The sequence below is a fragment of the Acidovorax delafieldii genome (assembly GCF_007993815.1).
In the GTDB taxonomy this organism is placed as follows: Bacteria; Pseudomonadota; Gammaproteobacteria; order Burkholderiales; family Burkholderiaceae_C; genus Acidovorax; species Acidovorax delafieldii.
This window is the reverse complement of the sequence record NZ_VJWE01000015.1, coordinates 56,518-112,630: the sequence shown is the minus strand read 5'-3', so window position 1 is coordinate 112,630 and position 56,113 is coordinate 56,518. Positions and strand designations below refer to the sequence as shown.

Sequence of the window (56,113 nt, the reverse complement as noted above, 5' to 3'; positions counted from 1 at the left end):
AGCGCAAGATGGACGCGATGCAGGAGCAGCAGGCCCAGCTGCTGGCCCAGTTGCGCAAGCAGCTGGCCACCATGCCCGCGCCCGATCTGCGCCAGGCCAGCCAGAGCGGAGAACAGGCCAGCGAGCAGGAAAAGCGCCGCCAGCTGGTCAAGCTGCTGGCCGAGATAGAAAAACGCATCAACGAAGAAAACTCGCGCCCCAAGAAGCGCTACATCAGCCCCGCCACCCGCGAGGAAGCCTACGCCGTGTACTACGACGCGCTGCGCCGCAAGGTCGAGGACAAGGGCACCGAAAACTTCCCGGAGCAGGGCGGGCGCAAGCTGTACGGCGAGCTGACGATGATCGTCACCGTCAACCACGACGGCCGCGTGCTAGGCACGGAGATCGTGCAGGGCTCAGGCAACGGCACGCTGGACCGCCGCGCCGAAGCCATTGCCCGCGCCGCAGGGCCGTTTGGCGCCTTTGATGCCGAGATGCGCAAGAAGGCCGACCAGATCGCCATGGTGGCGCGCTTCAAGTTCACCCGCGACCAGACCCTGGAAACCGTTGTGAAGTAACTGCCCGGCGGGTGCGCAGCGAGGCCCTTCTCGCCGGCCGCCAAGGCCTCCACGCCCACCTGCCCGCCCCACAGAACACACCGCACGGCCGCCCGTACCGCCAGCCCCACGCCGCCCTAGCCACCCATGACATCCCCCGCCTCCCCTGCCGACCTGTACTGCGTGATGGGCAACCCGGTCGCCCACAGCCGCTCGCCTGCCATCCACGCCCGTTTTGCCGAGCTGACCGGTGAACACATTGCCTACGAACGCCGCCTGGTGCCCATGGACGGGTTTGCCCAAGGCGTGCGCGCGTTCGCGGCAGAGGGCGGGCGCGGCTGTAACGTCACCGTGCCCTTCAAGACCGACGCACCGGGCCTGGCGACCGAGTGCAGCGAACGCGTGCGGCTGGCGGGCGCAGCCAACACGCTCACCTTTCGCGCCGACGGCAGCATCTACGCCGACAACACCGACGGCCTGGGCCTGGTGGCAGACATCACGCACAACGCAGGGCTGTCGCTGGCCGGGCGCGACGTACTGCTGGTGGGTGCCGGTGGCGCAGCCGCTGGTGTGCTGGGCCCGCTGCTGCTGGCAGGCGCCCGCCACATCACCGTGGCCAACCGCACCCTGGCCAAGGCGCAAGCGCTGGTGCAGTCGCACAGCGCACTGGCAGCGCTACAAAAAGCAGAGCTGTCAGCACAAAATCCACTAGCGCTAGCGGCCAATTTCGATGTGATCATCAACGCCACGGCCAGCAGCCTCTCTGGCGGCGGTGTGCCGGTCCCCGCCAGCGTGCTGCGCCCGGGCGCTCTGGCCTACGACATGATGTACGGCCCCGCAGCGCAAGGCTTCATCGACTGGGCGCGCCAGCACGGTGCGGAGCCCCGTGACGGCCTGGGCATGCTGGTGGAACAGGCCGCTGAAGCCTTCTCGCTGTGGCGCGGTGTGCGCCCGCCTTCGGCCCAGGTGCTGCGCGAAATGCAGCAATCCATTGCGGCCTGAGCCCCGAGGACGCCCCGATGAAAGCCGTGCTGCGCTGGCTGGGACTGCTGGTGATCGCCTTCGTGGCGTTGCAGCTGTTCTTCGTGCTGCGCATTGCCGCCATGGTGGCGATCAACCCCCAATCCACCACCTTCCAGCGCTCTGAAGCCTGGACGCTGCTGGCCAGCAAAGGCCACGTGCCCTGGCGCCAGCAATGGGTGCCGTACGCGGACATCTCCGACCACCTCAAGCGCGCCGTCATCGCCTCGGAAGACGATGGTTTTGTGAACCACGATGGCGTGGACTGGAACGCCATCGAAAAAGCCTGGGAGCGCAACGCCAAGGCCGAAGCCCTGGCCAGCAAGGCGCAGGCCCGTGCCCCCGAGCGCCCGGTGCGTGCGCCCAAGATCCGGGGTGGCTCCACCATCACCCAGCAGCTGGCCAAGAACCTGCTGCTGTCGGGCGAACGCACGCTGCTGCGCAAGGGGCAGGAGTTCGTGCTCACGCTGGCGCTGGAGCAGTTGCTCTCCAAGCAGCGCATCCTGGAGATCTACCTCAACAACGTGGAATGGGGCGAAGGCGTGTTCGGCGCCGAGGCGGCCGCGCAGCACTACTTCCGCAAGAGCGCCAGCCGCCTGGGCACCGCCGAAGCCGCACGCCTGGCCGTGATGCTGCCTGCGCCCAAGCGCTTTGAGAAAACGCCGGGGTCGGCGTATCTGGCGGGGCGCACGCGCACGATCCTGGGGCGCATGGGCGGCGCGGAGTTGCCCTGAAGCCGGCTGTCGGCAGCGTCACCCACGCCGCTGCAGCCACAGCGCAGATGCCCCCTCCGGCCGCAGTGTCACTTGAAACCGGGGCGCTCCCACGGCGCCCCCCACCGGCAGCCGCACGGTGTAGCGCTGCAGCAGCATCGCCGCCAGCAGCGTCATCTCCAGCATCGCAAAGTGCTGGCCAATGCACACGCGCGGCCCCAGGCCGAGCGGAATCCACGCTCCCCGAGGAATCGACGGAGCGCCATCCAGAAACCGCTCAGGCACAAAACGGTCCGGCTCGGCAAACCAGCGCGCATCGCGGTGCAGCACCCAGGGGGTGATGCGCAGCATGGCGCCCTGGGGCACCTGCACGCCGCCCAGCGTGATGGGCGCGGTGGTGCGGCGGCTCATCAGCGCGGCAATCGGAGGGTACAGGCGCAGCGCCTCTTTGAGCGTGGCGCCCAGCCAGGGCAGTTGGGCCAGATGCTCGGGGCCGGGGGTGCCGCCCTGCAGCACGGCATCAATCTCGGCCTGGGCACGCTGCGCGGCCTCGGGATGCTGGGCCATGAGCAGGGTCCACCACAGCAGCGTGGTGGCGCTGGTTTCGTGCCCGGCCTGGAAGCTGACGATGCACTGGTCAAACACCTCCTGTGCCGACAAGGCCTCGCCGGTTTGCTCGTCGCGCAGGGCCAGCAGCATGTGCAGCAGGTCTGAGCGCTCCGGGGCGCCGGGCGCGGCCACCTCGGCCTGGCGGGCATGGATGTGGCGCCACACCAGCCCTTTCAACGACCGGATCGCGCGCCGCTTGGCCGCCTTGCCCGGCAGGGGCAGCCAGTCGGGCAAAGTGAAGGGCATGAACATCTCCTGGTAGGCCGTGGCCCCCAGTGTCTGTGTGGCCCAGGCGGCCTCGCGCGCATCGGCCTGCGCCGAGGTGCTGAACAGCGTGCGCAGGATCACATCCATGGCCACGTCCGTCCACAGCACATCCACGGCCACCTGGGCGCCGGGCTGGCCCGGGGGCACGGCAGCGTCGAGCGCGCTGCGGGCGGCATCGGTCATCAGTTGTGCGTAGCCTGCCACCCGCTTGGGAGTGAAGGCGGGCATCAGCATTCGGCGCTGGCGCTGCCAGGTGTCGCCTTCGGTCACCAGCACGCTCTGGCCAAACACTTCTTCGAACACCGCAATGCCACGCTCCCAGCGGATGAGCTGGTCGGCATGGGTGACGAGTGCCTCGCGCACGAGGTCGGGGTGCATCAGGTCCCACGCATCTTCATACCCTAAGCGCATGCGGGTGAGGTCGCCATGCTCACGCTGCAGTTGGGTGACAAAGCCCAGGTAGTCGGCCCGCATGGCGCGCAGCAGCGGCAGGCCCCACCAACGGGTTCGCGGGCCGCGTGGCGTTGCAGGCGTGGGGGGAAGAGTGGGAGAAGTAACAGAGGACGTGGTGACTGTGGGCGAGTTCATGCCCCACATGCTGCAGCGCAGCGACGAGTCGGTATTGAACGATTGCGACAGCACCCGTCGCCTACACTCGCGCCCCATGGCAAGCTTGGCCCCCCTTTCCCACCGGCACCCTGCCGGGTTGATCCCCTCGGGGGAACTGTGGCTGCCGCGCGCCAGCCTCACGGCCTGCCTGCGTGCCGCCATGGCGCGCAGCACGGTGGGCCATGCGCTCAGCGATGCGCAGCGCATCAACCGGTTCCCCGCATCCCCCTTGTGCAGCCTGAGCTGGTGGTTTGAAGGCCGCAGCGAGGCCCTGGTGGCCGAGCGCCCCGACACCATGCCCACGGAACACAGCCCGCGCGAGGCCTACCCCGGCCGCTGGGTGCTGGCAGGCCCGCAGACGCGCCCCACTTCCAGCTACTGCGCGGGGCCCACGCACGCCATGATGGTGATGTTCATGCCCGACGCGCTGCACCAGCTCACCGGCGTAGACCCCGGCGCCCTGACCGACCGCATGGTAGACGCGCAATCGCTGCTGTCACCCGACTGGGTGGCGCTGTGCGAGGTGGTGCAGAACCTGCCCGACAACGCGGCCCGCCTGCAGCACCTGGAGGACTTCCTGGAGCCCCGCTGGCAAGCCTGCCGCCCCGCCCAGGCATTGCCCACACAGCGGTACGGCGACTGGGCCGCGCACCTGGCGCAGCGCGCCGCCCTGTCGGCCCCCGGCCGCAGCCTGCGCCAGCTGGAGCGGCGCATCAAGCGCTGGGCCGGGCTGCCCCTGCGCGAGCTGCGCGGCTTTGGCAAGGCCGAGCAGGCGTTCTTCGACACCATCGCGGCCGATGCATCCCAAGGCAGCGTCAAATGGGCGGATGTCGCAGCGGGCGCCGGGTTCTCGGACCAGTCGCACCTGTGCCGCGTCACGCGCCGCATCACGGGCTATGCACCGCAGGCGCTGTATGACGGCATCTATGGGGACGAAGCTTTCTGGGCCTATCGCATCTGGGTGTAGCGCTGCCCAGGTCCTTGCCTGGCATGCAGGCCCGGCGCCCGTATCATCCCCGCCATGCTTGCCAAGTTGATGAGTTTCCTTCTGCTGGGGATCGTGCGGTTTCTCACCGGCTCCCAGGCCCGCTGGTATGGCTGCCCGCCCAAGGCCGAGCAGCGTATCTACTTTGCCAACCACCAGAGCCATGCCGACATGGTGCTGATCTGGGCGGCGCTGCCCGAAGAGCTGCGCAGCATCACGCGGCCCATCGCTGCCAAGGATTACTGGACGAAGACGCCGTTCCGGCAGTGGATCACCACCGCCGTGTTCAACGCCGTGTATGTGGACCGCCAGGCCACGCCCGCGCGGCCGGTTGCGCTGGTGGCGGCCGAGCCCACTGGGGCACCAGCCACACAGAGCGATGCAGACACGGCCGCCGCAGGTGGCCCAGACCCATCGCCCGAAGCCCCGCCGCGCGCGCCAACCCCCGAGGAGTTGCGTTCCGCCCTGCCAGAGTCCGACCCGCTGGCCCCGCTGGTGCGCGCGCTCGAGAGCGGCGACTCCATCGTGATCTTCCCGGAAGGCACGCGCGGCCATGGCGACGAGCCCCAGTCGTTCAAATCCGGCCTGTTCAAGCTGGCACAGATGTTTCCGCAGGTGGTGCTGGTGCCCGCATGGATCAACAATGTGCAGCGCGTGATGCCCAAGGGCGAGGTAGTGCCGGTGCCCATCCTGTGTTCGGTGACCTTTGGCGCGCCCATCCAGCTCGAAGCGGGTGAAGAGCGCCGCCCGTTCCTCGACCGCGCGCGCCGCGCCGTCATCGCACTGCGGGAAGTCTGAACATGACCCGCGCGAAGCCCCTGACCTTGCCGAACGCTGCGCCCTGGAGCGCGCGCTGACATGAACCAATTCCTGCGCAACCTCACCGCCACCCAGCAGATCGGGGCCTTGTTCCTGGTCGTGTTCGGCATCCTGTCCATCGTCACCGTGTGGGCCTTTGTGCGCAATCTGCGCGAGCACGCCAGCGACGACCCCGAAGCCGAAGCCCGGGCCCTGGAAGCCAAGCGCTTCTGGGGACTGCTCAAGACCTCCTGGGTCATGGCCACGGTGTTCTGGATCGGCTGGGTACTGGGCGAAACGGTGGCCACGGTGCTGTTTGCCATCGTGGGCTTTTTTGCGCTGCGCGAGTTCATCACCCTGTCGCCAACGCGCCGGGGCGACCACCGCAGCCTGGTGCTGGCGTTCTTCGTGGTGCTGCCCTTGCAGTTCTGGCTGGTGGGCAGCAAGCACTTTGACCTGTTCACCGTGTTCATCCCGGTGTACGTGTTTCTGGCGCTGCCCGTGGTGAGCGCACTGGCCAACGACCCCCAGCGGTTTCTGGAGCGCAATGCCAAGCTGCAGTGGGGCATCATGGTCTGCGTGTACGGCATGAGCCACGTGCCTGCGCTGCTGCTGCTCGACTTCCCGGGCTACCGCGACAAGGGCGCGTTTCTGGTGTTCTTTCTGGTGTTTGTGGTGCAGACCTGCATGCTGGTGCAGCACCTGCTCGGGCGGCGCTTTCCGCACAAACCGGTGGCGCCGCAAGTGAGCCAGAGCTTTCAGTGGACCAGCTGGCTGGCTGGCGTGGCCGCCGGGGGCCTGGCAGGCGGTCTGCTGACCTTCATCACCCCCTTCAAACCCGGCCAGGCGCTGGGCATGGCGCTGCTGGCCTGCGTGGCGGGCAGCCTGGGGCACCTGGTGATGAAAGCACTCAAACGCGACCGCGGCATCACCAGCTGGGGCATGCAGGGCATGTCCGTCACCGGTGCCGGTGGCCTGCTCGACCGGGTGGATGCGCTGTGTTTTGCAGCGCCCGTGTTCTTCCATTCGGCACGCTGGTACTTCGGTTTGTAGAAGAATCGGCCGATAGCGCTAGTTCCCATTGCCCCAATAGCTATAAAAACGAGAGCAAATGCGCATCCTTGGTATTGACCCCGGCCTGCAGACCACCGGCTTCGGCGTGGTGGACATGGACGGCCACAAGCTCAGCTACGTGGCCAGCGGCACCATCCGCACCACCACCCTCGCGCTGGGCGACCTGCCCGGGCGCCTGAAGATCCTGTTCGACGGCATCACCGAGGTCGCAGCCCGCTACCAGCCCGATGTGGCCTCGGTCGAGATCGTGTTCGTCAACGTCAATCCCCAGTCCACACTGCTGCTGGGTCAGGCGCGGGGCGCCGCCATCACCGCCCTGGTGGCCAGCAATCTGCCCGTGGCCGAATACACCGCGCTGCAGATGAAAAAAGCCGTGGTCGGCCACGGCCGCGCCGCCAAAAGCCAGGTGCAGGAAATGGTACGGCGGCTGTTGCAGCTGCCAGGCCTGCCGGGCACGGACGCAGCCGACGGCCTGGGCATGGCCATCACCCATGCACACGCCGGATCCGCCATGGGCCGCCTGGGTGAAGCCGCCACGCTGAATCGGCGGCAGCATGCGATGTACAAGGATGGGCGGAGTTATTGAACCCGCCTGGGCGCCACACCAGACAAAAAAATACCGCGCCCAAAGGCGCGGTACAGCCCCACCAGGGTCTTAACCAGAACGAGACGTCAGGCCAACTGCGTCTTCATCCGCTCCGCCCGCTCCTTCGGCGAGGGGTGGGTGGACAGAAAGTTGCTCGAATCCCCGCCCGACATCGCGGCCAGCTTTTCCAGTGCGCTCACGCAGGCGCCAGGCTGGTAGCGCTTGGCTTTCATGAAGCCCATCGCGTAATCGTCGGCCTCGCGTTCGTTGCTTTGGGAGTGCTGGGCGCGCACCACTTTTTCAAACAGATCGCCCAGTTGCGAGTCGGCGATGGCGCCGGCGCGGCTGTTACTGGACGAGACGGCATTGCGCAGGGCGCTGGTGCGCAGGGCCGCCTGGATGCGGGCCTTGCTGTGGCCCTTTTTGACGTGGCCGATTTCGTGGCCGATGACGTAGCGCACTTCGTCATCGGTGAACTTGTCCATCAGGCCCGAGTACACACGGATGGTGCCGTTGGCCATGGCAAAGGCATTGATGTCTGGGGTGAGGTAGACCTTGAAGTTCATCTTCAGGCCGTCATACGTGCCCAAGCCCGCCGTGAGTTTGTTCAGGCGCGTGGCGTAGGGGTTGCCGGCGGGGGCAATGCGGTTTTGGCGGTCGCTTTCAGCGGCCATCTGGTCAAAGGCAGCCTTGACCTCGTCGTCGGTCAGCGACTCGGATTTGGCCAGGTCCTTGCCCGCGTCGAGCATCTTGCCCAGGTCAAACTGTGCCCAGACGGGCGATACGGCACTCACGCCGGATGCCAGGGTCACAAGCGTCAGTAGTTGGCGGCGGTCCATCGAATTCCCTCTCTCTTCTTTATCGTTGCTTTAGGTATGAATGTTTTATTGAGCAACCTTGTGCAAGCAAAGGTTCTCAAGTGCGCCGAAATATAGCGACGCCACCTCCTGATTCCGGCCGTGGGTCCTGTCTGCAGATGTAAGAGCTGTGTGCCGATGCTCGGTGCGGTCAGTGCGCCAAAGAGTCGTTCACGTGCGCTCTAAAAAAGGTATCGCTGGCGACACCTCCACCTTCGCGCGGCGCGACGCGCGCAGCGGCAGAGGATTGCGGCTTCAGAAGGCCGAACGGCTTGGCAAAAAGAATACCCCCACCCGGGGTGGTGCGGCTCAGCGCCCCAGCCCGCGCTTGAGCTCCTTGAGCAGCAGCAGCACCTGGTTGGATGCGTGTCGGCAACTGCCGTTGAGCAGCTGCGCTGCCTTAGGCTGGTCGCCCGACTGGAAAGCTGTCACCACGTCGGCCGCCTGCTGGTGAAAGTATTTGTGCCGCGCCACCAGCATGTCGAACGCGGGGTAATGCCCCAGGCGCACCCGGCCCGTGCCGTAGAGCCATCGGCCGAGGTCACAGCGGTCGTCCTGGCAGATGCGTTCGGGCCGCATGACTTCGTCGGAGCGCCCGTTGACCATGTCTTGCAGCTGCAGGCGCCAGCGCTCGTGGCTGGCAATGGCGGCGTCGATGTCGATCTCGGTCATCAGCGTGGCCGCGTACTCGGCATCCAGCACCAGTTCACTGCCGTTGTCTTCCATGGCCCAGGTGGTCTCGGGGCTGGTGGGGTCCTGCTCCCGGATCTTGAACAAGCGGCTGAAAAAACCCATGCGTCATCCCTTTTGCGCGACTGGCCCGCGCAGCGCGAAATGGCAGCCGGCGCGGAAATGTCTTGAAACATTCTGTGGCGCCTCCGCAGTTTTGGCTACCAAAAAATGGCCCGTTCGTAAAAATGTGCGTGGGCAACCCTGCTGCCACTGCCAGCTCTGCGCCCACCGCCTGCACAAAAGCAACGGCAGCCGGACAATGGGCGCATGACTTCCACTCCCCGCCGCCCTGCCCTTTCCATGCTTGATCTGGTGGCCGTCCGCGAAGGCGGCACCGTGGCCGATGCGCTGCAGATTGCGCTGCGCACCGCCCAGCATGCCGAAAAACTGGGCTTTGCCCGCTACTGGCTGGCCGAGCACCACAACATGGCGGGCATTGCCAGCTCCGCCACCGCCGTGCTGGTAGGCCACATTGCCGGTGGCACCTCGCGCATCCGCGTCGGGTCGGGCGGCGTGATGCTGCCCAACCATGCCCCGCTGGTGGTGGCCGAGGCCTTTGGCACGCTGGCCGAGTTGTACCCCGGCCGCATTGACCTGGGCCTGGGCCGCGCGCCGGGCACCGACCCCACCACCATGCGAGCACTGCGCCGCAGCCGGGTGGAAACCGAAGAAGACTTTCCGCGCGACGTGGCCGAGTTGCAGCGCCTGCTGGCCCCTGCCGAGCCCGGCCAGCGCCTGATTGCCATGCCGGGTGCGGGCACCAATGTGCCGATCTGGCTGCTGGGCTCCAGCCTGTTTTCGGCCCAGCTGGCAGCCGAGCGCGGTTTGCCATATGCGTTCGCCTCACACTTTGCGCCGCGCCTGCTGCACCAGGCCATCGACCTGTACCGCAATCTGTACCGGCCGTCTGCCGCCTGGCCCAAGCCCTATGTGGCCATTGGCGTGCCGCTGATCGCGGCCCCGACGGACGAAGAGGCCGACTACCTGGCCAGCAGCACCTACCAGCGCGTGCTCGGCATCTTGACGGGTGACCGCCGCCGTCTGCTGCCGCCCATCGAGAACTATGCTGCGCGCCTGCAACCCCAAGAGCGTGCAGCGATTGGCGACTTTTTGGCTGCGGCCGTGATTGGCGGGCCGGACACGGTGCGTGCAGGGCTGGCCCGCCTGAGCGAAGCCACTGGCGCCGACGAGCTGATGCTGGTGAGCGATGTGTACGACCCTGCGCTGCGTCTGCGCTCGCTGGACATTGCCGCCAAGGCCCACGCAACACTGGGCCAGGCCGCCGTCGCAGCCTGAGCACCTGGGCAGCCGGGGGGGGCGCCTGGGCGCCGCTCTTGTTCTTCAGCGCGCCAGGTAACCGCCATCCACGGGGTAGTACGCCCCGGTCACAAACGACGCCTTGCTGGACGCGAGCCAGGTCACCAGCTCGGCCACCTCCTCGGGCTGTCCCAGACGGCCGATGGGGTGGGCGCCAACCAGCATGGCGTTGATGCCGGCGTCCTGCTCCAACCCGCTGATCATGGGCGTGTGGATGAAAGCAGGGCCCACGGCATTGACGCGCACGCCGTGCGCGCTGTATTCGATGGCCGCAGCCTTGGTCAGCCCCACCACCCCGTGCTTGGCCGCCGTGTAGGCGGGCGCCGTGGCAAAGCCCACCGAACCCAGGATAGACGCCATGTTGATGATGGCGCCGCCACCGTTCTTCAGCATTGCGGCGATCTGGTACTTCATGCCGTAGAACACGCCCGACAGGTTGATGTTGATGACCTGCGCCCAGCCGTCCAGCGGGTAGTCGGCCGTAGGCGCCTGCGGGCCACCGATGCCCGCGTTGTTGCAGGCCACGTCCAGGCGGCCGTAGTGGGCGACGGTGCGCTGCACCAGCGCCTCGCAGTCCTCGGGCTTGCCCACGTCGGCCGCCACAAAGATCGCATCGCCCCCGGCTGCGCGCACCAGCGCGGCGGTTTCCTCGCCCGCCTGCACATTCACATCCGACACCACCACCTTGGCACCTTCACGCGCCCACACCAGCGCAATCGCGCGGCCGATGCCCGACGATGCGCCCGTTACCAATGCCACCTTGTTTTTCAGCATGAAAGACCCCTTGTTCGTTCCAAACGCCTGCAACCCGATGCCACAGATCAACTTTCATTCTGCGCGTGCCATGCGTCAGCGCCTTGACCTGTGTCATGCCCCGGGTAAGGGAGTCGAGTGGAAGCCCCCGGCCTTGGGTAGCGGCTACCATCAGGGTCTGCCAAGCCTGCGGCGGACATCCGTCCGTTGCGGGACTGCCTGATTTCCACGCTGACGCCCCACCACCCACGCCCGCATTTGCATGCCTGCTTTTTCCTTTGAAGCCCTGGACGCCCAGGGCCAGACCCGCAAAGGCCTCCTGGAGGCTGACACCGCCAAGGCCGCACGCAGCCTGCTGCGGGCCCAGGCGCTGGTGCCGCTGGCGGTGGAGCTGGTGCAGACGGGCCAGTCGCTGGACGGCCGGTCCGCCAGCCTGGGCCAGCGCCTGTTCACCCGGCCGGTGTTCAGCGCGACGGGGCTGGCCATCTGGACACGGCAGATCGCCGGGCTGGTGTCGTCCGGCCTGCCTCTGGAACGTGCACTCACCGCGCTGTCCGAAGAAGCCGACGATGAACGCCAGCGCCACCTGGTCGCCGCCCTGCGCGCCGAGGTCAATGCGGGCGCCACCTTTGCCCGCGCACTTTCGCAGCACCCGCGCGAGTTCTCTGACATCTACTGCGCCGTGATCGGTGCGGGCGAGCACAGCGGCAACCTGGGCCTGGTGCTGGAGCGCCTGGCAGACGACCTGGAAGAGCGCCAGGCGCTCAAGGCCAAGCTGGTGGGCGCTGCGCTGTACCCGGCCATCGTGACCCTGGTGGCCATCGTGATCGTGTTGTTCCTGGTGGGCTATGTGGTGCCGCAGGTGGCCAGCGTGTTTGCAGGCACCAAGCGGGCGTTGCCGTTCCTGACAGTGGCCATGCTGGGCCTGAGCGCCTTTGTGCGCAGCTATGGCTGGGTGATGTTGATTGCTTTTATTTTGATAGCACTTGGGACAAGATGGGCGCTCACCATCGGCCATATTCGCGAGAAATTTGATGCCGCCTGGCTCAATCTGCCCCTGGTGGGCAAACTGGCCCGCGGCTACAACGCAGCACGGTTTGCCGGCACGCTGGCCATGCTGGCAGGCGCCGGGGTGCCGATCCTGAAGGCCTTGCAGGCGGCTGCTGAAACGCTGAACAACCGCGCGCTGCGGGCCGACGCGCTCGACGCCCTGGTGCTGGTGCGCGAGGGAGCTCCGCTGGCCTCGGCCTTGGCCCAAAAGAAACGCTTTCCGGGCCTACTGTCGATGTTTGCACGCCTGGGCGAACAGACCGGACAACTGCCCGTGATGCTGCAGCGCGCGGCCCGCCAGCTCTCGGCAGAGGTCCAGCGCCGCGCCATGGCCCTGGCTACGATCCTGGAGCCGCTGCTCATCGTGGGCATGGGCCTGATCGTGATGCTGATCGTGCTGGCCGTGTTGCTGCCGATCATCCAGCTCAACCAGTTTGTAAAGTGACCTTATGGCCGTGACGCTCGACGACAAGCTGGTAGTCGCCATCTCCTCGCGCGCGCTGTTCAATTTTGAGGAAGAGAACCGCGTCTTCGAAAAGGACAACGACCGCGCCTACGTGGACATGCAGCGCCAGCGGCTCGACGTACCTGCTGCGCCGGGCGTGGCGTTTTCACTGGTGCGCAAGCTGCTCGCGTTCAATACCTCCGAGCACCAGCGCGTGGAGGTGGTGCTGCTGTCGCGCAATGACCCGGTGAGCGGCATGCGCGTGTTCCGCTCGTGCCATGCCCATGGGCTGCCCACCATCCAGCGCGGTGTGTTCACGCAAGGGCGCGACCCGTTTCGCTACCTGCGGCCGCTGGGTGCACACCTTTTCCTGTCCGCCAACGAGGCCGACGTGCGCGAGGCCTTGCACCTGGGCTACCCCGCCGCGCGGGTGGTGACGGAGTCGGTGCAGGCGGGCGACTCCAACCCCAACGAAGTGCGGATTGCCTTTGACGGCGACGCCGTGTTGTTCTCCGATGAGGCCGAGCGCGTGTACCAGGCGGAGGGGCTGGCCGCCTTCCAGCAGCACGAGACCGACAAGGCCGCACAGCCCCTGCCCGACGGCCCGTTCAAACCCCTGCTGGCCGCCTTGCACCGCCTGCAGTCTGCGGGCGAGGCCGGTGGCACCGGCATGCGCATCCGCACCGCGCTCGTCACCGCCCGCAGCGCCCCCGCGCACGAGCGCGCCATCCGCACCCTGATGGACTGGAACATTGCGGTGGACGAAGCCATGTTCCTGGGCGGCCTGCCCAAGGGCGAATTTCTGCGCGAGTTCGAGCCCGATTTCTTCTTTGACGACCAGACCGGCCACGTCACCTCGGCAGCGCGCCACGTGCCTGCGGGCCATGTGAACAGCGGCATCTCGAATCCGGTGCGGGTCGCAGGGAACTGACCCGCAGGAGCCTCGGCTGCAGGCTGGCGCGCTGTGCCACCCTGCACCCAGCCCTTGGGAAAAGTTCTGCAAAGACTTGCAACGCCCGGTGAAAGCCTGCAAAGCCCCGGTTGCAAACCACCGCCATCGCCCCCCATGTGCCACCATGGCCGTTGAGACTTCGAAGGAGAACACTTTGCGCATTCGCACATCCCTGGCGTCCATGGGGTTGCAAAGGCCGGTCCTGGCGACGGTGGCCCTGTTGGCAGCCTGTGCAGCACTGGCACAAACGCCCCCACCAGCACCGGCCCCTCCAGCGGAGACACACGCCGCCACAGAGCCCGCAGCGGCAGTGAGCCCGGGCGAGCTGAAGGCACAACGTGAATTCAAGATGCTGGACTTCAACGGAGACGGCAAGCTCAGCCGCTCTGAGGTAAAGCTGTTCCCGCGCCTGGCGGCAGCCTTTGACGAGGCCGACACGGATGGCGATGGCTTTGTGTCGTATGCCGAAGTCCGTGCCTTCGCCGCCAAGTACCGCGCCGAGCGTGATCGCCAGCGAGCAGCGGCACAAGCGGCTGCGACGTCGGCGGCACCGGCTGCGCCGCCCCCTGCGCCAGAGACCCGCCCGTGAGGAGCGCTGGTTGCACTTTGCCAAGCGGCAAAGCCCAAAAAATCAGTCCAATCGACTTGGAGCGCTAGTGCAATATGCGCCAAAAGCTATCCATTTGATAGCAAAAAATACCTGACGCATCGCGGCAGTACCCACAGCTTCCGTGCGCACGGCACTGTGCACCCACGAATGCAGCGCCTGTACGTCACAGTTTGCCGCTGCGCAGTGGCTTCGCTGCACTGCACCGGGCTCGCCACCGCACGCAATGGGCCGCCTTCAGGGCAGGCAACCCGGCAGCACCAGCTGCTCAGGCGCCACCGGTGCGCTTGACCTTGGGGTCGGTGTAGGTCAGCGGCTCGTTCTTGGCCTGCTGGGCCAGGCGCTCCTGCAAGGTCATCTTGTTGACGTCCTGCGCGACCTCTACCGCGCTGCCGCTGGCGCGCCACATCGACTGGATGAACTCCAGCAGCTGCTTGTAGATCGGCTCTTTGGGAGGCTCCGGCGGCTCTTCGACGGTGTCTTTCTTTTTTACCGCCGTCCAGTCCCGGTTGGGCGCCTCGGGCGCCGAGGGTTTGTCCGGCTCGCGCACGATCGCCCCCTCACCCATCCGGTCCATGGACTCGACAGGGTTGGGAGCGTTGATGGGACGCACCGGAGGCGCACCCGAGGCGCCAGTGGAATACAAATCAGCGCCCTGAGGACGCCAGGACGGCGATCGATCGACAGGTGGCATTTGCATGACATTGGCCCGTAGTTGAACAAAAGGTACAGAGGGTCTCTCGGCCTCTTCGTACATTCATTACGGCAAAAAGAAGGGTGAATTTAGGTCTTTTTCACCGATTGAACGAAATTTAGGGTTTTCCCTAGCAAAAAGCCAGCTTTTCGGGACGGTTCAGCATCAGGCAGGGACCATGAAGGTGCCAAACAGTGCCCCGAATGGGCCGAATCGGCCGAACAGCGCGCTGGGCGCACGCCGAATGTCGCAACAGCACCACGCCGTCAGAAGGCCGGGCGCCCGCAGGCCATCACCCGCTGCAGGGGAACAGGCAGAGAAGTAAGCGGCTCGGGCCGTGCGCAAGGAATGCGCAAGAGGGGGGCTCCGCCGGCCCCACATTCCCGACAGAGCATGTTGACGGTCTTGCAGAGGAGCGCAGACAGGCTCCTACGGCTGGCGGGACAAGGTCCGAGCCCAGGACGGAGCCGGCTTGACTCCGCCTTACAAGGTCAAAGAAAGCGTTCGAGCAAGCGGCGCGAATGCTTGTCCAGCGCCGTGGTGTCCTTCACACGGAACTGCAAGCCGTCGCCCCCGGCAATCAGCAGCCGGGTGCGCCCGCCCAGGCGGCGGATGTCTTCTTCGGCCTTGAGCACCAGGCGGGCAGGCCCCCGGTCGGTCTCCACATCCCAGGTGCTAGGGGTCGAGAAACTAGAAACGGCGAGGATTTTCTGGATAGTGGGCACAAACTCGCGCACCTCCAGCTCTTCATCAATGAGCTGCCGGGCGGCGCCCGTCACGGCCTCCAGCCGGGGAACCCACAGCAGCTCATGACCGTCGGCGCCCACCAGGGACAACCCCTCGCCCGGCGCGGCGATGGGAAAAGCACGCACGGGAGTCACGCCCTCATGGGCCGTGCCATCGGCCAGGGTCAGGACGAGGCGGCCGTGCGGGTTGCGCGTGAGCTGGAAGGCAGGGGTGGACGACGATGGGGTCAGGGAAGCATTCATGGCAGGGTCGCTCACAGCGTCTCAGGGGTTGCCGGCGGGGTGGGCCGGGTGCAGCAGGCTGCTGTCGATGATCACGCCCGCCGCCTGCGCATCTTCTTCGGCACGGCGGGCCTGGGCTTCGTACAGCCGCCAGTAGGCGCCCTGCTTTTCCATCAATTCATCGTGCGGGCCCACTTCCACCACCTCGCCGCGGTCCATGACCACCAGGCGGTCGGCCTTGCGCAGGGTGGACAGGCGGTGGGCAATGGCGATCGTCGTACGGCCTTGCACCAGGTTATCGAGCGCCTTCTGGATTTCCTTTTCGGTCTCGGTGTCCACCGCCGAGGTGGCCTCGTCCAGGATCAGGATGCGTGGGTCGATCAGCAGCGCGCGCGCAATGCTGATGCGCTGGCGCTCGCCGCCCGACAGGCCCTGGCCGCGCTCGCCCACCAGCGAGTCGTAGCCGTGCGGCAGGCGCAGGATGAATTCATGCGCATGGGCAGCGCGGGCGGCGGCCACGATTTCCTCGCGCGTCGCTTCGGGCTTGCCGTAGGCGATGTTCTCCGCGATGGTGCCGAAGAACAAAAAGGGCTCTTGCAGCACCAGGCCGATGTGGCGGCGGTAGTCGGCCACCGCAAAGCGGCGGATGTCGATGCCATCGACCTGGATGGACCCGTCGCTCACGTCGTAGAAGCGGCTGATCAGGTTGACCAGCGTGCTCTTGCCCGATCCGCTGTGGCCCACCAGGCCAATCATCTCGCCGGGGCGGATGTCCAGATCCAGCCCCTTGATGACCGCGCGGCTGCCGTAACGGAAGCCCACACCCTGCATGCTGATGGCGCCTTGCACCTTGTCCACCTTGACGGGTTGGGCAGGGTCGGGCACGTTGCTCACATGGTCCAGGATGTCGAAGATGCGCTTGGCGCCTGCAGCGGCCTTCTGGGTGACCGAAACGATGCGGCTCATCGAATCCAGCCTCCCGTAAAACCGCCCGATGTAGGCGATGAAGGCGGTGAGCACACCCACCGTGATCTGGTTGCGCGACACCAGCCAGATGCCGAACGCCCAGACCACCAGCAGCCCGATTTCGGTCAGCAGCGACACCGTGGGGGTGAACAGGCTCCAGGTCTTGTTGAGCTTGTCGTTCACCTCCAGGTTGTGCTGGTTGGCATCGCGAAAGCGCTGGGCCTCGCGCTTTTCCTGGGCGAAGGCCTTGACCACGCGGATGCCGGGGATGGTGTCGGCCAGCACATTGGTCACCTCGGACCACACACGGTCGATCTTTTCAAACCCGGTGCGCAGGCGGTCGCGCACGGTATGGATCATCCAGCCAATGAAGGGCAGCGGCACCAGCGTGACCAACGCGAGCCACGGGTTGATGGAGAACAGGATCGCCGCCGTCATCACGATCATCAGCACATCGGTGATGAAGTCGAGCGCGTGCAGCGACAGGAACACGTTGATGCGGTCGGTCTCCGACCCGATGCGCGCCATCAGGTCGCCGGTGCGCTTGCCCCCAAAGTAGTCGAGCGACAGGCGCAGCAGGTGTTCGTACGTGGTGGTGCGCAGGTCGGCACCGATGCGCTCGGACACCAGCGCCAGGATGTAGGTGCGCGCCCAGGACAGGCCCCAGGCGGCCAGCGCCGACAGCAGCAGGCCGCTCAGGTACAGCAGCACCAGGCCAGGTTCGATCTGTTTGCCGTTCTGGAACGGAATCAGGATGTCATCCATCAGCGGGATGGTGAGGTAGGGCGGCACCAGGGTCGCTGCCGTGGACGCCAGCGTCAGCGCAAAACCGGCCGCCAGCTGTTTGCGATAGGGCCGCGCAAAACGCCACAGGCGCAGCAGCACCCAGGTGGAGGTCTGGGGTGGCTGGGCACGGGCGCAAGCTGGGCACTCCTCGGTGTCGGGCGGCAGCGGCGTATGGCAGGTGGGGCAAGCGGGCTCGTCGGCTTCGTCCTCGGCACCGCTGTCGCCCCGGGCGCTTTGCTGCTCAAAACGTTGCACCAGGCGCAGCGCCTGCGCATGGTGCGCCAGGGTAAAGCGCCACTGGGCCAGGCGCTCGTGGGGGTTGTGCAGCTCGAGCGAGCCCACTCCACCATGGTCATGCAGCTTGAGCGTCAGCCCTTCACCCAGGGGCCAGCTGCGCCAGGTCGTGGTGCCCGGCTCGCAGGCCAGCAGCCGTTCGGAGGTCACCACCACCCACCCCGCCGCAAAGCGCAGTGTGGCGCTCAGGTCAACCGGCAAAGCCGCCAACACGTTCTCTTTGGAAGCGAGCATGGCCCGCAAATCGGCCCCCACAGGGCCAGAAAAGACACCCGAGGCGTCCACAGAATGGTGATGTTGCATTTTTGGTTGGGTTTTCCGCCACCGGCTGCCTGCGGTGGCCGCTCTCGCGAAAGCAAGAATTCTCACCGATACTGCACGCCACGGTGCGACGGCATCCTCCTGTAACGTCTGTGGCGGCCTTTTGGCTGACACTGCGCACAGGCCCTGGACTGGCGCACAATCATCGTCCACAAAATTCCCTTTCGTCCCTCTACCGCACAGCCCTTACCAAGGCCGGAACCACAACCGCTGCAATCCATGGCGAAACTCAACGACATCCAACTGCTTCGCATCAACTACCTGCGGGGCCCCAATATCTGGACCTACCGGCCGGTCCTGGAAGTCTGGCTGGACCTGGGCGAGCTGGAGGACTATCCCTCCAACACCATCCCCGGCTTCAATGACCGCCTCACGGCCTGGCTGCCAGCGCTGATCGAGCACCACTGCGGCGTGGGCGAGCGCGGCGGCTTCCTGCAGCGCCTGCAGGAAGGCACCTGGTGCGGCCATGTGCTGGAGCACATCGTGATCGAGCTGCTCAATCTGGCAGGCATGCCCACCGGCTTCGGCCAGACGCGCAGCACCAGCCAGCGCGGCGTGTACCGCATGGTGTTCCGCGCCCGCGACGAAAGCGTGGCCCGCGTGGCACTGGCCCAGGGCCATGCCCTGATCATGGCGGCCATCAACGACCAGCCTTTTGATGTGCAGGCCGCCGTGGCGCGCGTGCGCACCGAGGTGGACGACCAGTACCTCGGCCCCAGCACCGCCTGCATCGTCACCGCCGCCACCGACCGGGGCATTCCCCACATCCGCCTGAATGACGGCAACCTGGTGCAACTGGGCTATGGCGCCCGCCAGCGCCGCATCTGGACCGCCGAGACCGAGTACACCAGCGCGATTGCTGAAGGCATTGCCAGCGACAAGGATCTGACCAAGGGCCTGCTCAAGTCCTGCGGCGTGCCCATCCCCGAAGGCCAGGTCGTCAACAGCCCCGAGGAAGCCTGGGAGGCCGCGCAAGACATCGGCCTGCCCGTGGTGGTCAAACCCTCCGACGGCAACCACGGCCGGGGCGTGACGCTGGACCTGCGCAAGCAGGAAGACATCGAAGCGGCCTACCACGTGGCCTACCCCGAGGGCAGCGACGTGATGGTGGAGCGCTTCATCCCTGGCGACGAGCACCGCCTGCTGGTGGTGGGCGGCAAGGTGGTCGCCGCAGCACGTGGCGAGTTGGTCACCATCACCGGCAACGGCCGCTCCACCGTCAAGGAACTCATCGACACCCAGCTCAACTCCGACCCGCGCCGGGGTTACGAAGAAGAGTACCCGCTCGAAATCATCGACCTGGCCACCGACACCAAGGTGCAGCTCGAACTCAAGCGCCAGGACCTTGAAGCCGACTCGGTGCCCGCCGCTGGCCGCCAAGTGGTGGTGCAGCGCAATGGCAACGTGGCCGTGGACTGCACGGACGACGTGCACCCTGAAGTGGCGTACATCGCCCAGCTTGCCGCCAAGGTGGTGGGCCTGGACATCGCAGGCATCGACATGGTGGCCCGCGATATTTCCAAGCCCCTGCACACCCAGGGCGGCGCGATTGTCGAAGTCAACGCGGGCCCTGGCCTGCTCATGCACCTGAAACCCGCCGTGGGCGCGCCGCGCCCTGTGGGCCAGGCAATTGCCGAGCACCTGTTCCCCTCCGACGCCGATGACGAAGGTCAGGCCGGTCGCATTCCGCTGGTGGGCGTGGCCGGCACGCGCAGCACATCGACCATCTCGCGCGTGGTGGCCTGGCTGCTGCACCTGAGCGGGCACCACACCGGCCTGGCCTGCCGCGAAGGGCTGTTTCTGGATCGTCGCTGCGTGGAGGCCACCGACTGCGCCCACTGGGAAGCCGCCCACCGCCTGCTGATGAACAAGATGGTGCAGGCCGCCGTGATCGAAAGCGACGCCCGCACCATCCTGCGCGACGGCCTGGCGTATGACCGCTGCCAGGTGGGCGTGGTGACCGACATGGACGGCGTGGAAACGCTGGCCGAATTCGATGTGCACGAACAGGACCAGATGACCAAGGTGATGCGCACCCAGGTGGACGTGGTGCTGGCCGAAGGCGCTGCGGTGCTCAATGCCGCCATCGCCCAGGTGGCCGACCTGGCCCCCCTGTCCGACGGCGACGTGGTGCTGTATGCGCAGGACGGCACGCTGCCCGTCATCGCCGAACACCGCGCCAAGGACAATGGCCGCGCCGTCTTCGTGAAGAACGGCCGCGTGGTGCTGGCCACGGGCAGCGCCGAGCATGTGCTGGGCGCCCTGTCTGACCTGACCTTTGGCCGCAACGCCGTGGTGCCAAACACCGACGCCCTGCTGGCCGCCATCGGCACGGCCTGGGCGCTGGACATTGCCCCCGACCTGATCGGCGCAGGCATCAAGACCTTCGAGCCCGAACTGGTCCCCACCGCCGCCCTGCGGTCGTGATGGCCTCTCGTGCATTTGCCTTTGTTTGTTGTTTGACCCCACATCCCACGACCTGAACAGGGCCCCAGCGCTCTGATGGACCACTGAAAGAGACTTCCATGGATGTAACCCGCACCCGGGCCCTGCGCGGCCCCAACCTCTGGAGCCGCCACATGGCCATCGAGGCCGTGGTGACCTGCGCCGAGAACGAGCGCGCCGTGGGCCAGATGGCCGGATTCGAAGCCCGCCTGCGGGCCCTGTTCCCCGCCATCGGCGCACTGCACCCGGAAACCGGTGGCGGCGATGTGTCGCTGGCCCACGTGCTGCAGACCGCAGCACTGGCGTTGCAAGCGCAGGCCGGCTGCCCCGTGACCTTTGCGCGCACCACGGCCACCAGTGATGTCGGTGTGTACCAAGTGGTTGTCGAATACAGCGAAGAAGCCGTGGGCCGCAAGGCGTTTGAAGACGCACAGCAACTCATCCAGGCCGCGCTGGGCAACGGCAGCTTTGACGCCGAAAAGGCCGTCGCCGACCTGCGCGAGCTGGACGAAGACGAGCGCCTGGGCCCCAGCACGGGCTCCATCGTCGAGGCCGCCGTAGCCCGGGGCATCCCCTACCGCCGCCTCACGCGCGGCAGCCTGGTGCAGTTTGGCTGGGGTTCCAAGCAGCGCCGCATTCAGGCAGCCGAGGTCGATTCAACCAGCGCCGTGGCCGAATCCATCGGCCAGGACAAGGACCTGACCAAGCGCCTGCTGCACGCCGCTGGCGTGCCTGTCCCGCTGGGCAAGCCGGTGGAGACTGTGGACGAAGCCTGGGAGGTCGCCCTCAAGGTCGGCCTGCCCGTGGTGGTCAAGCCGCAAGACGGCAACCAGGGCAAGGGCGTCACCGTCAACATCACCGACCGCGCACAGCTTGAAGAAGCCTACAAGAACGCGGCCGACTACGGCACCGTGATGGTCGAGCGCTTCTTGCCCGGCCACGACTTTCGCCTGCTGGTGGTGGGCGACCAGCTGGTGGCCGCCGCCCGCCGCGAGCCGCCCCAGGTGCTGGGCGATGGCGAGCACACCGTGCGCCAGCTGGTGGACGTGGTCAACCAGGACCCCCGCCGTGGCGAAGGCCACGCCACCTCGCTCACCAAGATCCGCCTCGATGACATCGCCGTGGCCCGCTTGGCCATGCAGGGCCTGACGCCCGACTCGGTGCCCGAGAAAGGCCAGCGCGTCATCTTGCGCAACAACGCCAACCTGTCCACCGGCGGCACCGCCACCGATGTGACTGACGACGTGCACCCCGAGGTTGCGGCCCGCGCCGTGGCCGCCGCCCAGATGGTGGGCCTGCACATCTGCGGTGTGGACATGGTGGCCGAGACCGTGCTGCGCCCCCTTGAAGAACAAGGTGGCGGCTTTGTGGAAGTGAACGCCGCCCCCGGCCTGCGCATGCATCTGGCCCCCAGCTACGGCAAGCCCCGCAACGTGGGGGCTGCCATGGTGGACAAGCTGTTTGCCTACGGCGACGACGGCCGCATCCCCACCGTGGCCGTGACCGGCACCAACGGCAAAACCACCACCGCGCGCCTGATTGCGCACCTGTTCACCGCGCAGGGCTTGCGCGTGGGCATGACCAACACCGACGGCGTGTACGTGAACGGCCGCCAGATCGACAGCGGCGACTGCAGCGGCCCCAAGAGCGCCCGCAACGTGCTGCTGCATCCTGAGGTGGACGCCGCCGTGTTCGAGACCGCGCGGGGCGGCATCCTGCGCGAAGGCCTGGGCTTTGACCGCTGCCAGGTGGCCGTGGTCACCAACATCGGCGCGGGCGACCACCTGGGCCTGAACTACATCACCACGGTGGAAGACCTGGCGGTGCTCAAGCGCGTGATCGTGCAGAACGTGGCCCCCACGGGCTACGCCGTGCTCAACGCGGCCGACCCCATCGTGGCGGCCATGGCATCGTCCTGCCCCGGCAAGGTCATCTACTTTGCGAGCGACCGCCACCACCCCGTGATGGTCACGCACCGCGCCCAGGGCCACCGCACGGTGTATGTGGATGGCGACTCCATCGTGGCCTCTGAAGGCTCGTGGCGCGAGACCATCCACCTGCGCGACGTGCCCATCACGCGCAACGGCAAGATCGGTTTTCAGGTCGAGAACGTCATGGCCTCTGTGGCTGCCGCCTGGGGCGTGGGCATGCCCTGGCAGACCATCCGCCGCGGCCTGTCGGGCTTTGTGAACGACAGCGACAACGCCCCCGGCCGCTTCAACATCATGGACTACCGGGGTGCGACGGTGATCGCCGACTACGGCCACAACCCCGACGCCATGCGCGCCCTGGTGCAGGCCGTGGACGCCCTGCCCGGCAAGCGCCGCAGCGTGGTCATCAGCGGTGCGGGCGACCGGCGCGACGAAGACATCCGCGAGCAGACCGTGATCCTGGGCGCCGCGTTTGACGACGTGATCCTGTATCAGGACGCTGCCCAGCGCGGCCGCGCCGACGGCGAAGTGATGGCCCTGCTGCGCGAAGGCCTGGCCGGTGCGCCGCGCACCACGCATGTGGAAGAGATCCGTGGCGAGTTCATCGCCATTGACACCGCCCTGGAGCGCCTGCAACCCGGCGACCTGTGCCTGGTGCTGGTGGACCAGGTCGAAGAAGCGCTGGCCCACCTGGCCCAGCGCTGCACCGAAGGCGAGACCGCGGCATGACCGCTGCGCGCACGTTGGCAACCGCCGCCGTTGTGGCGCTTGCCGCCCTCGCGGGCGGCACAGTGCAGGCTGCATCGGGCGAAAAAATCGGCACCGTGGACACCGCGTTTCAGTGGATCGGCCGCGACCACGACATCATCGTCGAGGCCTATGACGACCCAGGCGTACGGGGCGTCACCTGCTACGTCTCGCGGGCACGCATTGGTGGTGTCAAGGGCACGCTGGGCCTGGCCGAGGACCGCGCCGAGGCCTCCATTGCCTGCCGCCAGGTCGGCCCCATCAGCATTCCCGAGCCACTAAAGAAACAGGAGGAAGTGTTCAGCGAGCGCATGTCCATCCTGTTCAAGCGGCTGCGCATCGTGCGCATGGTGGACCCGGCCCGCAACACGCTGGTGTATCTCACCTACTCCGACAAGCTCATCGACGGCTCGCCGCAGAACAGCGTGACTGCAGTGCCGGTGGACCGCGCCACCGCCATTCCGCTGCGCAAGTGACAGTAGCCCGGTGTGGCCGGGGCATCGCTCAGACATCAAAAAAGGGGCCACAGGCCCCTTTTTTGATCGTAGCTGCCAGTAGCGCTAGTGCAATATACCTGAGCAGCTATCAAATAAATAGCATCTAGCCCTGCGCGGCAATCTGCCGCAGCGCCTGCTCAAACACCTCCACCGGCTGCCCACCCTGGATCAGGTGGCGCTCGTTGACGATGATCGCGGGCACCGAATGGATGCCGTTTTGCAGATAGAACTGCTCGCGCTCGCGCACCTCGTCGGCGTAGCGGTCTGAGGCGAGCAGCGCACGCGCCTCGGCCACATCCAGCCCCAACTCCCCCGCCACGCGCACCAGCACCTCGTGGTTGCTCGGGTCCTGCCCGTCGGTGAAATACGCCGTGAACAGTGCCTTCTTCAGCGCGGGCTGCACGCCCTTCTCTTCGGCCCAGTGCAGCAGCCGGTGCGCATCAAAGGTGTTGTAGATGCGGCTGCGCTTGTCCATGCTGAAGGTAAACCCCAGCGCCGCACCGCGCGCCGCGATGGCATCGCGGTTCTTCTGGCTCTGCTCGGGCGTGGCGCCGTACTTTTCTTGCAGGTGCTCGCCAATGTCCTGACCCGCAGGACCCATCTGCGGGTTCAGCTCGAACGGCTGAAAGTGCAGGTCTAACGCGACCTCGCCCTGCAGCCGGTCCGCCGCCTGCTCCAGCGCCTTGAGGCCGATGATGCACCAGGGGCAGGAGACATCGGAGACAAAATCGATTTTGAGGGTGGTGGTCATGGGAGGGGTGTACTGATGAGAGATGGCGAATAGTAGGGCGGGTTTGAAAACCGCGATTGTGATGGGTGTACCGGAAACTCGTGCTCGCCTGGACGAGCGTGCTCTTGAGTCCTTCAAGACCTTGTCGGCATACCTATCGGCAAGCTGTCGCATGAGCTGCTTGACCCAATCTACGCAGAACATCCGGGCTAAATGCCGACAGGAATGCGGTATTGAGGCACGCAGCCCCGCCCGCCACTTTTCGTCACGGGTGCAACCCACGCGTCGATGCCTCTACCTACCTATGAAAGTGAGGAGCGCAGGACCTAGCAGAAAGGCTCCAAGCAGCAAGATGACTGGCACGCCAACAGCAAACCAGATCATCAGCCTCGACTCCCTCTTGAAATGATGGTTGACGCTCTTGCTCTTGTCAGAGGAGCTTCCTTCTTCGTTGGAATGATTCGGGTGATTCATGAAGTGCTTTCGCAGTGAATCTTATGACCGCTATCGGCCAAAGCCAATCGGCCCAGCAAGCCGCCACTTGCTCACATACGCCGCAGCTCCGTCTTCAACACCTTCCCATAGCTGTTCTTCGGCAGCGCCTCCACCCACCGGTATTCCTTGGGCCGCTTAAAGCGAGCAATGTGCTCCAGGCACAGCGTATCCAGCACGGCATCGGCCACCGCACCGCCCTCCCCCGCAACCAGGAAGGCGACCACCACCTCGCCCCATTCCGTATCGCGCTGGCCGATCACCGCGACCTCGCGCACCTGCGGGTGGAGCAGCAGCACCTCTTCGACCTCGCGCGGGTAGATGTTGCTGCCGCCGGAGATGATCACGTCCTTGGACCGGTCCTTGAGCGTGAGAAAACCGTCGGCATCCAGCGCGCCCATATCGCCGGTGTAGAGCCACCCGTCGCGCAGCGTCTGCGCGGTGGCGGTGGGGTTGTTCCAGTAGCCGGGCATCACGGTGTCGCCGCGCACCACCACCTCGCCGGTCTCGCCGGTGGGCACAGGCTGACCCATGGCATCGACCACACGCACTTCCACCAGCGACTGCGCCACGCCCACCGACACCATGCGCTCGGCCCAGCGCGGGTGGTCGCGGTCGGCCAGCTGGGCGCGCGACAGGGCGGTGATGGTCATGGGGCTTTCGCCCTGGCCGTAGATCTGTGCAAAGCGGTTGCCCATCACGGCCAGGGCGTTGCGCAAGTCGTCGGCGTACATGGGGCCGCCGCCGTAGACGATGGTCTTGAAGCCTGAGACGTCGGCACCCGTGGCACGCACATGGTCCACCAGGCGGTGCACCATGGTGGGCGCTGCAAACAGCGTAAGCTGGCCCACGCTGGCCGCGAGCTGCACCAGTTCGGCCGGCTCGAACCCGCCCGACAGCGGCACCACATGCCGCTCGCCGCGCAGCACCTGGGCGTAGTTGTAAAGCCCCGCGCCGTGCGACATGGGTGCGGCGTAGACCATGGCGTCGCCGGGCAGGATGTCGTCCACATCGGTGAAGTAGCAGGCCGTCATGGCCAGCAGGTTGCGGTGGGTCTGCATCACACCCTTGGGTCGGCCGGTGGTGCCTGAGGTGTAGAACAGCGAGGCCACGTGATGCGGCGCGCGGTCGCATACGTCCATGGGCGTGTGGGCGACTGCGGCGCGGTATGCGTCGGAGCCAAAGACCAGCACCGCGTCCTGCGGCGCCCCGGCCTCGCGCACGGCGGGTGCCAGCGCTTCAGAGGTCAGCACCACGCGCACGCCAGAGTCGGTCAGCACGTAGGCGAGTTCTTTGGCATGCAGCTTGTAGTTGACCGGCACCGACACCGCCCCTGCCCACAGGATGGCGTGCAGGGCTTCCAGGTATTCGGGTGCATTGGCGGCATAGATGGCCACGCGGTCGCCCGGGGCCACGCCACAGCGTGTGCGCAGATGGGCGGCCAGCGCAGCGGTGCGCGCGGCCAGCGTGCCGTAGCTCCACAGCATCTGGTCGCCATGCAGCAGCGCGGGCTGGTGGGCGTGCAGCAAGGCGCTGCGGCGCAGCAGGTGGGCGATGTTCATCGGGCGCGCTCCAGAATGCTCACGTAGTTGGCCACGGCCGATCCGCCCATGTTGAACACGCCCGCCAGCGTGGCGCCGGGCACCTGCAGGTCGCCCGCCTCGCCCAAGAGCTGCATGGCCGACACCACATGCATTGACACGCCCGTGGCGCCAATCGGGTGGCCCTTGGCCTTGAGCCCGCCCGACGCGTTGACGGGCAAGCGGCCGCTGCGCAGCACGGTGCCGTCTTCCAACAGGCGGTGGCCCTGGCCTGCGGGCGCCAGGCCCATGGCCTCGTACGTGAGCAGCTCGGCAATGGTGAAGCAGTCGTGCACCTCGGCCAACGACAGGTCGTGCACCGCGCACCCGGCCTGCTGCAGCGCCTGCTGCCAGGCGCGCCGGGGCCCTTCAAAGTCCACCACACGGCGGCGCGCCATGGGCAGGTAGTCGTTGACCTGCACCCGCGCCCGCAGGCGCACGGCGCGGGGGAAGTCGGCCATCGCATCATCGGCCGCCAGGATGACCGCCGCCGCGCCGTCAGACACCAGAGAGCAGTCCGTCTTGCGCAGGGGCGCGGCAATCATCGGGTTGCGGTCGGACACGGTGTTGCAGAACTCAAAGCCCAGGTCCTTGCGCATGTGGGCCCAGGGGTTGAGCGCGCCGTTGGCGTGGTTCTTGGCGGCGATGCGTGCCAGGGTGGCCGAATGGTCGCCATGCGCCGCGAAGTAGTCCTGCGCGATGGAGGCAAAAATGCCCGGAAAGCCACCGGGCGGACTGCCCGCCTCGCCGGAGTAGCCGCAGTCGCCCAGGATGCGCGTGGTCTCGGCGCCGGAGACAGCGGTCATCTTTTCAGCGCCGATGACAAGAGCAACCCGGGCGCGACCGGCTTCGATCGCATCACACGCGGCATAGAGGGCGGCCGAGCCCGACGCGCAGGCGTTCTCCAGCCGCGTGGCGGGCTTCCAGCGCAGGGCGTCGTCGCACTGCAGGGCCAGTGACGAGGCAAACACATCGGGCGTGAAGCCGCCGTTGAGGTTGCCCAGCCACACGCCATCCACCACCGTGCCGTCAATGCCCGCGTGCTGCAGGGCCTCTCGGCCCGCGCGCGTAATGAGGTCTTCAAGCCCCAGGCCGTCCAGCCGGCCAAACGGCAAATGTGCCCAACCCACGATCGCTACGCCCATGTCCATCCTCCGTTGATGCACGCCACGACGGCGCGATGGCAAGCACTGTAGGCAAGCGATGGCCCTCCGCACAGTCGCCGAACTACCCAAGGGAAAACCCGAAGTCACGGCGCCCCGCACAGCCCGCGCCATCAATCCCCCACACGCTGTGGCGTTGAAACCGCATTGCCTAGACTGCACCTAAGAACCTGTTCACAAGCCACCGCACAACACACTGCAAGCAGTGTGCACCCCCTCCCACCCCTTTTTTCTGCACGACGACCATGACCCTGGACCAGCAAAAATCCATCCTTACCATCGCCCTTCTGGCAGCGTTTGCCGATGGCAACAAGGACGATGCCGAACGCGAAGAGATCCGCCGCATTGCCCAGTCGCTCGCGGGCGACGGGGGCGTGGCCGACCTGCCGCGCATCTACCAGGACGTGCTGCTGCAGCGCACCAGCGTGCAGGCCGCCGTGCAGGGTCTGAGCGAGCCCATGCACCGCCAGCTGGCCTACGAGATGGCTGTCTGCGTGTGCGATGTGGACGGCCGTCAGACCGCGGCGGAGCGCGAGTTTCTGACCCGACTCAAGGCGGCCCTGCAGCTGGGCGACCCGCAGACGGCAGCGTTTGACCAGCAAGCCGATGCGCTGGTGGACGTGGCCGAAAAGGCCGTGCCGATGGCGGTGCCGGTGGCCACTGCTGCGGCAGCGCCTCTGGCCGCAGCAGTCGGTGCAGGTGCCTCGGACGCAGAGCTGGACAAATCCATCCTGAACTATGCGCTGCTCAATGGCGCGCTGGAGCTGCTGCCGCAGTCATGGGCGTCGATGGCCATCATCCCGCTGCAGGTGAAGATGGTCTACGGCATCGGCAAGGCCCACGGGATGGAGCTGGACCAGGGCCACATCAAGGAGTTCATCGCCGCTGCCGGCGTGGGCATGACGTCGCAGTACCTGGAGCAGTTTGGCCGCAAGCTGCTGGGCGGCCTGCTGGGCAAGGTGGCGGGCCGCACCATCGGCGGGCTGGGCGGCGCTGCCACAGGCATGGCGTTTTCGTTTGCCACCACCTACGCGCTGGGGCAGGTGGCCAAGCGCTATTACGCAGGGGGCCGGGTCATGAGCACGGCCATGCTGCGCGAGACCTTTCAGGGCCTGCTCACGCCCGCCAAGCAGCTGCAAACGCAGTACTTGCCACAAATTCAGCAGAAGGCAGCGACGCTGGACGCGGGCCAGATCATGGCCCTGGTACGGGGCAAATAGCGAACGCTATCTAATTGATAGCTGCTTGCGCATATTCGACTAGCGCTTGCAGCCGATTTGACTCAAAACCCGCCCCACAGGCACGTAGTGGCCTGCTCGGACGCACCGCAGCGCGCCACCACGCTGCGCGCACCCGTTGCCGCCGCGCAGCACCTTGCGATTCGGCAGGTAACACACCGCCCGGTGCATGACAGAATCCGACCATGCTCGACCACACGGATCCTGTCGCCTCCATCATCCCGGCCATGTCGCTCGATTTGCCGTCCGACAATGCCATGGCGGCCATGTCGCGGCTGGCCCTGGGGCCCGTGAACACGGACTATTACCTGAAGGTGTTCGAGCGCTTTGACGACACGGGCCGCACGACCACCACCTGGAATTGGGCCGCCTGCCTGTGCACCCTGAACTGGATGCTGTTTCGCCAGCTATGGGGCGCCGCGCTGGTCTATGTGGCGGCAGCCGAGGGGCTGGCACTGATCGTGTTTGGCGTGGGCCGTTCGTTTTTGCACTGGCCCGTGGGCATCGAACTCGGGGTGCTGGGCGCCTTTGCGGTGCTGGCCTTTGCCGTGCCGGGGCTGTACGGCAACGCCATCCTGTACGCCGACATCCGCAAGCGCATTGCGCGCGCGCTGGCCGCGTCGCGCACCGTGCCGGAAGCCTGCGCGCTGCTCGAAAAGCAGGCCAGCTCGCGCAAGCGGCTGCAGGTGCTGGTGCTCGCAAACGTGGTGCTGGGCCTGGCCGCACTGATCGCCTACCTGGCGCTGTCGCCGTCGGACGTGAAGCCCCTGGCGCTCGAACCCGCCGTCACGGTGGCGCAGGCCACGGCAGCGGCCCAGGCGGCATCTGCCACCAAGCCCGTGGGTGCCTTGCCGGTGCCGGAGACCGAAGGGGCCACCACGCCGCCAACGCCTGCCCCTGAAGTGGCAACAGAACCACCGCCAGCGCCACTGCCAGCGACCACACCCGCGCCCCAGGCTCCTGCTGCAGCAGCAGCCCCCAAGCCTGCGCTTGCGCCTGCACCTGTGGCGTCGGCACCTTTGGCTGTCGCGCCCGCTCCTGCCGCCACTGCCGTTCAAAAAACGGCCGAGCCTCCAGCTCCAGCACTGTCCGCATCGGCCACGGCCGCCCCTCCAGCCGCCAAAGCGTCCACACCCAAGCCAGCCACGCCAGCCGCATCGACCCGCGCACCGACGCCTGCGGCCAGCGCCACCGCTACCGCCCCTGCACGCCGTGATGCCGCCAGCCGCGCAGCAGCCCCCACCAAGCCCAAGACACCGGCGGCAGCAGCGTCCTCCACCGCCGACACCGCGCTGCCCACGGTGGGCACTGCCCCGGGCTACTACATCAACGTGGGCCTGTTCGCCGAAGAAGCCAACGCCCGCAAGACGCAGGCGCGCTTGCTCAACGAAGGCCTGCCCGCGTTTCGCCAGGAGCTGAACAATTCCAAGGGTCGCCGCATCCGCGTGCGGGTGGGGCCTTACGCCACCCGCGCCCAGGCCGATGCCGCAGCCGAGGCGATCCGGGCGATGGCGTTGGACGCCGTCGTCTTCAAGCAGTAGCACCCCCTGGACGCGGGGCGTAGCACTGTCCTACGCACGTGAATGCCCGACGCCGACGCAGGGTCGCCGAGTCTGCAGGTACGCTGAGCCCAGAGCAACTTTGGGCGCATGCACCATGACGCGAAACACCTCCCCGCACCACAACGCCACCCGCCGGTGGGCCACCCTGGCCGCGGTGGCTGCGGGCGCACTGCTGCTGACGGGCTGTGCCCCTTGGCGCATGTGGACGGCCGCCGACCTGGCCCGCGATGCACGCCCCTACACCGCTCAGCCCCCGCAGCCGACGCGGCGTGTGCTGGTGGTGGGAGACAGCACCGCCGTGGGCACCGGTGCCAGCACCGCAGCAGACAGCCTGCCAGGGCGCATCGGCCAGGACCATCCCCAATGGCGCATCGACAACCTGGCGGCCAACGGCGCCAAATTTGGCGATGTGGTGCAGCAACTGGAGCGCGCTGGCGGCGGCTACGACCTGGTAATGGTGCTGGCGGGTGGCAATGACGTTATCCGCTTCACCCCCGAGGACACGCTGCGCCATCAGGTCCAGCAGGCGGTGGCGCTGGCACGCCAGAAGGGGCAGCAGGTGGTGCTGATGCCTTGTGGCAATGTGGGCCACGCGCCCTTTTTTGTGCCGCCCCTGTCATGGGCCATGTCGCGCCGGTCCGAGGCGCTGCATGCCCTGGCGCGGGAGGCAGCCAGCGCGCAGCAGGTGCACTACGTGCGCTTGCTCAAGCCGCGCGACCAGGACCCGTTCGTGACCCGCAGCCAGGAACTGAACGCCGCTGACGGCCTGCACCCCAGCAGCGCGGGCTATGCGGAGTGGTACCGCGAGCTGGTGGCACAGGGTGCGTTGAACAGCCTCACGCCGTAGCCCCCGTTAACCCGTCCGTTGACTCGCTACGGGACAGCCACTGCAGCACGGCATCGATGACCCACTGCGGGTCATCCAGCGGCAGGTCGTGTCCCGCCCACGGATGCGACTGCAGCGGCAGCCCCCAGGCCTGCGCAATGGCCTGCGAGCATTGGCGGGACACCAGGTGGTCCTTCTCGCTGCCCAGCAGCAGCACACGGTCCACCGGTGCGGCTGCCGGCGCGCGGTACCGCGCGGCCGCCACCAGCTGGCGCAGGGCATTGTGGGCCGACACCGGCCGTTGCCTGCGCACCGCGGCCCACTGCGCCAACACGCCGGTGGCAGCGGATGGCGCGCTGCGGCTGGTGATCTGCCACACCACCTGCTCGGCGGCCTCGGCAGATCGCCACCGCCACGCCAGCCGCAGCAGCGGCGCGATGTTGTGCAGCTGCAGGCGGTGCCAGAACGGGCTGAACGGGCGCAGGCTGGTGTTGATGAGCACGCAGCCCGCCACCTCATGGGGCGCCACGCGCGCCCATTCGGTCGCCACCATCGCCCCCAGCGACATGGCCAGCAAGTGGTAGGGCGGCGCCACGGCACGCTGCGCCAGCTCTGCACGGCAGGCTTGCACCATGCCCTGCACCGACAGGGGCGACACCAGGCCATGGAACTCGCCATTGCCTGGCAGATCGAGCGCCAGCACCTGGTCGCCTGGCACCGCTTGCGCAAAGCGCTCGCCAAAGGCGCCCCAGTGCGCGGCCTCGCGCGTCAGCCCGCGCAGCAAGATCCATTGGCGTGGTGGGCGCACTGGCATCTCAGTACCACGCAGCCAGAGCATCGGCCCGGCGCTGCGCACGCTGATCGGGCGCCGGCACCCAGCGTGCGTGGCTGCAGGCCGCGCGCGACAGAAAGTCCAGCAGCGACAGGTGCCGCCGCAGCACCCGCTGCTGCCGGTGGTTGATGAGCGGATTGAAGATGCCGTTGCGCGAGAACAGCTGGCGCGGGTTCTTCTTGATCCACAGCCAAGAGCCCATCTCCAGCGTGAGGGGCAGGAAGGTGTGTGCGGGCACATCGCGGCAGGCCTGCAGGTACAGGTGGTCCCACAGATCGCCATGGGCGAGGTACTGCGCGCTTTGCGGCTCGATGATGTACTGGTGGTTGCTGTGCGCCTGCAGAAAGATGTCTTGCAGCGCATGCAGCTCGGCCAGGTGCAGAATGGGCCGGCGGGTGTGGGCAAACGGGAACCACAGCCGGTCCTTGACCCCAAAGCCCGAGTGGCAGTCCAGCGCAATGCTGAAGGGCCGCGCCAGCAGCTGCTGCGCCACCACGTCGCACAGCGCCTGGCTCTCGGCCTCCATGGGCTCGCCCAGCCTGCCCCGGTACCAGGGCAGGCCCGCGCTCACGCGCTGCCCGCCAATGCCCCAGGGCACCGGGTCCACCGCGTCGACGGGCGCATTGCGCATCAGGTCCACCCCGCGCGGATTGGCGCGCGTGGCAGACCACATGCCGCCGGGGTTGACGATGGGCATGAAGACCAGGCGCACACGCTCCAGCTGCTGGTGCAAGGTGGTGTCCCACTGCAGCCGCATGACCACGTTTTGCAGGTAGGCAATGACCACCTCGGCACCAATGCGCTCCAGCCCATGCACGCCGCCAAAGAATCCGACGGCGGGCACGTCCAGCGCCGGGTTGCCCAACCCAATGGCATAGATGGGAAATTGCGTGCCCGATGCCACAGACACCTGCTGGACGACCTGCACCTGCAGATGGGGCGCCCCCAGGTCCAGGATTTTTTCCAGCGCCGCAAGCTCGGGCAGCATGTTCAATGGGTGGGGGTAAGTCGGTGTGTGGAGCACGCCAGAGCGCGTGCCAGGCAGTGAGGATAGCGCCCGGGGCCCAGCACGAACAGCGCTGCGGCCAACCTGTGGGGTTTGCGCGAACCGACGCGAAACCGTCACACAAGGGCGCTACCTTGCCTGCAGTCACCACCCTTTGGAAGAGGCGCAACATGCTCTGGAAATTGTTCGGACTGCAGCGGCTGCTCGATGAGCTGTTCGATGAACGCGGGTGGCTGAGCCTGGACCTGCCCCGCACCACCGGCTGGGACCACGATGATGTACCCGCCATCGCGCAAGACTGAGGCCTACCGCTGGGCCATGGGCTGGGCGATGCTGGCCTGTGCACTGGCCTGGGGCGTGGTGGAGTTTCTGGCCCTGCAGCGCGCGCGCTGGCAGCTGTGGCGCGAGCGGCTGCACACGCCTGCCCATCACTAGCAAGATCGCCATGAGCGACCGGCCGCAGGACCTGCACGAAGAGGTGGCCAACAGTGCGCTGCACGGTGCTGCGCTGGTGGGCGCCTGCCTTGCCGTGCCACAACTGCTGCAATCAGCCCCCGCCGCGCATCCCGCAGCCATAGGGGGTGTGCTGGTGTTTGTGGCCACCATGGCGCTGCTGTATGGCGCGTCCACCCTGTACCACGCGCTGCCGCCGGGGCGGGCCAAGCAATGGGCGCTGCGGCTGGACCATGCGGCGATTCACCTGTTCATTGCGGGCAGCTTCACCCCGTTTGCGTTGAGTGCGCCGGGCAACACGCACCATGTCACCGCCCTGGCCCTCGTCTGGCTCGCGGCCCTGGCGGGCTGCTGGCTGCAGCTGCGCACAAGGCGCACTGCGCCCTGGCTGTCCACGGCCTTGTATGTGGCGATGGGCTGGGTGGCGCTGCTGGCGGCCTTGCCCCTGATGGCCCATGTGCCCACCGTGAGTGCGGCCTGGCTGGTCATCGGCGGGGCCGCGTACACGGCCGGTGTGGTGTTTTTTGTGATGGACGCCGTAGTGCGCTACGCCCACGCCGTGTGGCATGGCTGTGTCATCGCAGGCACGGGCTGTCATGTGATCGCGGTGCTGGGCCTGCAGACGGCAGCTTAGCCACGCAGACAACAAGGGGGCGCAAAGCGCGCTCCTGCACCGACCTCGCGGGCCCTGCGCAAGCAGTTGGCACCGCACCCATGCGACGGCTGCAAACACCTGCGGCACGCAGGCCCTATCGCGTCTGGCGTTATCGCACCTAAAATCACGCAGGTCCTCGCCCGCAGAGGCAGGGCCCATCGTCATTCCAATCAACGAAAAAACATCATGGCAACTGCAAAGAAAACTCCCGCTCCCGCAAAGAAGGTGGCCGTCAAGGCCGCAGCACCCGACGCCAAGAAGGTAGCACCTGCAGCCAAAAAGGCGGCTCCAGCCGCCAAGAAAGCAGCCGCTCCCGCCGCCAAGCCCGTGGCCGCTGCTGCCGCCCTGAAGCCCATCAAGGCTGCTTTCAACAAGACCACGCTGGTCGCCCATCTGGCCGAACAGTCGGGTGTGGAGCCCAAGGCTGCCAAGGCCGTGCTGGCTGCGCTGGAAGCCGCCATCCTGGGCTCGGTGCACAAGAAGGGCTCTGGCGAGTTCACGCTGCCTGGCGTGCTCAAGATTGGCCTGCAGCAAGTGCCTGCCAAGAAAAAGCGTTTTGGCAAGGACCCGTTCACGGGTGAAGAGCGCTGGTTCCCCGCCAAGCCCGCCTCGGTCAAGATCAAGACCCGCGCCCTGAAGAAGCTCAAGGACGCAACCGCCTGATGCACCCAGCGCCGCAAGGCGCCTGCTTCAGCACCGGGGGCCGCGAGGCCCCTTTTTTCTTTTGGGGGAACCCGCAAGGGTGCGCGACGACGCCTCCCCTACACGCCCTGGGCCCCGCGCAATCAGGCCCTGATGACCCCTGGCGCTGCAGGATGGGCGTACAACGCCTGCACCGCCGCCGCGCGGCGTGACAGCACCGCCCCCTGGTTGATGTAGCCCTTGTCAGTGATCTCCCCGGCGTCTGCATCAGGCGCCATGTCCATCACCATGGCCCGTGTGGGGCATTGCGAAGACCCAGCGCCCGCATCCCGGCGCGCGCGCATCACGGCCTGCAATGCCTGCTCCAGCCGCGCAGCGTCGGCCGCACCGGCCGCAGACGGAAACACCAGCATGCCCACCTCATCGCGGTCATGCCCGGTGAGCACGATGTCTTGCACCAGCGGCGCCAGTTGCGACACCAGCTCCACCCGCAACGTGCCCACCGACACCCAGCTGCCGCTGGACAGCTTGAAATCCTCCGCCACGCGCCCGTTGAAGACCACGCCTTTGTCTGGCTGCTCCGCGTCCACCAGATAGCCCGCGTCGCCGATGCGGTAGAACCCCTCGTGATCGAACGCTGCCGCCGTTTCGCGCGGCGCATTGCGGTAGCCTGCAAACACCGACACGCCACGAACCCGCATCTCCAGCTTGCTGCCGTTGGGCACCAGCTTCAGCTCCAGCCCTGGCAAGGGTGCACCAATGCAGCCCGCGCCCTCCAGGTGCCAGTGCGCGGTGGTGACAGCGGGCGCTGTCTCTGTGGATCCCCACGATGTCGTGAGCCACAGCGGCTGGGCGGGGCGCACGCGCCGCGCAACGGCCTGCAGGCGCTGCCAGGTCGATGGAGCCAGCGCCGCCGCCGCATAGAAGGCCAGCCGCATGCGCGCCAGCACGTTAGCGGCCAGGCCGTCGTCGGCCTCCAGGAACGGCAGCAGCATGTCAAAGCCCCGAGGCACATTGAACAGCATGGTGGGCTGCACCTCGCGCAGGTTGCGCACCGTCTTGTCGATGAGCCCCGGCATCGGCCGCCCCTCGTCGATGTAGAGCGTGCCGCCGTGGCACAGCACCATGTTGAGGTTGTGGTTGCCGCCAAAGGTATGGCTCCAGGGCAGCCAGTCCACCAGCACTGGCTTTTCGTGCTCCAGAAAGCGCCACGCCTGGGCCATCATCTGCTGGTTGGCGCAGAGCATGCGGTGGGTGTTGATGACCACCTTGGGCCGACCGGTGGAGCCGGAGGTGAGCAGGTATTTGGCATGGTCATCGGGCAGCAGCGCCTGCATGGCCTGCTGCACCTGGGGCGTTTCCTGCCCAGCGAGCAGATGCTCCCAGGGCAGCGCACCCGGACACGTGGAGGCGTTGCGGCTGAACACACGCACGGCATCGCTGTCCCAGCCGTGCAGGGCTGCCGCATAGACGCTGGCATCGGACGCATAGACCAGGCTGGGCTCCAGCACCGACAACATGCTGTGCAGGCGGCTGGGGTCCTGGGAGCGCGCATACGCGCTCGACAGCGAACAGGGGGTGATGCCCACATGCATGGCCGCCAGCATGAGCACCGCATGGTCCACCGCGTTGTCGGACAGGATGGCAATGGGCCGCCCGGCTGGTAACCGCAGGTCCAGCAGCGACTGTGCCACGGCGCCCACCTGGCGGCGCAGCTGGGCATAGGTCAGGCTGCGCCAGCCTTCTGCACCGTCGCCGCGCTCGGCCAGCGCCAGAGCATCTGGCGTCTCTCGCGCCCAGAGTTCGAGCCATTCCCCTACGCAGCGGGCATAGGGTTGCAGCGCCATGGGAGAGCGCAGCGTGAAAGAACCATCGTCAAACTGGGTGCGCACAGCGCGCGCAGGGGCAATCTGGCGCTCGTCATCAAGAAAGGCTGGGTACATGGTGGGTTCTCGGGAACGATGGAGGTTCAAAACAGGGGACGCTGTGCCTCAGGTGTGCAGATCGGGATCGGGCTCGCTCAACAGGCCGGACACCTGCTTGGCGCGCAGCAACTCAATGAGCAAGGTATCCCGCGCACGGGCCAGATCGCTGGCTTGGCGCGTGCCCAGCGCCTGTGTGACGCCTTCGGTCACCTGGCGCTGCAAGGTTTCGGTCATGGACGGCGTGCCCAGGTCCTGCCACCAGCTTTCGATGGGACCGCCCAGGTGGGCCAGCAGGTGGGCTATGCCACCGTCGCCGCCCGACAGGTGCAGGTTCATGAACGGCCCCATCAGCGCCCACCGCAAGCCGGGGCCCTGGGAGATGGCTGTGTCGATGTCTTCCACAGTGGCTACGCCCTGGTCCACCAGATGAAAGGCCTCGCGCCAGAGCGCCGCCTGCAGGCGGTTGGCAATGTGCCCCTTGATCTCACGCTGCACGTGGATGGGACGCTTGCCAATGTGGGTGTAGAACGCCATGGCATCGGCCACCGCCTGGGGCGTGGTGCGCTCGCCGCCGCCCACTTCGACCAGCGGGATCATGTGCGGCGGATTGAACGGGTGGCCCAGCACCACGCGCCCGGGGTGCGTGCAATCCTTCTGCATGTCCGTCACCGCCAGCCCCGAAGAACTGGAGGCCAGCACCACATGCGCCGGGGTCGCTGCATCCATGCGGCGGAACAGGTCCACCTTGAAGTCGAGTCGCTCGGGCCCGTTCTCCTGGACAAAGTCGGCCTGCGCCAGAGCATCTTCCAGCCGCACATGAAAGTGCAGGCGCTCCTGGCTTGCCCCCGAGGTCAGCCCCTGCTGCGCCAGCGCCACCCAATGCGCGGCGACGGCGTCCCGCAGTCGCTGCTCGGCCCCTGGCGACGGGTCGGTGGCATGCACGTCCAAACCCCGTGCCAGAAAGTACGCGGCCCAGCTCGCGCCAATGGTGCCGGTGGCCACGACAGCCACGCGCTTCACGGTGTGTGCCATGGGGAACCTTTCAGGACTCTGCCGTGAAGCCGACCTTCTTCACCAGCGGGCCCCAGCGCTCATATTCGGCCTGTTGCGAGGCCAGCATCTCCGCAGGCGTAGAGCCCTTCGCGATGAGCCCCACCACGGCCAGGCTGTCCATGACGGCCTTGTCCTTGATCGCTGCGTTGATGGCGGCGTTGGCGGCAGACACCACGGCTGCTGGCGTGCGGGCCGGGGCGTAAAAGCCAAACCATTCCTCGGTCGTGAGTTCTGGAAAGCCCTGCTCTGCAAACGTGGCGACCTCGGGCGAAAACGGCGACCGCGCCTGACCCGAGGTGGCGATCAGCCGCAGCTTGCCCGCCTTGTGGTTGGGAATGAAGTCTCCGCTGGGCGTGACCATCGACGCGATCTGCCCGCCCACCACATCGGTGACGCCCGGGATGGAACCGCGGTACGGCACATGCTTGAGGTCCACGCCGTTGTTCAAGCCCAGCAGCGCACCGATGAAGTGTGGCGTGGAGCCCGCTGCGGGTGAGCCGTAGTTCGCCTGCCCGGGGTTGGCCTTGGCCCAGGCCAGAAAGTCCTTCACCGTCTTGACGGAGGCAGGCACCAGCGGCCCCACAGCCAGACCATGGTGCATGACGGCACCGATGGACACCGGCACAAAGTCCTTGGCCGGGTCGTAGCTCAGGCGGCTGTAAATGTGCGGGTAAATGGACGTGCACGAAAACGGCGACAGCGTGAGCACGCTGCCATCGGCGGGCGCCCCCTTGAGCGACTCCAGCGCGATGCGGCCGCCCGCGCCGGGCTTGTTTTCCACCACTGCGGGGTTGCGGGTGTAGGGCGATCCCGCCAGCTTCTCGCCCACCCTGCGCGCCACGCTGTCGCCCGCGCTGCCTGCGGGAAAGCCGTAAAAGATCTTGATCTGGTCGATGGTCTGCGCCCAGGCGGCCAGCGGCGACAAGGCCCCCAGCGCAGAGGCGCAACCAACGTGGTGCATGAACTGGCGGCGGGTGTGCATCATCATGTGTCTCCTGTGGATGGAGCCGTCATTATTTTTTGGCGCCCCTGCACATTCAGTCATCGCGATGACATTTGGACTCAGGGAATACGCTCACGCGCCTGTACAGCACACAGTGGCGCAGGAGACACTCTCACCATGTTGGTCAAACTGGCGCCCCCTACCCTCACCGATCTGCTGCTGCACTCTGCCTGGTTCCCGGCCTTGGACGGCGCCGCCCAGCAGCGGGTGATGGACGATGTGCGCGAGGTCGAAGTGCCCCAGGGCGGCGAGCTGTGCCGGCGCGGCCATACCCCCGTGCACTGGTATGGCGCCATCGAGGGGCTGCTGAAGTGGACTGTGACCTCGGGGGATGGCCGCTCGGTCACGCTCGGCGGACTGTCGGCGGGAAGCTGGTTTGGCGAGGGCACCTTGCTGCGCGGCACGCCCCGCACGGCCGACGTGATCGCACTGCGCCCCAGCCGCGTTGCGCTGGTGCCGATGGAGACTTTTGAATGGCTGCACGCCACGCAGCGCAGCTTTGACCACTTTCTGCTGCGCCAGATCAACGAACGCATGCACTGGTTTCTGGGCAACTTTACGGCCCACCATTTGCTCGATACCGACAGCCAGGTGGCCCGCGCGCTGGCAGGCCTGTTCCACCCCTGGCTGCACCCGGGCAGCGACACGCACCTGCAGGTGTCGCAGGAAGAAATTGCCAATCTCTCGGGCGTATCACGCCAGCGCTGCAACGCGGCGTTGAAGCGGCTGCAGGCCGCTGGCCTGCTGGAGATCAAATACGGCGGCATCACCGTGACCGACCTGGAAGGCCTGCGGCGTCAGGTGGAATAGCCCCTTTTTTTTGGCGTCACTGGGTGCATGGGCTACCGCCCGCTACTGCACCATCTGCCGCTATGTGGGCGAGTGGTGCGCTTGGATGAAGGCAACCGCAGCGGCCATCACCGCACCAGGCTGGTCACGGTGCGGAGAGTGCGCGCAGTCCGGCAATTCCAGCACCCGGGTGCCTGGCACCCGCTGAGCAATGCCCCGGATCTGGGCCAGGGTGCCGTATTCGTCATCACAGCCCTGGATGGCCAGCACGGGGGCGCGGATCTGGGCGACCTCTGGCTCGATGTTCCACGCACGGAAGGCCGGGTCCAGCCAGACGCGGTTCCAGCCCCAGAAGGCCGAACCCCCATCGTCGTGGTAACGCGCCAGCTTGTGGCGCAGATCAGTCTGTTCGTAAGCGTCCCGCGCGCGTTCGATGTTTTGCACCGTCACGTCTTCCACAAAGAGGTGCGGCGCCATCACCACCAGACCTTGCACGCGCTGCGGCCAGCGTGCAGCCAGCAACAGGGCAATCGATGCGCCATCGCTGTGACCGAAGAGCCAGGCGGCTTCCTGCACGCCCAGTGCATCGAGGAATGCGGGCACCACCTCGTGTGCCTGCTGGTGCATGAAGTCCACGCCCCACACCTCGTCCGCGCGCCGGGGTGTGGACCGGCCATAAGCAGGACGAGAGAACACCAGCCCCCGAAACCCACCCGCATCGCACAGCTGGCGCGGGAAATCCTTCCACATCGCCACGGAGCCCAGGCCCTCATGCAGGAACACCACCAAGGGGGCAGTGCTGCGCTCGGGGGCTATCCACTGGTACTCGATATGGACCGTGCGGTTGCGCCAGCGCACTGGCACATGCTCAGTGCGCCCCCCGGGGCTGGGAGCAACGCCGTTGGCACTCACGCCCGCTGCTCCCGTTCACGCAGCCGAAAGCGCTGGATCTTGCCGGTGGCCGTCTTGGGCAGCTCGGGCAAGAATTCGATCAGACGCGGGTACTTGTAGGGCGCCAGGCGTTCCTTCACAAAGTCCTTGAGTTCATCCGGTGTGACCGCCTGCCCATCTTTGAGCACGACAAACGCCTTGGTCTTGGTCAGGCCATCAGCATCCTGCGTGCCGACCACGGCCGCCTCCAGCACGGAAGTGTGCTGCATCAACGTGGCCTCCACCTCGAAGGGGGACACGTAAATGCCGCTGACCTTGAGCATGTCGTCGCTGCGCCCGGCGTAGGTGTAGTAACCCTCGGCATCGCGCACATATTTGTCGCCGCTTTTGGTCCACGCGCCCTGAAAGGTCTCGCGGGTCTTGGCGCGGTTGTTCCAGTACATCAGCGCAGCGCTGGGGCCCTGGATGTAGAGGTCACCAATTTCGCCCTGCGCCACCTCGCTGCCGTCCTCTCCGCGCAGGGAAATCTCGTACCCCGGCACCGGTTTGCCCGTGGTGCCGTAGCGCACATCGCCAGGGCGGTTGGAAAGAAAGATGTGCAGCATCTCTGTCGAGCCAATGCCATCGATGATGTCGCAGCCGAAATGGTCCTTGAAGCGCTGCGCAATCTCGGCCGGCAGCGCCTCGCCGGCAGACGAGCACATGCGCAGCGCCACCGCACTTCGGGAAGGCAGGCGGGGCGAGGCCAGCATACCGGCAAAACCGGTGGGCGCCCCAAAGAACACCGTGGGCTGGTGGCGCGTCCAACGCTCGAAGGTGGCGTCTGGCGTGGGTCGCTCGGCCATCAGCACCACTGTGGCGCCCACCGACAACGGGAAGGTCAGGCTGTTGCCCAGCCCATACGCAAAGTAGAGCTTGGCAGCCGAAAAGCACACATCCTTGTCGGTCAGGCCCAGCACCGCCTTGCCATACAGCTCGGCCGTCCACCACAGGCTGCCCTGGGTGTGCACCGTGCCCTTGGGCTTGCCCGTGGAGCCCGAGGAATAAAGCCAGAACCCAGGCTCGTCCGGGCCGGTGCGGGCGGGCGCAGTCAGCGCGGAGGTGCTGGCGATGGCGGCCTGCATGTCCACCGCCCCTGCAGCCAACGTGCCCTGCGGCTGCGACACCACGCAAGCACGCACCTCATGGTGGGGTGCCAGGGCCAGCGCCTCGTTCAGCACCGGCAGCAATGCGCCGGAGACCAGTGCCGCCTGCGCCCGGCAGTGCGTCAGCATGTAGGCGTAGTCGTCGGGCTTGAGCAGGGTATTGACCGCCACCGGCACCACACCCGCGTACAGGCACCCCAGAAACGCCACCGGCCAATCGATGGTGTCCAGCATCAGCAGCAGCACGCGCTCCTCGCGCCGCACGCCAGTGTTGGCCAGCACCGCCGCCAGCCGCCGAGCGCGGTCTTCCAGCGCGCTGTAGCTCAGGGTCCCCCGGTCGTCGATGTAGGCGGTGCGGTCACCCCGCGCGCGGTTGAGAGCAAACAGATGCTCTGCAAAATTGAACTGTTCCGGAAGGCTGTTCATGGCGTGTCTCCGTCGCGATGGTGTTGTCGTTGTGGGTGGGGCTGAGGGGTCAGCAGCCCAGCGCCGCGAGCACTTCGGGGCTGGCCTGCACCGCACTGCACTGGTGGTAGAAGTCCAGCGCCCGCAAGCCACCCAGCTCAGCACCACCACCAGCCCGGCCGGGCCCGCCATGCAGCGACATGGGCATGACATTGCCGTGGCCCGTTTGCGCAGTGGCCACTGCCGGCGTCACCACATGCACACGGCCATTGCTCGCAGCCAGCGCTACGGCGGCCTGGGCCAGGGCCTTGTCGTCGGCACCATAGAGCGAGGTCACCAGCGAGCCCTGGCCACGCTGCGCAAGGGCCAGCGCATGGGGCAGGTCGTTATAGGGCAGCAAGGTCGCCACCGGTCCAAACACCTCCACGTCATGAACGATGGAGGCCTTGTCGGCATCGCGCGCGCCCAGCAGCACCGGGCCGACGCAGGCGGCCACTGCAGGGTCGGCATCGACCAGCGGCCGCGTTCGGCCGTCATACACAAGGTCGGTATGGGCCCCCAGGGCGGCAATGCCTGCCTGCACCCCATCGAACTGGGCGCGGCTGACCAGCGAGCCCATGCGCACTTCCGGGTTGCGGGGGTTGCCCACCACCACGCGGGCCAGCTGGGCGCTGACAGCCTCCGCCACCGCAGCGTACGACGCAGTGGGGACCAGGATGCGGCGGATCGCGGTGCACTTCTGGCCTGACTTGACGGTCATCTCACGAACGACTTCGCGCACCAGCAGGTCAAAGGCCGAACTGCCCGGCGCCGCGTCGGGCATCAACAGCGCGGCATTGAGGCTGTCCGCCTCGATGTTGGCGCGCACCGAACGCTGCGCCACCGCTGGATGCGCGCGGACAACGCCCGCCGTCTCGGCAGAGCCGGTGAACGACACCACATCAAAGGGTTGCAGCGCGTCCATCAAACCCGCCGAGCTTCCCGCGATGATCGACAGTGCACCGGCGGGCAACACCCCTGCGTTCACCACGTCCTGCACCATGCGCTGGGCCAGCCACGCCGTGGATGTGCCGGGCTTGACGATGACCGGCATGCCCGACAGCAAGGCGGGCGCAGCTTTTTCCCACAGCCCCCAGGCGGGAAAGTTGAACGCGTTGATGCACAGCGCCACCCCTGGCCTCGGCACCTGCAGGTGCTGCGACTGAAAGACCGGTTCCTTGCCCAGCCTGACCGCGTCCCCGTCACGCAGCACGCGCACATCGCCCAGCGCATCACCCCATTTGGCATATTGGCCGAGCGTGAAGATGCCGCCGTCGATGTCCACCGCAGAGTCCGTCTTGACGGTGCCGGAATTGGCGGTGGCGATGTCGTAGTAGCTGTCGCGGTGCGCCTGCAGCACCTTGGCGACCGCGCCGAGCATGGCGGCCCGCTCGCGATAGGTGGCAGCGCGTAGCGCAGCTCCCCCCTGTTCGCGGGCAAACGCAAAGGCCTCGGGCAGATTCAACCCCTTGGCGTCCACCCGCACCAGGGCGGTGCCCAGCACAGGATCGCGCAGCTCAGTGCCGGGCCCTGTTCCGTGTTGCCAGCGGCCGGCAACGTGGTTGGCGAGCAATTCAGTCATGCAGTCAATCTTTCAGAGCAAGAAAGTCAATAGGGAGCAGCGCTGGCGCCAGCCCTAGCGGGTGAACTGGATCTGCCCCTCGGGCAACAGGTACAAAACCAGCGCCCTGCCGCGCGCCACCGTAGGGTGGTGGGCACTGCCGGGCGGGTAGACGCACCAGCCGGCAGGGTGGCCGTCAAACAACGCCTCCCCCTCCAGTGGCATGATCAAATCGATTTCGCCCTGCGGGTGGGTGTGGTGGGGGCCAGCAATGTTTTGCATGTCCACCACGTCCACAGAAAACCGGTGCAAGGCATCTTCGGGCTTGAACACACGGCCATAGCGGATGCCGCCGCCTTCGCGTTCACACAGCCAGCCTTCACGTGCGCCCTGAATGCACGCCTCCCGCAAGCGCTGGTAGGTCGCACTGGTGGGGCCGTGCGCGGTGTTCAGCCATTGCGCCAGAGCGGCATCCAGGGGTTTGCCAGCGAGCTGGGCGGTCAGATCAACCAAGGCTTCGTGAAACGCAGTTTTGTCGGACATGGGCAGTGGGTGCAGCTAGAGTCGGGGCCCAATCTGCACCGTTTTTGATCCACCGCCTTGCGCGCATCCAAAACATGCAGTATTTTGCCAATTGATGAACCATAGTTACCTCAAAGATCCATGTCAAGCACTATAGTGCATGAATGGCGTTTTCCCTGAGAAGATCAGGGCGCTCCATGAAAAGGATGGGTATGAATGAAACAGAAACGGCGGGGCTGCTCGCACCCGCCTCAGCGCAGGAGGGTGCGCAGTCATCGGCCGAGGAGCCCAAGAACCCTCTTCTGGTGTCGCTGGGCGAGCGCGTTCGCAATCTGCGTGCACAGCGGGGCCTGACCCGCAAGGCGGTAGCGGTGGCCGCCGACGTGTCGGAGCGCCACCTGGCCAACCTGGAGTACGGCACGGGCAACGCCTCCATCCTGGTGCTGCAGCAGGTGGCCCATGCGCTGCACTGCTCGCTGGCGGAGCTCGTGGGCGATTTCACAACGCAATCGCCCGAATGGCTGCTGATCCGCGAACTGCTGGAACACCGCAGCGAGCCCGAACTGCGGCGTGCCCGCCTGGCGTTGCACGAGCTGCTGAGTGGGGGGCACAACGACGCAGCAAGGCACCGCCGCATTGCGCTGGTGGGTCTGCGGGGGGCGGGCAAATCCACCCTGGGGCCGCTGCTGGCGCGCGAGCTGGATGTTCCCTTCATTGAACTGAGCCGCGCCATCGAGGCCCTCGCCGGGTGCAGCGTGCGCGAAATCCACGACCTGTACGGCACCACCGCCTACCGCCGCTACGAGCGCAGGGCGCTGGAAGAGACCATCCAAATCCACAGCGAGGTGGTCATTGCCACGCCGGGTGGCATTGTGTCGGACCCCGCCACTTTCAACGAACTGCTGGCCCACTGCACCACGGTGTGGTTACGGGCCGCGCCCGAGGAACACATGGGGCGTGTGGTGGCACAGGGCGACATGCGCCCGATGGCCGCCAGCAAGGAGGCCATGGACGACCTCAAGCGCATCCTGGACGGGCGCGCTGCTTTCTATTCCAAGGCCGAAATCACGGTGGATACCTCCGGCCAGACCCCCGAGCAGAGCCTGCAGACCTTGAGTGCCAGCGTGCGCAAGGCCATGGCCCGCGTGGCGTAAAAACCTGCATCCGGTCTGAACGGCTGCCGCCCGGACATCGGCGCCGCAGCACCCACGCCCATCCCGGCACAGCACAGCGCCCGCCACCGCGGCGGCCTGTGCAGCTCGCCCCTCCCAATCGACCCGTGCACAGCTCTCAGCAGAGCTGCCCGTCTACCCGAATGCCATCGGCAAAAAAATGCATTGACACACCGAACAACATGCATGATGATGCACATCAACAACTGCATATAAGCACTATATTGCATTAATTCTCCACGGAGACCTCATGGCAGACCTCACCCACGTTCCCGAACGCGTTGACTACCGCACTGATCCCACGCAGTACCGCCACTGGACCTTGTCGGTCGAGGGTGCCATTGCGCGGCTGTCCCTTGACATTGCGGAGGACGGAGGGATCCGTCCTGGCTACAAGCTCAAGCTCAACAGCTACGACCTGGGGGTGGACATTGAGCTGCATGACGCGCTCAACCGCATCCGCTTCGAGCACCCCAACGTGCGCAGCGTCATCGTCACCAGTGGCAAGGACCGTATCTTTTGCTCGGGCGCCAACATCTTCATGCTGGGTGTGTCCAGCCATGCCTGGAAGGTCAACTTCTGCAAGTTCACCAACGAGACGCGCAACGGCATTGAAGACTCCTCCAAACACTCGGGCCTCAAGTTCATTGCGGCAGTGAATGGTGCCTGCGCGGGCGGTGGCTATGAGCTGGCACTGGCGTGCGATGAAATCATCCTGGTCGATGACCGGTCGTCTGCCGTGTCGCTGCCCGAAGTGCCTTTGCTGGGCGTGTTGCCCGGCACCGGTGGGCTGACACGTGTCACGGACAAGCGCCACGTGCGGCACGATCTGGCCGACATCTTCTGCACCAGCGTGGAGGGTGTGCGTGGCCAGCGCGCGGTGGACTGGCGCCTGGTGGACCGTATCGCCAAGCCCGCGCAATTTGCCGTCACGGTGCAAGAGCGCGCCGCCGCCCATGCACAGACCAGCACCCGCCCCAGCGGAGCACAAGGCATTGCCCTGCCACGCGTGGAACGGCAGGACCATGCCGACGGCATGCGCTACCAGCACGTGACGGTGGACATCGACCGCGCACGCCGCACGGCCACGCTGTGCATCCGCGCCCCCGAGGGAGCGCAGCCCGCCGACACGGCAGCCATTGAAGCAGCGGGCGCCGCCTGGTGGCCGCTGGCACTGGCCCGCGAGCTGGACGACGCCATCCTGAACCTGCGCACCAACGAACTGGACATTGGCACCTGGCTGCTGAAGACCGAAGGGGATGCGCAGGCGGTGCTGACCAGCGATGCCATCTTGCTCGCGCATCAGGACCACTGGCTGGTGCGCGAGACCATCGGTGCCCTGCGACGCACGTTTGCCCGTCTGGATGTGTCCTCACGCAGCCTCTTCGCGCTGATCGAGACGGGATCGGCTTTTGCCGGCACCCTCGCAGAACTGGCCTTAGCGGCAGACCGCACCTACATGCTGGCCCTGCCCGACGCGCCAGAGCAGGCCCCAACGCTCACCCTGAACGCATTCAACTTTGGCCTGCTGCCCATGGTGAATGACCAAAGCCGCTTGCAGCGCCGCTTCTACGAAGAGGCGGGCCCGCTGGAAGCGGTCCGCGCTGCCGCGGGCCGGCCGCTGGACGCAGACAGCGCACTGGCGCTGGGCCTAGTCACGGCAGCCCCCGACGACATCGACTGGGCCGACGAAATCCGTATCGCCATTGAAGAACGCGCCGCCATGTCGCCCGATGCGCTGACCGGCCTGGAGGCCAACCTGCGCTTTGCCAGCAGGGAGAACATGAACACCCGCATCTTCGGGCGCCTGACCGCGTGGCAGAACTGGATCTTCAACCGCCCCAACGCCGTGGGCGAGAAGGGCGCGCTCAAGGTTTACGGCACCGGCCAGAAGGCCGGGTTTGACCAGACGCGCGTCTGACCCCCTGCCCTGCATTCGATTTCCATCCAGAGGAGCACCCCATGAGCAGCATCAACTACAGCGAGAAGATTCCCAACAACGTGAACCTGGGCGAAGACCGCACGTTGCAGCGCGCGCTAGAAGGCTGGCAGCCCAACTTCATCAACTGGTGGGACGACGTGGGTCCCGAGGGCTCCACCAACCATGAGGTCTATCTGCGTACCGCCGTGAGCGTGGACCCGAACGGCTGGGCCCAGTTCGGCCACGTGAAGATGCGCGACTACCGCTGGGGCATCTTTTTGAACCCAGGCGACAGCAACCGCGAGATCCACTTTGGCGACCACAAGGGCGAAAAAGCCTGGCAGGACGTGCCCGGCGAGCACCGCGCCAATCTGCGCCGCATCATCGTGACCCAGGGCGACACGGAGCCTGCCTCGGTCGAGCAGCAGCGCCACCTGGGCCTGACGGCGCCCAGCATGTACGACCTGCGCAACCTGTTCCAGATCAATGTGGAAGAGGGCCGCCACCTGTGGGCCATGGTGTACCTGCTGCACAAGCACTTCGGCCGCGACGGCCGCGAGGAGGCCGAAGCGCTGCTGCAGCGCCAGTCCGGCGACGAGAACAACCCGCGCATCCTGGGCGCGTTCAATGAAAAGACGCCGGATTGGCTGGCGTTTTTCATGTTCACCTACTTCACTGACCGTGACGGCAAGTTCCAGCTCTCGGCCCTGGCAGAGAGCGCTTTTGACCCGCTGGCGCGCACCACCAAGTTCATGCTGACCGAAGAGGCCCACCACATGTTTGTGGGCGAAAGCGGCATCTCGCGCGTGCTGTCGCGCACCGCACAGGTGATGAACGACCTCAAGACCGACGACCCTGCCAAGGTGCGTGCTGCTGGCGCCATCGACCTGCCCACCGTCCAGCGCTACCTCAACTTCCACTACAGCGTGACCATCGACCTGTTCGGCGCCGACCAGTCGAGCAACGCCGCCACGTTCTACAGCTCGGGCCTCAAGGGTCGCTACGAAGAAGGAAAACGCACGGACGATCATGTGCTCAAGGGCCAGACGCACAAGGTGCTGGAGGTCAAGGACGGACAGCTGCTGGAAAAAGAAGTGCCCATGCTCAACGCGCTGAACGAAGTGCTGCGCGACGACTTCATCAAGGACTCCATGGCGGGCGTGGGCCGTTGGAACAAGGTGCTGGAGAAGGCGGGCGTCCCCACCCGCCTGGTGGTCCCCCACAAGGCCTTCAATCGCCAGATCGGCGCGCTGGCGGGCATCAAGATGTCGCCCGACGGCCGCGTGGTGAGCGAGGCAGAATGGACCGCGCGCAAGGCCGAATGGCTGCCCACGCCCGAAGACTTTGCGTTTGTGGCGTCGTTGATGGGCCGTGTGGTCGAGCCGGGCAAGTTCGCCGGCTGGATCGCGCCCCCCGTCATGGGCATCAACCGCCAGCCGGTGGATTTTGAGTACGTGCGTTTTAATTGATCGCAGCTGAGTTGCCCGTGCCGCATTCGCCGCCCCTGGCAAGACGGCGCGAGCGGCACGGCGAGTCGGGCTCTGCGTTGTGGCACACCGAATGCTTCCACTGTATGCAAGGTCCCAGCACCGGTAGCCGGATATTGCTCGAAGAATGAATATGGACACCCACACGCTGATCGACAACGGCATCCTGAAGCAGCATCTGATCGACCCAGAGATCTGCATTCGCTGCAACACCTGCGAGGCCACCTGTCCGGTCAACGCGATCACGCACGACGACAACAACTACGTGGTGCGAGCCGATGTGTGCAACGGCTGCATGGCCTGCATCTCGCCCTGCCCCACGGGTTCCATCGACAACTGGCGTGCGGTGCCAGTGGCCCGTGCCTACACCGTTGAGGAACAGTTCAGCTGGGAAGAACTACCGGGCGAGCTTGCCCCCTATGAACTGGTCGCAGCAGGCGGAGAGCCCGCCACAGAGGTAACGGCGCTGCAGCAAGCCCCCGAAGCGCCTGCTGAGCCGGGCACGCAGGTGTTTCGCTCCGCCCAGTACGGAGCCACGGTACCGCCCTGGTCTGCAGCCCATCCTTACACCAATCTTTTTCCGCCCAAAAACCCGACCACAGCCACCGTGGTCGGCAACTTCAATTGCACCGAAGCGGGTTTTGAGAGCGAGACCCACCATGTGGTGCTCGATTTCGGCAGCATGCCGTTCCCCGTGCTGGAAGGGCAATCGATTGGCATCATCCCGCCGGGCGCCGATGCGCTGGGCAAACCGCACCACGCGCGCCAATACTCGGTGGCCAGCCCGCGCAACGGCGAACGCCCCGGCTACAACAACCTGGCGCTGACCGTGAAGCGCGTGACCGTGGACCACGATGGCAACCCTGTGCGAGGCGTTGCCTCCAACTACGTTTGCGATCTGAAGGTGGGCGACAAGGTGCAGGTGGTGGGGCCGTTCGGCAGCAGCTTCCTCATGCCCAACCACCCGCGATCGCACATCGTGATGATCTGCACCGGCACCGGCAGCGCTCCCATGCGCGCCATGACCGAGTGGCGACGCAGGCTACGCAACAGCGGCAAGTTTGAGGGCGGCAAGCTCCTGCTGTTCTTCGGCGCACGCACGCAGCAGGAACTGCCCTACTTCGGCCCACTGCAAAGCCTGCCCAAGGATTTCATCGACATCAACCTGGCTTTCTCCCGCACGCCCGGGCAGCCCAAGCGCTATGTGCAAGACCTGATGCGCGAGCGCGCCGCCGACCTGCTGGCCCTGCTGCGCGATGACAACAGCCACTTCTACGTCTGCGGCCTCAAGGGCATGGAAGAAGGCGTGGTGATGGCGCTGCGTGACATCGCCCAGGAGGCGGGGCTGAGCTGGGACGCCCTGGGTGGGACGCTTCAGCGCGAAGGGCGACTGCATCTGGAGACGTACTGAGGCGGGCATGGCATCGGCCTGAGCCAAACTCAAGCCATGGCGCCCCCCCAAAAAGGCCCATTGGCCGGGCCTCGGGGCGCTGCATGGAGCCCTTTCCCTTGTGTAACAGCTGCAACGCCAGACGCTGACCGGCAGACTGGTCTGTCGTTCCTGCGAAAATAGCGGGCTTTGCCTTCGGGAGGACTCCTTCCCCCGATGCACGCGCCGCCGGACCGTCCCGCTCGGCCGTGCCCACCCAGTGCACAGCCTTCACGGGATGACCCAACACCACCGACTCAACAGCTCACGCCTCGTGGTCCTGCTCCAGCAATGGACGCGGGAAGCCAGCGAGCGGGCCGCGCCTCCGCTACCAGCAGCCAAGCCCCCCGATGTGGCAGAGCAGCTGAGCCTATGGCTGGGAACCGTGGACGCCGTCCAGCTCAGCCGGGCGCTGCACGCGATCGAGAACCTGCCATCGCAGGCAGCGACTGCACAGCACCCGGCAATGGCGCTGAACATGACGGTACTCGCCGGCCTGGTAGCGAAGGTTCAGGCCGACCTCGAAGTGCAGCTGGCCACGAGGCCCACTGCACCCAAGCCACTGCGAGCCCGGGCGGACAACACCCCCGTGGAACTGCCCGACCCGAGGGTGGACAAGGATTTCGCCACCCACGCGCCACGCTATCTGGACCTGCAAAAGCAGATGGAGCTGCGGCTGCAGCCCCTGCGGGCACAGTTGCGCCAGGCGATCGCACAAGGTGCCCCCAGATTGCGCCAGGTGGCGGCGCTGGACGCTGTGATGGAGCGCATGCTGGCACCGCGTGAACAACGGCTGTGGGCCTTGCTACCCGCGCACCTGGAGCGCCGTATGGCGCACCGCCACCGGCAACACCAGCACAGGCTGACCACCCAAGGGTTGACCGATGAGCCTGCGCGCTGGCGGCAGGCCGGAGGCTGGCTGTGGGCCTTCGAGCGCGACATGCAGGCCCTACTTGCCGCAGAGCTGCAAACGCGCATGGAACCGATCACGGGACTGCTGGAAGCAGCACAGAACGACACAACAGGACAACAGGAATGAACAAGAGTGTGATGACAGCCATCTTCGCTGCGGGCCTTGCAGCCGCTGGCTGGGTGGGCTGGGGTTTTGTGGGCCACAGCCCGCTGGCACTGGCAATGACGGTGATGATCGCCGCCACCTACCTGCTGGGAGCTTGGGAGCTGATGCGCTATCGCGCGGCCACCGCCTCGCTGACGCGTGCGCTAGAGGCCCATCAAGAGCCCCCTGCCCTGGATGCCTGGCTGGAAAGCCTCAACCCCGCACTGCGCCACCCGGTTCGCCAACGTATCGAAGGAGAGCGTGTAGCCCTGCCTGGCCCTGCACTCACGCCTTACCTGGTGGGGCTGCTGGTCATGCTGGGCATGCTGGGCACCTTCGTGGGCATGGTGGTGACATTCCACGGCGCCGTGTTCGCCCTGGAGGCCTCAGGCAACCTGGAATCCATCCGCAATGCACTGGCTGCGCCCATCAAGGGGCTGGGTCTGTCGTTCGGCACGTCCGTCGCGGGGGTCGCCACATCGGCCGCACTGGGCTTATTGTCCGCCCTGAGCCGCCGAGAGAGGCTGCAGGCGGTGCGCCAGCTGGATGCGCGCATCCCCACGCTATTCCGTGCCTTCTCGTCCGCCCAACGGCGCGAGGACACCTTGCTGGCCCTGCAAGCGCAGGCCCAGGCCCTGCCACTGATTGCCGATCGCCTGCAAGCCATGATGGAAGGACTGGAGCGCCGCCACAGCCAGCTCAACGACCAGCTGCTGGCGCAACAGCAGGGGTTTCATCAAGAGGCCTCTGCCGCCTACACCCAATTGGCGCAGTCCGTGGGTACATCGCTGCAAGACAGCCTGAGCACCAGTGCCCAGCAGGCCACCGCCGCCATGCGCCCGGTGGTGGAACAGGCCATGGCAACGCTGGCACAAGAGTCCCAGCGCACCCACGAGCGGCTGCGAGAGCACACAGGCCAGCAGCTGCAAAGCCTCAGTGCGCAATGGGAGGGCACAGCACGCAAGGTGGCCGACACCTGGGCCAAGGCGCTCGACCAGCAGTCGAACACACAGGGCGCGCTGACCGCCCAGTTTGAGGTTGCAGTGCAAAAGCTCACGCAGACTTTCGACACACGCTCGAAAACACTGCTGGACTCCCTGCACGTATCGGCTGCACAGCAACAGGCTGCCCAGGCGGAGTCCGGCCAGCGGCGACTGCAAGGCTGGGAGCACTCCATGCAGGACATGGCTCGCAACCTGGCCAGCGAATGGCATCGGGCGGGCAATCAGACGCTGGCCCAGCAGCAGGAGGTGGGCCAGGCCTTGGAGCGCACCGCACAGCAGATGGACCGGCAATTGCAAGCCACCACCCAGGCATTTGCACAACAGGCCGAAGCCCTGGTCACCACACTGCAGGCGACGGTAGCCGAAGCCCACGGTGCGCAGCGCGCTGCGGATACGCAGCGGCTCGCCGACTGGACGCAGTCCATGCACCAGATGGCCCAGAAACTCAGCGGCGAATGGCAAAGCGCGGGGGCACAAACTGCCGAACAGCACCAGACAACCGGCGCGGCACTCGCCCAAGCAGCCCAGCAGCTGGAGCACCGCCTGCAGTCAGCCAACAACGCATTTGAAGAACGCTCCGAGGCCTTGCTGGCTGCATTGCAAAGCACCGTCACCGATGCTCAGCAGGCGCAGCGCGACGCCGATGCGCAACGGCTGGCAGGCTGGAGCCAGTCCCTGGAGAGACTGGCCCACACGCTCAGCGCTGAATGGCAGCGCGCAGCCACACAGACCGTGGAACAACAGCGCGCCCTGATGCAGACCCTGGAAGACACCGCCACGCAAGTGAGTCTGCGACTGAACGCCCAGGTGGACCGTACATTGGGCAGCGCCACCGCGCTGATGGAGCAATCCGACGCCCTGCTGCGCACACGCATCGACAACGAAGCGCAATGGGTGCAAGCCCAGAGTCAACGCATGGATGCGCTGACCCTGGTGTGGCGCGAGGAACTGACCACCCTGCGCGATGCAGAAGCCGCGCGCGGACAGGCGGCAGTGGACCGCCTGGATACTCTGCAAGCCGCCGTGGCAGAGCACCTGGCCACCCTGGGCGCTGCGCTGGAAGCCCCCCTCACGCGCCTGCTGCAGACCGCCTCCGACGTGCCGCAAGCGGCGGCCGAAGTCATTACCCAGTTGCGGCAGGAAATGACACGCCTGGGCGAACGCGACAACCTCGCACTGGCCGAGCGCACGGCCATGACACAGCAGCTGGGCAGCCTGCTGCAATCCGTGAACGAAGCCGCTGTGCAGCAGCGCGCGGCCATTGACGCACTGGTGGGTTCCGCCGCCGAGGTGCTCGAACAGGCGGGCCAGCAGTTTGCACAGGCCCTGGGCGCACAGGCGGGCAAGGTGGACGAAGTGGCAGCGCAGGTTGCGGCCAGCGCCATCGAGTTGTCCAGCCTGGGGGAATCCTTCCAGCACGGCGTCGGCCTGTTCAGCGCCAGCAACGAGAAGCTCGTGGAGAGCCTGCAAGGCATGGAGGACGCCCTTCGCGAGTCCATGGGCCGCAGCGACGAACAGCTGGCGTACTACGTGGCGCAGGCCCGCGAGGTGATTGACCTGAGCATCAGCGCACAACAAGGCATCGTGGAAGACCTGCGTCGACTGCATGGCAAGGCCACGGCAGAACAAGGGGCGCCCGCGTGACCGGCGTGGACGACACCCTGGATGATGCTACCGACCAGACGGCACCGGTGTGGGCCGTCTTCGGCGATCTGATGGCGGGGCTGCTGGGTGCGTTTGTACTGATCCTCGTGGGCGTGCTGGTGGTGCAGATCGACCTGGTGGCCAGCCTGCAGCAGGAAGTGCAAAAGCGCCAGATGGAAGAGCAGCGGCGCATGGCGCTTGAGAAGGCCCTGGCCATTCCGCTGGCCAGCGGGCGCGTGACGGTGAACAACGGGCGCATTGGTATCAGCGGCAGCGTGCTGTTTGCCACCGGTTCGGACGAACTGCGTGCCGAGGGACGGCAACTGCTCAAGAGTCTGGTTCAGCCGTTGGGGGTTTACTTGCGGGAGCGCGACGAAATGCTGATGGTCAGCGGCTTCACCGACAACACCGCGCTGCTACGCGGCAGCCAGAAGCGTTTTGCGGACAACCTGGAGCTGTCAGCCCAGCGTGCACTCACCGTGACCCGGGCTCTGATTGACGAGGGCATGCCATCGTCCCAGGTGTTCGCCGCAGCCTTTGGCGCCGAACAACCCGTGGCTGACAACAGCGACGAAAAAGGCCGTGCACAAAACCGCCGGGTGGAGATGGCCCCAGTCCCCAAGGCCGCCACCCCCCGGTCCACCGAGTCTCCCCGCGCACCATGACAGATCCCCGTCTGGAGGCATTGCGTGCAGTGGGCGCGCACCACAACGACCCCGCGCGTTTTCACTACCTGGAGATCCTGGCGCGCCGCCTGCCTGGCCAATCAGCGGCCGTGCAGCGGCTGTTGGCGCACAAGCTCGATACGGCGCTGGCGAGCTACCCCGAAAGCCCGCCCCACACACCTCCATCACAGGGCAACCAACGCCCCGCCCCTGCAGCATCTGCGCTGGCACAACTGAACCAAACCCTGGGAACCCCTCGGCGCAGCATCGCCAGGGACGACCCCTTTGCGATGGACAGCGCTCCATTGCCCGCGCTCAAAAGCGTGCGCCATTTCAGCGAGGTCTGGTCGCACATCGCCGCCGAGCAGCAGGTGGTGCAGGCCCTGCACAGGGGGCCTGAGAACGCCGGGCCACTCAACGCCCACAAGCTGATGCTGCGCTCACTCAACCTGATGCGCTCCCTGTCCCCCGACTATTTGCGCCATTTCATGGCGCAAATGGACACCTTACTGTGGCTGGATCAGGCAAGCACCCGAGCCACAAGCCCCGCTCCGCGTTCGGTGCGCAAGACACGCAACAAGCCATAGACCGATAGATCCGCAGGCCTGCAGCCAGGGCACAAACCACTGCTGTGTAGTCCCCGGCCCAACGCCCGGGGCGATGGAAACTGACGCTTCGGCGCCTCCAACCACTGACGCGAAACGTCACAGTACGTGGCCCAGCCATTGTTTTCAAAACTGGAACAGTTAGTTTGCGACTGAGTGGTTTTTCCCTGAACACCATCGGCGTACAGTTCATCCCATCGATGAGCCGAACCCGCAAGGCGACTCACCGAACCCGGTTCAGGAATGGTTTTTGATCCGGCTTTTTTGAGACGCTTTTTTAGCTTTTAAGGATTTTCATCATGAACAAGACTGCCCGTTTCCTCTCCGTCGCCGCTGTTGCCGCTTTCGCCGCTTTTGGCGCCCATGCCGATGAAGCCGATGGCTCGCAATTTGCCCTGAAGTTCGATACGAACCGCACCCGCGCTGAAGTGCAAGCCGAAGCTGTAGTGGAAGCCAAGACCCACAACATGGAACCCGCAGGCTCGCGTGTGGTGACCTACAAGTCCACCGCTGACCGCGCTGTCGTGCGTGCACAGGCTGCCGAAGCCGTGCGCACCGGCCAGATCCCTTCGGGCGAATTCAGCGCCATGTAATTTGGCAGACCAACTGCTGAGATTGGTTTGAAGCAGTTGCGGGACTTCCCATGGGGGTGGCACTTCGCGCGGTGCGGGTGCTGTTGCCATGGGGAGTGTTTTAGACAAGCACTCACTCCCGCACTGATCAAGCAAACGGGGCTCCCATTGGGAGCCCTTTTTGTTGCGTGCGAACACAAGCAAAACGTCGAACGCCTGTTGCATCTCCAAGCCGAAAGCCTTCGCGTTATCGCGAAAAACGAGCGTTCGCTACGCGCTCCCGGCCTTCAATGCCGCGCGTCGTTCAGCAAACTGCGCAGCCCACTCGGATACCGGCATAAAGCTGGGGTCCGAACGCACCACACGCTCCGTCTGGGCCCAGATGGCTTCGTCATCCTGATCCAGGTCCAAAGGATCACCGTGGGGCTGGCTCACGTACCAAGGAGTGTCCAGATAAACCTCCACCGTGTTGTCTTCCGGGTCCAT

51 protein-coding genes (2 of these 51 running past the window's edge) are annotated in these 56,113 nt (G+C 66.3%); 31 read left to right on the top strand and 20 right to left on the bottom strand.

Annotation, left to right across the window (positions count from 1 at the left end):
• The 3 genes from ATF69_RS16435 to mtgA all read left to right on the top strand — a co-directional run.
• Positions 1-557, top strand: partial view of an energy transducer TonB gene (locus ATF69_RS16435; protein WP_146871648.1) — the 3' portion only. The gene continues 304 nt to the left of window position 1, outside the view; only the last 557 of its 861 coding nucleotides appear in the window; its start codon lies beyond the left edge, outside the window; its stop codon occupies positions 555-557.
• A 126-nt stretch (positions 558-683) separates the two neighbouring features.
• On the top strand, positions 684-1,538 hold the full coding sequence (gene aroE / locus ATF69_RS16430) for a shikimate dehydrogenase (RefSeq protein WP_146871647.1): 855 nt from the start codon (positions 684-686) through the stop codon (positions 1,536-1,538).
• Positions 1,539-1,555: 17 nt separating this feature from the next.
• Entirely contained in the window at positions 1,556-2,290 is a 735-nt protein-coding gene (mtgA, locus tag ATF69_RS16425; RefSeq protein ID WP_056066393.1) for a monofunctional biosynthetic peptidoglycan transglycosylase, read from the top strand.
• Between the two features lie 18 nt (positions 2,291-2,308).
• Here mtgA and ATF69_RS16420 read toward each other — a convergent pair whose 3' ends face one another.
• Positions 2,309-3,733, bottom strand: a complete 1,425-nt coding sequence (locus ATF69_RS16420) for a cytochrome P450 (protein ID WP_244303747.1) — start codon at positions 3,731-3,733, stop codon at positions 2,309-2,311.
• 76 nt (positions 3,734-3,809) lie between these two features.
• Here ATF69_RS16420 and ATF69_RS16415 point away from each other — a divergent pair, with 76 nt between their 5' ends.
• From ATF69_RS16415 to ruvC, 4 genes are read left to right on the top strand one after another with little or no spacing between them, the layout of a single operon-like run.
• A complete protein-coding gene (locus ATF69_RS16415) occupies positions 3,810-4,721 on the top strand; it encodes an AraC family transcriptional regulator (protein ID WP_244303746.1) in 912 nt (303 codons plus the stop codon).
• A gap of 54 nt (positions 4,722-4,775) precedes the next feature.
• Positions 4,776-5,537: a lysophospholipid acyltransferase family protein gene (locus ATF69_RS16410; RefSeq protein ID WP_146871645.1), complete on the top strand. Its 762-nt coding sequence runs from the start codon at positions 4,776-4,778 to the stop codon at positions 5,535-5,537.
• A 60-nt stretch (positions 5,538-5,597) separates the two neighbouring features.
• Entirely contained in the window at positions 5,598-6,590 is a 993-nt protein-coding gene (locus ATF69_RS16405) for a phosphatidate cytidylyltransferase (RefSeq protein WP_056066583.1), read from the top strand.
• A 58-nt stretch (positions 6,591-6,648) separates the two neighbouring features.
• Positions 6,649-7,197 carry a crossover junction endodeoxyribonuclease RuvC gene (gene ruvC / locus ATF69_RS16400; protein ID WP_056066401.1) on the top strand — a complete coding sequence of 183 codons (549 nt, stop codon included), beginning with the start codon at positions 6,649-6,651 and terminating at the stop codon, positions 7,195-7,197.
• An 86-nt stretch (positions 7,198-7,283) separates the two neighbouring features.
• On the opposite strand, the gene ATF69_RS16395 is transcribed toward ruvC, so the two are convergent.
• Both ATF69_RS16395 and ATF69_RS16390 read right to left on the bottom strand, forming a co-directional pair.
• Entirely contained in the window at positions 7,284-8,036 is a 753-nt protein-coding gene (locus tag ATF69_RS16395) for a M48 family metallopeptidase (RefSeq protein WP_056066410.1), read from the bottom strand.
• A 327-nt stretch (positions 8,037-8,363) separates the two neighbouring features.
• Positions 8,364-8,849 (bottom strand): CZB domain-containing protein, encoded by a 486-nt coding sequence (locus ATF69_RS16390; RefSeq protein ID WP_015015652.1) that lies wholly within the window; start codon positions 8,847-8,849, stop codon positions 8,364-8,366.
• Between the two features lie 204 nt (positions 8,850-9,053).
• On the opposite strand from ATF69_RS16390, the gene ATF69_RS16385 reads away from it, so the two are divergent.
• Positions 9,054-10,082, top strand: a complete 1,029-nt coding sequence (locus tag ATF69_RS16385; RefSeq protein WP_146871644.1) for an LLM class flavin-dependent oxidoreductase — start codon at positions 9,054-9,056, stop codon at positions 10,080-10,082.
• A 45-nt stretch (positions 10,083-10,127) separates the two neighbouring features.
• Here the strand turns inward: ATF69_RS16385 and ATF69_RS16380 are convergent, their stop codons facing one another.
• Entirely contained in the window at positions 10,128-10,877 is a 750-nt protein-coding gene (locus tag ATF69_RS16380) for an SDR family NAD(P)-dependent oxidoreductase (protein WP_056066587.1), read from the bottom strand.
• A 241-nt stretch (positions 10,878-11,118) separates the two neighbouring features.
• On the opposite strand from ATF69_RS16380, the gene gspF reads away from it, so the two are divergent.
• From gspF to ATF69_RS16365, 3 genes are all read left to right on the top strand, one after another.
• On the top strand, positions 11,119-12,351 hold the full coding sequence (gene gspF, locus ATF69_RS16375; protein WP_146871643.1) for a type II secretion system inner membrane protein GspF: 1,233 nt from the start codon (positions 11,119-11,121) through the stop codon (positions 12,349-12,351).
• 4 nt (positions 12,352-12,355) lie between these two features.
• Positions 12,356-13,282: a 5'-nucleotidase gene (locus tag ATF69_RS16370; RefSeq protein ID WP_056746929.1), complete on the top strand. Its 927-nt coding sequence runs from the start codon at positions 12,356-12,358 to the stop codon at positions 13,280-13,282.
• A gap of 202 nt (positions 13,283-13,484) precedes the next feature.
• Positions 13,485-13,892 (top strand): EF-hand domain-containing protein, encoded by a 408-nt coding sequence (locus ATF69_RS16365; RefSeq protein ID WP_056066421.1) that lies wholly within the window; start codon positions 13,485-13,487, stop codon positions 13,890-13,892.
• Between the two features lie 286 nt (positions 13,893-14,178).
• Here the strand turns inward: ATF69_RS16365 and ATF69_RS16360 are convergent, their stop codons facing one another.
• The 3 genes from ATF69_RS16360 to ATF69_RS16350 form a co-directional block, all read right to left on the bottom strand.
• Positions 14,179-14,610 (bottom strand): hypothetical protein, encoded by a 432-nt coding sequence (locus ATF69_RS16360; RefSeq protein WP_056746930.1) that lies wholly within the window; start codon positions 14,608-14,610, stop codon positions 14,179-14,181.
• Between the two features lie 485 nt (positions 14,611-15,095).
• Complete coding sequence (locus ATF69_RS16355; protein ID WP_056746931.1) at positions 15,096-15,593, bottom strand: cyanophycin metabolism-associated DUF1854 family protein; 498 nt, start codon at positions 15,591-15,593, stop codon at positions 15,096-15,098.
• A gap of 21 nt (positions 15,594-15,614) precedes the next feature.
• A complete protein-coding gene (locus tag ATF69_RS16350; protein WP_056746932.1) occupies positions 15,615-17,921 on the bottom strand; it encodes a cyanophycin metabolism-associated ABC transporter in 2,307 nt (768 codons plus the stop codon).
• Positions 17,922-18,158: 237 nt separating this feature from the next.
• Here ATF69_RS16350 and ATF69_RS16345 point away from each other — a divergent pair, with 237 nt between their 5' ends.
• The 3 genes from ATF69_RS16345 (at position 18,159) to ATF69_RS16335 (ending at position 23,538) form a co-directional block, all read left to right on the top strand.
• Positions 18,159-20,366, top strand: a complete 2,208-nt coding sequence (locus ATF69_RS16345; protein WP_056746933.1) for a cyanophycin synthetase — start codon at positions 18,159-18,161, stop codon at positions 20,364-20,366.
• A 98-nt stretch (positions 20,367-20,464) separates the two neighbouring features.
• Positions 20,465-23,044 carry a cyanophycin synthetase gene (gene cphA, locus ATF69_RS16340; protein ID WP_146871642.1) on the top strand — a complete coding sequence of 860 codons (2,580 nt, stop codon included), beginning with the start codon at positions 20,465-20,467 and terminating at the stop codon, positions 23,042-23,044.
• Positions 23,041-23,538, top strand: a complete 498-nt coding sequence (locus ATF69_RS16335; protein ID WP_146871641.1) for a CreA family protein — start codon at positions 23,041-23,043, stop codon at positions 23,536-23,538. Before cphA ends, ATF69_RS16335 begins: the two co-directional genes overlap by 4 nt.
• Before the next feature lie 124 nt (positions 23,539-23,662).
• Here ATF69_RS16335 and ATF69_RS16330 read toward each other — a convergent pair whose 3' ends face one another.
• The 3 genes from ATF69_RS16330 to ATF69_RS16320 form a co-directional block, all read right to left on the bottom strand.
• Positions 23,663-24,310, bottom strand: coding sequence for a DsbA family oxidoreductase (locus ATF69_RS16330; protein WP_146871640.1), 648 nt, complete (start codon positions 24,308-24,310; stop codon positions 23,663-23,665).
• A gap of 524 nt (positions 24,311-24,834) precedes the next feature.
• Positions 24,835-26,343: an AMP-binding protein gene (locus ATF69_RS16325; RefSeq protein ID WP_146871639.1), complete on the bottom strand. Its 1,509-nt coding sequence runs from the start codon at positions 26,341-26,343 to the stop codon at positions 24,835-24,837.
• Positions 26,340-27,506: an acetyl-CoA acetyltransferase gene (locus ATF69_RS16320; RefSeq protein ID WP_146871638.1), complete on the bottom strand. Its 1,167-nt coding sequence runs from the start codon at positions 27,504-27,506 to the stop codon at positions 26,340-26,342. Before ATF69_RS16320 ends, ATF69_RS16325 begins: the two co-directional genes overlap by 4 nt.
• 263 nt (positions 27,507-27,769) lie before the next feature.
• Between ATF69_RS16320 and ATF69_RS16315 the strand changes: the two genes are divergently transcribed.
• From ATF69_RS16315 to ATF69_RS16305, 3 genes are all read left to right on the top strand, one after another.
• Complete coding sequence (locus ATF69_RS16315) at positions 27,770-28,744, top strand: YcjF family protein (RefSeq protein WP_146871637.1); 975 nt, start codon at positions 27,770-27,772, stop codon at positions 28,742-28,744.
• Between the two features lie 203 nt (positions 28,745-28,947).
• Positions 28,948-30,303 carry an SPOR domain-containing protein gene (locus tag ATF69_RS16310; RefSeq protein ID WP_146871636.1) on the top strand — a complete coding sequence of 452 codons (1,356 nt, stop codon included), beginning with the start codon at positions 28,948-28,950 and terminating at the stop codon, positions 30,301-30,303.
• Between the two features lie 115 nt (positions 30,304-30,418).
• Positions 30,419-31,171, top strand: a complete 753-nt coding sequence (locus ATF69_RS16305) for an SGNH/GDSL hydrolase family protein (protein WP_146871635.1) — start codon at positions 30,419-30,421, stop codon at positions 31,169-31,171.
• On the opposite strand, the gene ATF69_RS16300 is transcribed toward ATF69_RS16305, so the two are convergent.
• On the bottom strand, positions 31,161-31,964 hold the full coding sequence (locus ATF69_RS16300) for an alpha/beta fold hydrolase (RefSeq protein ID WP_146871634.1): 804 nt from the start codon (positions 31,962-31,964) through the stop codon (positions 31,161-31,163). The genes ATF69_RS16305 and ATF69_RS16300 overlap by 11 nt on opposite strands.
• Before the next feature lies 1 nt (position 31,965).
• Positions 31,966-32,970, bottom strand: a complete 1,005-nt coding sequence (locus ATF69_RS16295; RefSeq protein WP_146871633.1) for a M14 family zinc carboxypeptidase — start codon at positions 32,968-32,970, stop codon at positions 31,966-31,968.
• Positions 32,971-33,158: 188 nt separating this feature from the next.
• Between ATF69_RS16295 and ATF69_RS23420 the strand changes: the two genes are divergently transcribed.
• The 4 genes from ATF69_RS23420 to ATF69_RS16285 all read left to right on the top strand — a co-directional run bounded on the left by ATF69_RS23420 (position 33,159) and on the right by ATF69_RS16285 (position 34,759).
• Positions 33,159-33,290, top strand: coding sequence for a hypothetical protein (locus ATF69_RS23420; RefSeq protein WP_255342784.1), 132 nt, complete (start codon positions 33,159-33,161; stop codon positions 33,288-33,290).
• The gene (locus tag ATF69_RS23165; protein ID WP_167514362.1) at positions 33,262-33,423 is read left to right on the top strand and encodes a hypothetical protein; all 162 of its coding nucleotides are present in this window, start codon (positions 33,262-33,264) and stop codon (positions 33,421-33,423) included. The genes ATF69_RS23420 and ATF69_RS23165 overlap by 29 nt, the downstream gene beginning before the upstream one ends.
• 10 nt (positions 33,424-33,433) lie before the next feature.
• A complete protein-coding gene (gene trhA, locus ATF69_RS16290) occupies positions 33,434-34,075 on the top strand; it encodes a PAQR family membrane homeostasis protein TrhA (RefSeq protein ID WP_146871632.1) in 642 nt (213 codons plus the stop codon).
• 207 nt (positions 34,076-34,282) lie between these two features.
• Positions 34,283-34,759, top strand: a complete 477-nt coding sequence (locus tag ATF69_RS16285; protein WP_146871631.1) for an HU family DNA-binding protein — start codon at positions 34,283-34,285, stop codon at positions 34,757-34,759.
• 122 nt (positions 34,760-34,881) lie between these two features.
• Here ATF69_RS16285 and ATF69_RS16280 read toward each other — a convergent pair whose 3' ends face one another.
• Genes ATF69_RS16280 through ATF69_RS16270 form a run of 3 tightly spaced genes read right to left on the bottom strand, consistent with a single transcriptional unit; the run spans position 34,882 to position 38,698 of the window.
• Positions 34,882-36,681: a feruloyl-CoA synthase gene (locus ATF69_RS16280; RefSeq protein ID WP_146871630.1), complete on the bottom strand. Its 1,800-nt coding sequence runs from the start codon at positions 36,679-36,681 to the stop codon at positions 34,882-34,884.
• 48 nt (positions 36,682-36,729) lie between these two features.
• A complete protein-coding gene (locus ATF69_RS16275) occupies positions 36,730-37,695 on the bottom strand; it encodes a 3-hydroxyacyl-CoA dehydrogenase NAD-binding domain-containing protein (protein WP_146871629.1) in 966 nt (321 codons plus the stop codon).
• Between the two features lie 10 nt (positions 37,696-37,705).
• Positions 37,706-38,698, bottom strand: a complete 993-nt coding sequence (locus ATF69_RS16270) for a Bug family tripartite tricarboxylate transporter substrate binding protein (RefSeq protein ID WP_056746992.1) — start codon at positions 38,696-38,698, stop codon at positions 37,706-37,708.
• 138 nt (positions 38,699-38,836) lie between these two features.
• On the opposite strand from ATF69_RS16270, the gene ATF69_RS16265 reads away from it, so the two are divergent.
• Positions 38,837-39,529, top strand: coding sequence for a Crp/Fnr family transcriptional regulator (locus tag ATF69_RS16265; protein WP_146871628.1), 693 nt, complete (start codon positions 38,837-38,839; stop codon positions 39,527-39,529).
• A gap of 60 nt (positions 39,530-39,589) precedes the next feature.
• On the opposite strand, the gene ATF69_RS16260 is transcribed toward ATF69_RS16265, so the two are convergent.
• Genes ATF69_RS16260 through ATF69_RS16245 form a run of 4 tightly spaced genes read right to left on the bottom strand, consistent with a single transcriptional unit; the run spans position 39,590 to position 44,092 of the window.
• On the bottom strand, positions 39,590-40,420 hold the full coding sequence (locus ATF69_RS16260) for an alpha/beta fold hydrolase (protein WP_146871627.1): 831 nt from the start codon (positions 40,418-40,420) through the stop codon (positions 39,590-39,592).
• Positions 40,417-41,970: a benzoate-CoA ligase family protein gene (locus ATF69_RS16255; RefSeq protein ID WP_146871626.1), complete on the bottom strand. Its 1,554-nt coding sequence runs from the start codon at positions 41,968-41,970 to the stop codon at positions 40,417-40,419. Before ATF69_RS16255 ends, ATF69_RS16260 begins: the two co-directional genes overlap by 4 nt.
• 49 nt (positions 41,971-42,019) lie before the next feature.
• Entirely contained in the window at positions 42,020-43,570 is a 1,551-nt protein-coding gene (locus ATF69_RS16250; protein ID WP_146871625.1) for a 3,4-dehydroadipyl-CoA semialdehyde dehydrogenase, read from the bottom strand.
• Between the two features lie 54 nt (positions 43,571-43,624).
• On the bottom strand, positions 43,625-44,092 hold the full coding sequence (locus tag ATF69_RS16245) for a 4-hydroxylaminobenzoate lyase (protein ID WP_056746949.1): 468 nt from the start codon (positions 44,090-44,092) through the stop codon (positions 43,625-43,627).
• A gap of 191 nt (positions 44,093-44,283) precedes the next feature.
• Here ATF69_RS16245 and ATF69_RS16240 point away from each other — a divergent pair, with 191 nt between their 5' ends.
• The 9 genes from ATF69_RS16240 (at position 44,284) to ATF69_RS16200 (ending at position 55,648) form a co-directional block, all read left to right on the top strand.
• Positions 44,284-45,225, top strand: a complete 942-nt coding sequence (locus tag ATF69_RS16240; protein ID WP_056746950.1) for a helix-turn-helix transcriptional regulator — start codon at positions 44,284-44,286, stop codon at positions 45,223-45,225.
• Positions 45,226-45,493: 268 nt separating this feature from the next.
• Entirely contained in the window at positions 45,494-47,164 is a 1,671-nt protein-coding gene (boxC, locus tag ATF69_RS16235; RefSeq protein ID WP_146871624.1) for a 2,3-epoxybenzoyl-CoA dihydrolase, read from the top strand.
• A 41-nt stretch (positions 47,165-47,205) separates the two neighbouring features.
• On the top strand, positions 47,206-48,633 hold the full coding sequence (boxB, locus tag ATF69_RS16230; protein ID WP_146871623.1) for a benzoyl-CoA 2,3-epoxidase subunit BoxB: 1,428 nt from the start codon (positions 47,206-47,208) through the stop codon (positions 48,631-48,633).
• A 151-nt stretch (positions 48,634-48,784) separates the two neighbouring features.
• Positions 48,785-50,062: a benzoyl-CoA 2,3-epoxidase subunit BoxA gene (gene boxA / locus ATF69_RS16225; protein ID WP_146871622.1), complete on the top strand. Its 1,278-nt coding sequence runs from the start codon at positions 48,785-48,787 to the stop codon at positions 50,060-50,062.
• Positions 50,063-50,318: 256 nt separating this feature from the next.
• Complete coding sequence (locus ATF69_RS16220) at positions 50,319-51,119, top strand: DUF3348 family protein (RefSeq protein WP_146871621.1); 801 nt, start codon at positions 50,319-50,321, stop codon at positions 51,117-51,119.
• Positions 51,116-53,785, top strand: coding sequence for a DUF802 domain-containing protein (locus tag ATF69_RS16215; protein WP_146871620.1), 2,670 nt, complete (start codon positions 51,116-51,118; stop codon positions 53,783-53,785). Before ATF69_RS16220 ends, ATF69_RS16215 begins: the two co-directional genes overlap by 4 nt.
• Positions 53,782-54,450, top strand: coding sequence for an OmpA family protein (locus ATF69_RS16210; RefSeq protein ID WP_146871619.1), 669 nt, complete (start codon positions 53,782-53,784; stop codon positions 54,448-54,450). The genes ATF69_RS16215 and ATF69_RS16210 overlap by 4 nt, the downstream gene beginning before the upstream one ends.
• Positions 54,447-55,037: a DUF2894 domain-containing protein gene (locus ATF69_RS16205; protein WP_146871618.1), complete on the top strand. Its 591-nt coding sequence runs from the start codon at positions 54,447-54,449 to the stop codon at positions 55,035-55,037. The genes ATF69_RS16210 and ATF69_RS16205 overlap by 4 nt, the downstream gene beginning before the upstream one ends.
• A gap of 317 nt (positions 55,038-55,354) precedes the next feature.
• Positions 55,355-55,648 carry a DUF4148 domain-containing protein gene (locus ATF69_RS16200; RefSeq protein ID WP_146871617.1) on the top strand — a complete coding sequence of 98 codons (294 nt, stop codon included), beginning with the start codon at positions 55,355-55,357 and terminating at the stop codon, positions 55,646-55,648.
• 249 nt (positions 55,649-55,897) lie between these two features.
• Here the strand turns inward: ATF69_RS16200 and ATF69_RS16195 are convergent, their stop codons facing one another.
• Positions 55,898-56,113: the 3' portion of a VOC family protein gene (locus ATF69_RS16195; protein ID WP_244303745.1), read on the bottom strand. Its footprint extends 360 nt past the window's final position; the window shows 216 of its 576 coding nt (coding positions 361-576); the start codon falls outside the window, past its right edge — the gene reads right to left on this strand; its stop codon occupies positions 55,898-55,900.

Bases quoted from the DNA above. Each gene is read 5' to 3' on its own strand.
- ATF69_RS16310 (WP_146871636.1), top strand. From the start codon at position 28,948: ATGCTCGACCACACGGATCCTGTCGCCTCCATCATCCCGGCCATGTCG.
- ATF69_RS16250 (WP_146871625.1), bottom strand. From the start codon at position 43,570: ATGACTGAATTGCTCGCCAACCACGTTGCCGGCCGCTGGCAACACGGA.
- ATF69_RS16245 (WP_056746949.1), bottom strand. From the start codon at position 44,092: ATGTCCGACAAAACTGCGTTTCACGAAGCCTTGGTTGATCTGACCGCC.
- ATF69_RS16385 (WP_146871644.1), top strand. From the start codon at position 9,054: ATGACTTCCACTCCCCGCCGCCCTGCCCTTTCCATGCTTGATCTGGTG.
- ATF69_RS16215 (WP_146871620.1), top strand. From the start codon at position 51,116: ATGAACAAGAGTGTGATGACAGCCATCTTCGCTGCGGGCCTTGCAGCC.
- ATF69_RS16270 (WP_056746992.1), bottom strand. From the start codon at position 38,698: ATGCACACCCGCCGCCAGTTCATGCACCACGTTGGTTGCGCCTCTGCG.
- ruvC (WP_056066401.1), top strand. From the start codon at position 6,649: ATGCGCATCCTTGGTATTGACCCCGGCCTGCAGACCACCGGCTTCGGC.
- ATF69_RS16265 (WP_146871628.1), top strand. From the start codon at position 38,837: ATGTTGGTCAAACTGGCGCCCCCTACCCTCACCGATCTGCTGCTGCAC.
- ATF69_RS16410 (WP_146871645.1), top strand. From the start codon at position 4,776: ATGCTTGCCAAGTTGATGAGTTTCCTTCTGCTGGGGATCGTGCGGTTT.
- ATF69_RS16365 (WP_056066421.1), top strand. From the start codon at position 13,485: ATGGGGTTGCAAAGGCCGGTCCTGGCGACGGTGGCCCTGTTGGCAGCC.
- aroE (WP_146871647.1), top strand. From the start codon at position 684: ATGACATCCCCCGCCTCCCCTGCCGACCTGTACTGCGTGATGGGCAAC.
- ATF69_RS16380 (WP_056066587.1), bottom strand. From the start codon at position 10,877: ATGCTGAAAAACAAGGTGGCATTGGTAACGGGCGCATCGTCGGGCATC.
- boxB (WP_146871623.1), top strand. From the start codon at position 47,206: ATGAGCAGCATCAACTACAGCGAGAAGATTCCCAACAACGTGAACCTG.
- ATF69_RS16360 (WP_056746930.1), bottom strand. From the start codon at position 14,610: ATGCAAATGCCACCTGTCGATCGATCGCCGTCCTGGCGTCCTCAGGGC.
- ATF69_RS16275 (WP_146871629.1), bottom strand. From the start codon at position 37,695: ATGGCACACACCGTGAAGCGCGTGGCTGTCGTGGCCACCGGCACCATT.
- ATF69_RS16415 (WP_244303746.1), top strand. From the start codon at position 3,810: ATGGCAAGCTTGGCCCCCCTTTCCCACCGGCACCCTGCCGGGTTGATC.
- ATF69_RS16200 (WP_146871617.1), top strand. From the start codon at position 55,355: ATGAACAAGACTGCCCGTTTCCTCTCCGTCGCCGCTGTTGCCGCTTTC.
- ATF69_RS16305 (WP_146871635.1), top strand. From the start codon at position 30,419: ATGACGCGAAACACCTCCCCGCACCACAACGCCACCCGCCGGTGGGCC.
- ATF69_RS16240 (WP_056746950.1), top strand. From the start codon at position 44,284: ATGAATGAAACAGAAACGGCGGGGCTGCTCGCACCCGCCTCAGCGCAG.
- ATF69_RS16335 (WP_146871641.1), top strand. From the start codon at position 23,041: ATGACCGCTGCGCGCACGTTGGCAACCGCCGCCGTTGTGGCGCTTGCC.
- ATF69_RS16295 (WP_146871633.1), bottom strand. From the start codon at position 32,970: ATGCTGCCCGAGCTTGCGGCGCTGGAAAAAATCCTGGACCTGGGGGCG.
- ATF69_RS16255 (WP_146871626.1), bottom strand. From the start codon at position 41,970: ATGAACAGCCTTCCGGAACAGTTCAATTTTGCAGAGCATCTGTTTGCT.
- cphA (WP_146871642.1), top strand. From the start codon at position 20,465: ATGGATGTAACCCGCACCCGGGCCCTGCGCGGCCCCAACCTCTGGAGC.
- ATF69_RS16355 (WP_056746931.1), bottom strand. From the start codon at position 15,593: ATGAATGCTTCCCTGACCCCATCGTCGTCCACCCCTGCCTTCCAGCTC.
- ATF69_RS16345 (WP_056746933.1), top strand. From the start codon at position 18,159: ATGGCGAAACTCAACGACATCCAACTGCTTCGCATCAACTACCTGCGG.
- ATF69_RS16280 (WP_146871630.1), bottom strand. From the start codon at position 36,681: ATGTACCCAGCCTTTCTTGATGACGAGCGCCAGATTGCCCCTGCGCGC.
- ATF69_RS16350 (WP_056746932.1), bottom strand. From the start codon at position 17,921: ATGCAACATCACCATTCTGTGGACGCCTCGGGTGTCTTTTCTGGCCCT.
- ATF69_RS23420 (WP_255342784.1), top strand. From the start codon at position 33,159: ATGCTCTGGAAATTGTTCGGACTGCAGCGGCTGCTCGATGAGCTGTTC.
- trhA (WP_146871632.1), top strand. From the start codon at position 33,434: ATGAGCGACCGGCCGCAGGACCTGCACGAAGAGGTGGCCAACAGTGCG.
- ATF69_RS16420 (WP_244303747.1), bottom strand. From the start codon at position 3,733: ATGAACTCGCCCACAGTCACCACGTCCTCTGTTACTTCTCCCACTCTT.
- ATF69_RS16390 (WP_015015652.1), bottom strand. From the start codon at position 8,849: ATGGGTTTTTTCAGCCGCTTGTTCAAGATCCGGGAGCAGGACCCCACC.
- boxA (WP_146871622.1), top strand. From the start codon at position 48,785: ATGGACACCCACACGCTGATCGACAACGGCATCCTGAAGCAGCATCTG.
- ATF69_RS16330 (WP_146871640.1), bottom strand. From the start codon at position 24,310: ATGACCACCACCCTCAAAATCGATTTTGTCTCCGATGTCTCCTGCCCC.
- ATF69_RS16300 (WP_146871634.1), bottom strand. From the start codon at position 31,964: ATGCCAGTGCGCCCACCACGCCAATGGATCTTGCTGCGCGGGCTGACG.
- ATF69_RS23165 (WP_167514362.1), top strand. From the start codon at position 33,262: ATGATGTACCCGCCATCGCGCAAGACTGAGGCCTACCGCTGGGCCATG.
- boxC (WP_146871624.1), top strand. From the start codon at position 45,494: ATGGCAGACCTCACCCACGTTCCCGAACGCGTTGACTACCGCACTGAT.
- ATF69_RS16320 (WP_146871638.1), bottom strand. From the start codon at position 27,506: ATGGGCGTAGCGATCGTGGGTTGGGCACATTTGCCGTTTGGCCGGCTG.
- mtgA (WP_056066393.1), top strand. From the start codon at position 1,556: ATGAAAGCCGTGCTGCGCTGGCTGGGACTGCTGGTGATCGCCTTCGTG.
- gspF (WP_146871643.1), top strand. From the start codon at position 11,119: ATGCCTGCTTTTTCCTTTGAAGCCCTGGACGCCCAGGGCCAGACCCGC.
- ATF69_RS16220 (WP_146871621.1), top strand. From the start codon at position 50,319: ATGACCCAACACCACCGACTCAACAGCTCACGCCTCGTGGTCCTGCTC.
- ATF69_RS16395 (WP_056066410.1), bottom strand. From the start codon at position 8,036: ATGGACCGCCGCCAACTACTGACGCTTGTGACCCTGGCATCCGGCGTG.
- ATF69_RS16405 (WP_056066583.1), top strand. From the start codon at position 5,598: ATGAACCAATTCCTGCGCAACCTCACCGCCACCCAGCAGATCGGGGCC.
- ATF69_RS16325 (WP_146871639.1), bottom strand. From the start codon at position 26,343: ATGAACATCGCCCACCTGCTGCGCCGCAGCGCCTTGCTGCACGCCCAC.
- ATF69_RS16205 (WP_146871618.1), top strand. From the start codon at position 54,447: ATGACAGATCCCCGTCTGGAGGCATTGCGTGCAGTGGGCGCGCACCAC.
- ATF69_RS16370 (WP_056746929.1), top strand. From the start codon at position 12,356: ATGGCCGTGACGCTCGACGACAAGCTGGTAGTCGCCATCTCCTCGCGC.
- ATF69_RS16285 (WP_146871631.1), top strand. From the start codon at position 34,283: ATGGCAACTGCAAAGAAAACTCCCGCTCCCGCAAAGAAGGTGGCCGTC.
- ATF69_RS16315 (WP_146871637.1), top strand. From the start codon at position 27,770: ATGACCCTGGACCAGCAAAAATCCATCCTTACCATCGCCCTTCTGGCA.